This is a genomic window from Xanthomonas hortorum (genome assembly GCF_011305375.1).
Taxonomy (GTDB): domain Bacteria; phylum Pseudomonadota; class Gammaproteobacteria; order Xanthomonadales; family Xanthomonadaceae; genus Xanthomonas; species Xanthomonas hortorum_E.
This window is the reverse complement of the sequence record NZ_VCME01000005.1, coordinates 115,344-156,205: the sequence shown is the minus strand read 5'-3', so window position 1 is coordinate 156,205 and position 40,862 is coordinate 115,344. Positions and strand designations below refer to the sequence as shown.

Genomic DNA, 40,862 nt, shown 5'->3' with positions numbered 1-40,862 from the left:
ACTCGCCACCCATAAGAGCAAGCTCTTACTGTGCTGCCGTTCGACTTGCATGTGTTAGGCCTGCCGCCAGCGTTCACTCTGAGCCAGGATCAAACTCTTCACTTAAAATTACATGTCCGAAGACAAATTACTTTAGCTGCAGAAGTTCAACCACTGACAACTTATCGCTTGCAAAGCAATTAATATGTTGCTTTTTGATTAAACGTCTGCAAGATGGACAATCATCCTTCCTGCAGGCGTCCGCACAAATTACCTGCGCACACTGTCAAAGAACACTGGGAAGTGGCCTCAGCGCCGTTCCCGTCAGCTTCGTCGTTTCCGTCGAAGCGAGCCGCCTAGTATAGCGGACTTTTTCTTGCCGTCAACACCTTGTTTCCGAGGTGGTTGACGCTGCTTCGTTTCGACCCGAAGGTTTTCTGCGAAGCGAGCCGGCCATATTAGCAGGCTTTTCATCTTCGTCAACCCCTCGTGAAGAGGAAGTTGCCGCCGCTGCACCTCAATCCGCCGTAGCGTCTTTCCGTGTAGCTAGCCGCCCATCATAGCCGACTTTCCTACTTCGTCAACACCCAATTTCTGGAGATTTTCGAACCCTTTCGGCTCTGGCTCCGCGTTTGCGGGTCCGTTTCGTCGGGGGAGGCGAACTATATGCTCAAGACGCCTATTTGGGAAGAGGTTTGTGAAAAAATTTTCACGACCTTTGCTTTGCTTGCGGCGGTATCTCGTCATAGGTAACTGCAGCAAGCCGCTGATCGCACATATGAGGTGCTACGGGCTCTTATATATGTCGTCGCAAAGCCGGGGTTGCCGCCATGCAGCAACCCCTTCGCCAGCTCAGCCGCCGACCAGCGCCACACGGGCGAAATTACGCTTGCCTACCTGGATGACGCCTTCAAAGCCTGGGCCGAATTGACGCGTGAGGTCTTCGACCACTTCGCCGTCAATCTTGACCGCTCGCTCCTTGAGCTTGCGCGTCGCTTCGGAATTACTCGGCGTCAGGCCAGCAGCGGTGAGTAGACTGGCGATCCGTAGCCCCTCGGCAGGCACGACAACTTCTTGCAGCGGCAACAGGCTGGTGTCGCCCTGCCCTGTCACCACGGCATGCCAGCCGGCGATGGCTTGCTCGGCAGCAGCGGCATCGTGGAAGCGTGTGGTGAGTTCGCGAGCAAGGCGCAGCTTGACCTCGCGCGGATGCAGTTCACCGGAAGCGACCTGCTCCTTTAGACGTGCGGCCTCGGCAACGCTGATATCAAAGGAGAGCAGATCGATCCAGCGCCAGGTCAGCTCGTCGCCGATCTTCATGGTCTTGGTGACGATATCGATGGCCGGCTCGTTGATGCCGATGTAGTTGCCCAGCGACTTGGACATCTTGGCCACGCCGTCCAGGCCCTCCAGCAGCGGCATGGTCAGCACGACCTGCGGGGCCTGGCCATAGTGCTCCTGCAAACCGCGCCCCATGAGAAGGTTGAACTTCTGATCGGTGCCACCCAGCTCGACATCCGCCTTCAAGGCGACCGAGTCGTAGCCCTGCACCAGTGGATAGAGGAACTCGTGGATGGCGATCGGCTGCTGGCTGCTGAAGCGCTTGGCGAAGTCGTCGCGCTCGAGCATGCGCGCCACGGTGTGCTGGGCCGACAGCTTGATCATGTCGGCGGCGCTCATCTGGCCGAACCACTCGGAGTTGAAGCGCACCTCAGTGCGCTCGCGCTCCAGGATCTTGAAGACCTGCTCCTCATAGGTATGCGCGTTGGCCAGCACGTCTTCGCGGCTGAGCGGCTTGCGGGTGACGTTCTTGCCGCTGGGGTCGCCGATCATTCCGGTGAAGTCGCCGATCAGGAAGATCACCTGGTGCCCGAGCTGCTGGAACTGCCGCATCTTGTTGAGCAGCACGGTGTGGCCCAGATGCAGATCCGGCGCGGTGGGATCGAACCCGGCCTTTACTCGCAACGGGACGCCCGACTTCAGGCGTGCTTCGAGCTGATCGAGCTTGAGGATCTCTTCGGCGCCGCGGCCGATGAGTGCGAGGGATTCTTCGATAGTGGCCAACCACAGACTCCAGCGGCGCTTGCCGTCAAAAACGTGAACGATGTTAAACGCGGGTTAATTCCGCGCCAAATGAAAATGTTGAACAGGCTCAATGGTTTGACGCGCTGTTACAGGCTGTCTATGGTACCGGCGATTGGGCTCGCACTTCGAGCCAGCGAGGAATTTGAACGATGCAGAACTCAGAGCAGGGCCGTGCACGCAAGCGGCGCTTTCAAGAACGCCTCCACGTCCTCCACGACACTGCCCTGCATCGCAAGCTCAAGGCTCATCTTCCCGCCGCGTTCAACGATCAATGGACGCGCCGTCACTGGATCCACGCCAGCCTGTTTGCCACCATCGGTGCGCTGGTGGCCACGATCGTGCCGGGCTTCTCCAACGCCATCGATACGCCGCTGTCCAGCCATTCCACACTGGCGTTGCCGCTGCCGCCGTTGGTGCCGAGCCGCAAGCAGCTGGCGCCGAGCACCGATTGGGAAATTGTGCAGGTCAAATCGGGGCAGACGCTGAGCACCTTGTTCGGCGAGTTGGGAATACCGACCACGGTGATGTACCAGGTGCTGGCGCATCCGGGCACCAAGGAGGCGCTGACCAAGCTGCGCCCGGGCGCCGAAATCGCCTTCGATATGCCCACGCCGGGCGAGCTGCGCGCGTTGCGCTTCGACCGCGACGACAGCCACCGTGTGGAGCTGCGCCTGCTGGGCGACAGCGTGCGCGAGAACGTCACCGAGCGGGCAACGACCATGCGCACGGTGGTGGCAAGCGGGGAAATCAGCAGCTCGCTGTACGCCTCGGCCGGCAAGTCGGGCCTGTCGCCGGCGGCAGTGGCGATCATGACCGACGAGATCTTCAAGTACGACATCGACTTCGACAAGGATCTGCAGCCGGGCGACCGTTTCAGCGTGGTGATGGACGAGACCTGGCGCGAGGGCGAGCGGATCAACACCGGCGACATTCTGGCGGCGACCTTCACCACCGGCGGCAAGACCTACACCGGTTTCCGCTTCGAGCGTGCCGGCAAGCCGGCTGAGTATTTCGACATCACCGGCCGGCCTTTGAAGAAGAGCTTCATCCGGATGCCGGTGGCTTACAGCCGCATCAGCTCGACCTTCGGCGCACGCAGGCATCCGGTGCTGGGCACGATGCGCATGCATAAAGGTGTGGATTACGCGGCAGCGTCGGGGACGCCGATCATGGCGGCCGGCGATGCGCGGGTGGTGTTTGTCGGTACCCAGCGCGGCTACGGCAATGTGGTGATCCTGGACCACGGCAGGAATTTCAGCACGCTGTACGGGCACATGTCGCGCTTCGGCAAGGTCAAGGCGGGGCAGCGCATCAACCAGGGCACGGTGATCGGCTATGTCGGCATGACCGGTCTTGCGACCGGCCCGCATCTGCATTACGAATTCCGCGTGGCCGGGCAGCAGCGCAACCCGATGTCGGTGACCATGCCGCCACCGGAACCGTTGCAAGGCGCCGAGCTGGCCGCATTCCGTGCGCAGACGGCGCCGGCGCTGGCGCGTATCGAAGGCATGGAGAAGTTGATCTACGCCGACGCCGCCAAGCCTGCCAAGGGCAAGCCGCGCGGTTGAGTGGGTACGGGGCCGGTTGACGGCCCCTGCCCGGCTGCACAAGCTGGGGGATCGCTGCGCAACTGGCTCTGGCATGTCTGCTCTGGAACACCTGGAATCCCCGCTTTACCTGGGCCTGATGTCGGGCACCAGTGCCGACGGCATCGATGCCGCGCTGGTGCGCTTCGAAGACGACAGCCACCGCCGCTGCGAACTGGTTGCCGGCACGACGGTGGCCTGGGAGCCGCAGCTGCGCGAGACGCTGGTGATGCTGGGCCAGGGCGCCGAAGTGATCGCCATCGATGCGCTTGGGCAGCTGGATGCGCAGGTGGGGCTGGCGTTTGCGGCCGCCGCCAATCAATTGATCCGCGAGAGCGGTATTGCGCGTGGGCGCATTCGGGCGATCGGCTCGCATGGGCAGACCATTCGGCATCGACCCAAGGCCGATCCGGCCTTCACCTGGCAAATTGGCGATGCCAGCCGGATTGCCGAGCACACCGGCATTACCACGGCGGCCGATTTCCGCCGTCGCGATGTGGCCGCCGGTGGCCAGGGCGCGCCGCTGATGCCGGCGTTTCATCTGGCCATGCTGGGCGCGGGCGACGAAGACCGTGCAGTACTCAATCTGGGCGGCATTGGCAACCTGACACTGATCCCGCGCAATGGCGCGGTACTGGGCTTCGATACCGGCCCGGCTAACGCCCTGCTGGATAGCTGGTGCCAGCAGCATCACGGCACGCCGTTCGATGCCGATGGGGTATTTGCTGCCCGTGGGCAGGTCGATGCCGCGCTGCTGCAGGCGTTGTTGGCCGACCCGTGGTTTGCGCTTGCGCCGCCCAAGAGCACCGGGCGCGAGCAGTTTCATCTGGCCTGGGCGTTGCAGGCGATGCAGTCCCTAGGAAACGTGGCGCTGTCTGCGGCCGATGTGCAGGCGACGCTGCTCGAACTCACTGCGGCCAGTGTGGCCGATGCGTTGTTGCGGCTGCAGCCCGATACCCGCCGGGTGCTGGTGTGCGGTGGCGGGGTGCGCAATCCGGTGTTGATGGCGCGATTGGCGGCACGGTTGCCGGGCGTGGTGGTGGAATCCAGCGCGCGGCATGGGCTGGATCCGGATTATCTGGAGGCGATGGGGTTTGCGTGGTTGGCGGCGGAGCTGATCGCGGGGCGTGCGGCCAATCTACCGTCGGTAACCGGGGCGGCGGGGCCGCGATTGTTGGGGGCGATTTATCCGGCGTAAGCGGCCTGCATTGGCTCGATCCGGATGCCACCGGCCTCGCTTCTTGAAATGCCCTCCCTTGCATCTGGCGACTCTCACCAGCGCTCAACTAATCAGGTGTGGCGATGATATGTGCGGTCTAGCCGGCGAGTGTGCCCTTCTCGGCAATGTGCATGGCTTTTGACCGAGCCATCCGCAGTTGCACATCATCGTCGCGCCGGGTGGATTCACACGCGAGGCAGCGCTGGCTGACCGTAGTACAGCGCTAGGGATGATTTCCCGCCGGCAGCGCCTTGAGCGCGGCGATCGCTTCGGCCAGGGCATCGACTTCCGGGTGTTGCAGGCCGCCGGTGACTTCGTATTCGCTGGCGAACAGGCCTTGTTCGAGCAGATGCATCACGGCCTGGTGCTGGGTCCAGCCGCGTGCAACGGAGATACGACGGATCCTGTCTACCAGCAATGGATCGATATCCCGCAATACCAGATCGGTCATGCCTTGCCTCGCACACTGCGCTGCCCCGCGGACATCATCGGAAACCTTGGCGGACGTTTCAATCCGGCCGCCCATCGTGCGCCAGCAGGCGCGGCCACAGCCAGGCCAGTAGTGCCAGGGTGGGGATCACGGTCAGGGCGCTGAGAATGAAGAAGGTGCTGTACGAGGTTGCCTCGACCAGAAAACCGGAAACGCCACCGGCGAACTTGCCCGGCAGGTTTGCCAGCGAGACCAGCAAGGCGTACTGGGTGGCGGTGAAGTTGCGGTCGGTCAGCGAGGACATGAAAGCCACCAGCACGGTGGCGGCGAAGCCCTGAAACAGATTGTCTGCGCTGAGCGCGGCATAGAACGCCCACAGCTTGCCGGGGTTGTGCGCCATCAGCAGGAAGGCCAGGTTGGAAAGCGCCACGCCTAAGGCGGCGACCAGCAGCATGCGACGGAAACCGAACGCCGCCAACGCCGCACCGCCGGCGAAGGCGCCGACAATACCCATCCAGACGCCGAACAGTTTGGAGACGGTGGCAATGTCGGCCTTGGTGAAACCCGAGTCCAAATAGAACGGCCCGGCCATCACGCCGATGACTTGGTCGGGGAACTTGTACAAGCCCACGAACAGCAGCAGCACGATCCCAAGCGTCAGGCCATTGCTGGAAAAGAAGCTGGAAATCGGCTGCCAGAACGCACCGGCGACATCGACGCGGCGCACCACCGTGGCCTCGGGGCGGTCGGGCTCACGGCACAGCAAGGTGGTGACGATCGGCAGCAGCATCAGCGCCGCCATGCCTACGTACGCCCATGTCCAACCGAGATATTCGGCCATGTACAGCGCGCCCGCGCCGCCGAGGATCAGGCCGATGCGATAGCCCAGCGTGTAGGTTGCCGCGAGCGCAGCTTGCGCAGCATCCGGGGCGATTTCGATGCGGTAGGCATCCACGACCGAGTCCTGGGTGGCACCCCAGAACGAGGCGAACAAGACCCAGCCAATCAGGCCAGTCACGCTCAGGTCCGGGCGCGAGAATGCCAGCGCAAACAGGCCAATGGTGACGCCGATCTGCGCCACCAGCAGCCAGGAGCGACGGCGCCCCAGAAACGCGGTGAGCGGGAACGCATAGCGATCGATCAACGGCGCCCACAAGAATTTGAGCAGATAGAAGAAGCTGGCCAGACTGATCAGGCCGATGCTGCCCAGGTCCAGGCCAACATCGCGCAGTCGGGTCGACAGGGTCTGCGAAGCGATCAACAAAAACGGCAAGCCGCTGCCGAAACCGAGCAGCGCCATGGTCGCCGCCGATGGCGTGGCGAAGGCGTGCCGGATGCCACGCCAGCCTTTGTAATTGGATGCAGACTTGGTCATGGGTGCAGGCCCGGAGCGGTGCCGGCGAGACGCCGGCCTTGCCTTTCGGAAGCCAATGTTGGTTTCTGGCTCACTCCGCGTAATCCACGATGTAAGGGGCGTGGTCGGAGAAGCGCTGTTCGCGGTAGATCGCGCAGCGTTGCAGCTTGTCGCGCATCCAGGGGGTGACCAGCTGGTAGTCGATGCGCCACCCGACGTTGTTGGCCCGCGCGGCGCCGCGGTTGCTCCACCAGGTGTAGTCCTCGCCCTGCGGGTGCAGCACGCGGTACGTGTCGACCCAGCCGCGGCCGTTGGCGGCGTTGGCGTCTTCCGGCGCGTCGGCGCACAGGCCATTGAGCCAGTCGCGCTCGGGCGGCAGGCAGCCGGAGTTCTTCTGGTTGGACTTCCAGTTCTTGATATCCAAAGCGGTGCGCACAATGTTCCAGTCGCCGCACAGCACGTACTGCCTGCCGCTGGCCAGCCACTCGTCCAGGATCGGTCGCAGCCATTCCATCACCTGGAACTTGTAGCCCTGGCGCAACTCGCCCGACGAACCCGACGGGATATAGAAGGACACCACGCTGAGGTTGCCGAAGCGCGCTTCGATATAGCGGCCCTCTTCGTCGAACTCGGGCCAGCCCAGCGCGGTGCGCACCTCATCGGGCTCGTGCCTGCTGTAGATCGCCACGCCGCTGTAGCCCTTCTTGGTGCTGGCATCGCGAAACCAGGCCTTGTAGCCGGTGGGCAGGAATTTCGGCCCGGCCAGCTGATGCTCCTGGGCCTTGGTCTCCTGCACGCACAGCACGTCGGCGTCCTGGGTGGCGAACCACTCGAAGAAGCCCTTGGTCGTGGCCGAGCGCAGGCCGTTGGCGTTGAAACTGATGATGCGCATAAGGGCCGGGAATGGGGAGTTGGAAATGGAGAATCGTAAAGCCTACCCCAGCGCAGCCGCGAAGGCTGCCGAGGCGCGATGCGTTTACCATTCCCGATTCTCCATTCCCCATTCCCGTCAATGACCGACCACCGCACCCGTTTCCTGCAGCTGGCCCTGGGCGCCGATGCCCTACGCTTTGGCGAGTTCACGCTCAAGTCCGGGCGGCTCAGCCCGTATTTCTTCAATGCCGGGCGCTTCGATTCGGGCGCCAAGACTGCGCAGCTGGCGCAGTGCTATGCCGATGCGATCGATGCGGCGGGGGTGGAATTCGATCTGTTGTTCGGCCCGGCCTACAAGGGCATCCCGTTGGCGACCGCGCTCGCCTGCGCCTATGCCGGGCGCGGGCGCGATCTGCCGATGGCGTTCAACCGCAAGGAAGCCAAGGCGCATGGCGAGGGCGGCAGCCTGATCGGTGCGCCGCTTGAGGGGCGCAAGGTTTTGATCGTCGATGACGTGATCACCGCCGGCACCGCGATCCGCGAGGCGCTGGGCATCATCCGCGGCGCGGGCGGCATTCCGTCCGGGATCGTGGTGGCGCTGGACCGGCAGGAGATCGCCTCAGAACAGGATCGCCGCTCGGCCGCACAGGCGGTGGCAGCCGAGGCCGGCATCCCGGTGATTGCGGTGGCCAACCTGGGCGACTTGCTTGCTTTTGCGGCAGGAAACGCCGACCTTGTGGGCTTCCGGGAACCGCTGCTGGCCTATCGTGGCCGCTACGGCACCGACACCACAGGCTGACGGCAGGCGACAGGGGGCTGCGATGATGCCGATACACATCCGTTTGGCGTTACTCGCCGCTGCGGCGGCAGCTGTCGTTGCGACAACGATCGCCGCCGCGCCCGCCAGTGCGCAGGACAAACCGGCCGCGAAAAAGCTGTATTGCTGGAACCAGAACGGCGCCCGCGTGTGCAGCGACACGCTGCCGCCGGAGGCGGTGAACCAGGCGCGCGACGAATTCAACGTCAAGAGCGGCATGCGCAGCGCCGAGGTGCAGCGCGCGATGAGCAGCGACGAGCGTGCCGCCGCCGCGGCCAGCGAGCAGCAACGCCAGGCCGATCTGGCCGCCGAGCAGATGCGCCAGCGTACCGATCAGGCGATGTTGATGTCTTACCAAAACGAGGACGATCTGCGCCGGGTGTTCAACGAGCGCATCGCCATCGTGGACAACAACATCCACACCGCGCGCTTCAATGTGACCAGCCTGCGCGAGGGGCTGGCCAGCATGCTGCGCACTGCCGGTGATCGCGAACTGGCCGGTCAAGCCGTTGCCGACAAGCTGGCCGGCGATATCCAGCAGCGCCATCGCGAACTGATGGCGCAATTGCGGTTACAGACCAGTTTCGAGCAGCAACGGGTGGCACTGGACGGCGAAATCGCCGACATCCTGCTGCGCTACCGGGCCATGAAGGAGCAGCCGGCCGGCACTTCGCCGACCGGCTGACTGGCGCAGCCGTCATTCCCGCCGGTGCGGCGCGCTGCTGCGGGCGGCATTTCCCGATCCGACGCCCTGCCCGCATAATGGCCGGTCTTACTCCTTGCCCACGAGGCTCTCCCGCATGGCCCGGATCATCGCCATTGCCAACCAGAAAGGCGGCGTCGGCAAGACCACGACGGCAGTCAATCTGGCGGCCGGCCTGGCGCGCGCGCCCAAGCGTGTGTTGCTGGTGGATCTGGACTCGCAGGGCAACGCCACCATGGGCAGCGGCATCGACAAGCGCGATGTGGCCGCCTCCACCTGCGATCTGCTGCTGGGCGAAAACACCGCTGCCGAGATCCGGGTGACCGCGCCGGAAGGCTTCGATTTGCTGCCCGGCAACATCGACCTGACCGCCGCCGAGATCCAGCTGATGGATCAGAGCGAGCGCGAACAGCGGCTCAAGCGCGCCCTGGCGCCGATCCGCGACGAGTACGACTTCATCCTGATCGACTGCCCGCCGGCGTTGTCACTGCTCACGCTCAATGCGTTGACCGCCGCCGACTCGATCATCGTGCCGATGCAATGCGAGTACTACGCGCTGGAAGGACTCACTGCCTTGCTGGAAACCATCGAGGCGCTGCGCGCCAACCTCAATCCGGCGCTGGAAATCGAAGGCGTGCTGCGCACGATGTTCGACATCCGCAACAACCTGGCCAATGCGGTGTCGGCCGAGTTGACCCAGCATTTCGGCGACAAGGTGTTCCGCACCATCGTGCCGCGCAACGTGCGCCTGGCCGAGGCGCCCAGCCATGGCCAGAGCATCCTCGGTTACGACCGCACCTCGCGCGGTGGCGTGGCGTACCTGGGGCTGGCCGACGAGATCGTGCGCCGCCAGAACGATCGCAACAAGGCCTACCGGCCCGTGGAGACCGTTTGATGAGCAAGCCGATCCCCGCAAAGAAGCGTGGTCTGGGCCGCGGCCTGGAAGCGCTGTTGGGACCGAAGGGCGCGGCAGCCGCAGCGGCGCCGAGCGCAGCCAGCGAAGACGCCTTGCAGCCGGGCGACAGCTTGCGCCAGTTGCTGGTCACCCAGTTGCAGCCGGGCAAGTACCAGCCGCGTAAGGAGATGGACGAGGTCAAGCTGGCCGAGCTGGCCGAATCGATCAAGGCCCAGGGCGTGATCCAGCCGATCGTGGCGCGCGAGCTGGCGCCGGGGCAGTTCGAGATCGTGGCCGGCGAACGCCGCTGGCGCGCCTCGCAACTGGCCGGGCTGACCGAGGTGCCGGTGGTGGTGCGCGAGCTGGACGACCGCACCGTCATCGCGATGGCGCTGATCGAGAACATCCAGCGCGAAGACCTCAACCCGCTGGAAGAAGCGCAGGCGCTGCAGCGGCTGATCGACGAATTTTCGCTGACCCACGCCGAGGCCGCCGGCGCGGTGGGCCGCTCGCGTGCGTCGGTGTCCAACCTGCTGCGGCTACTGGAATTGCCGGTGGCGATCCGGGTGCTGCTGGAAACCCGCCGTCTGGAAATGGGCCATGCGCGTGCGCTGCTCACCCTGGCGCCGGAACTGGCCAGCAAGCTGGCGCAGGAAGCGGCCGACCAGGGGTGGTCGGTGCGTGAGGTGGAACACCGTGCGCAGCAGTTCGCCGCCGGCAAGGTGCCCGGATCGTTGCGCAAGGGCAAGCCGGCCGCCGCCGCACCGCAGGCAGACATCGCCTCGCTGGAAACCGAGCTGTCCGAGTCGCTGGGCACCAAGGTGGTGTTCAACCACGGCCGCGGCGGCAAGGGCAAGCTGGTGATTCATTACACCGACCTGGACACGCTGGATGGCGTGCTGGAACGTTTACGCGCCCAGCGCAGCTGAGTTCCTGCGCCCGCGCAAGAGGATCATTCCGGCTATGCATCCCGCCAAGGTCGATCGCAATCATCTGCTGTGTCTGACCGACCTGCCGAACGTCGGGCCGGCCTGCGAAAAGGATCTGCGTCTGATCGGCATCCGTGTGCCCGCGCAGCTGCGCGGCCGCGATGCCTACGACATGTACGCGCAGCTATGCCTGCGCACCGGCGTACTGCACGATCCGTGCGTGATCGATGTGTTCCTGTCGATCGTGCGTTTCATGGAAGGCGAGGCGCCGGGCCCGTGGTGGTCGTTCAGCGCCGAACGCAAAGCCAAACTGGCCAGCGAAGCACCGCTCAGCATGGGGTGAGTGCGATGGGTGAGCGAACGTCGCCAGGAAAGCGCTTCGGAGTGGTCTAGCGTCGCCTTTCGCCTCCCTTTTGCCACTAAAAATCTCCAGGACAACTTCCATGACCATTCTCGTGACCGGCGCTGCCGGCTTCATCGGTGCCTACACCTGCCGCGCGCTGGCTGCGCGTGGTGAGACGGTGGTGGGCCTGGACAACTACAACAGCTACTACGACCCGCAGCTCAAGCGCGACCGGGTGGCAGCGCTGTGCCCGGACATCGACATCCGCATGCTGGATCTGACCGACCGTGATGGCCTGGCCGCGTTGTTCGATGAGATTCAGCCCACCCGCGTGGTGCATCTGGCCGCGCAGGCCGGGGTGCGTTACTCGCTGGAAAATCCATCCGCTTACGTCGACAGCAACCTGGTCGGTTTCGTCAACATGCTGGAGCTGTGCCGGCATCGGGGCGTGCAGCATCTGGTGTATGCCTCGAGCAGCTCGGTGTATGGCGACTCGGCGACCCCGCCGTTCTCCGAAGACCAGCGCGTGGACCAGCCACGCTCGCTGTATGCGGCGACCAAGGCCGCCAATGAGCTGATGGGCTACACCTACGCGCAGTTGTACGGCCTGCGCGCGACGGGGCTGCGTTTTTTCACCGTGTATGGGCCGTGGGGCCGGCCGGACATGGCGCCGCTGATCTTCAGCCGCGCGGTGCTGGCCGGGCGGCCGATCGAGGTGTTCAACCACGGCAAGATGCAGCGCGATTTCACCTTCGTCGACGACATCGTGGCCGGCGTGCTGGGCGCGCTGGACACGCCCAGCGGCGAGCCGGTGCCGCACCGGGTGTTCAACCTGGGCAACCACACTCCGGTGGAGCTGGAATACTTTATCGACGTGATCGCGCAGGCGGCCGGCCGCCCGGCCGAGAAGGTCTACCGGCCGATGCAGCCGGGCGACATGGTCCGCACCATGGCCGATACGCAGCGCGCGCAGGCCGCGTTCGGCTTTGAGCCGGCCACCCCGGTGGAGCGCGGCTTGCCGCAGGTGGTGGACTGGTGCCGCCGCTATTTCGGCGATCGCGCTTAGCATCCAACACGCTACAGGCCGCTTTCCATTCGCTCCACTGCGCACAACGCACGTTCGCTTCATGCCTGACTCAGACAGTCAGGGCACAATGCGCGATCTTTTTCGCTCAGCCTTCATCTGGCCACCACGAATCCATGAGCCAACCTCAGCTTTCCGTTGTCGTCCCGGTGTTCAATGAGCGCGATAACGTCGCCGCGCTGGTTGGCGAAATCGTCGCTGCGTTGCGCGGGCTGGTGGCGTTCGAAATCGTCTATGTCGACGACCACTCGCGCGACGATACGCTGGCGGTGCTGCAAGGCCTGAAGACCACCACGCCGGAACTGCGCGTGCTGCATCACGTCACCCAGAGCGGCCAGAGCACGGCAGTGCGCAACGGCGTCAAGGCGGCGCGCGCAAGCTGGATCGCCACGCTCGATGGCGATGGCCAGAACGACCCGGCCGACATTCCCAAACTGCTGACCGCGCGTGCCAGCGCCGAGACGCAGGTGAAGCTGTTCGCCGGCTGGCGGGTCAATCGCCAGGATTCGGGGTCCAAGCGCTGGGCCAGCAAGTGGGCCAATGCGATCCGCTCGCGCATGCTGCACGACAACACCCCCGACACCGGCTGCGGCATCAAGCTGTTCGAGCGCGAGGCGTTTCTGGACCTGCCCTACTTCGACCATATGCACCGCTATCTGCCGGCGCTGATGCAGCGCGCCGGCTGGCGCACGGTGAGCGTGCCGGTGCACCACCGCCATCGCACTGCCGGCGTGTCCAAGTACAACAACCTCAATCGCGCCCTGGTCGGCATCCGCGACCTGCGTGGCGTGGCCTGGTTGATCACCCGCAGCAAGCGCACCGTGGTGCAGGAGCGCTGATGGAACTGCATTGGCTGGATCAACCGCTGACCTGGCTGTTCTGGACCGGGCTGCATGTCACCGGTTGGAAGCTGATCGGCTATGTGGGCGCGCTGATGTTCGGCGGCCGCTGGCTGGTGCAGTTCGTCGCCTCAAAACGCGCCGGCAAGCCGGTGATTCCGCGCATGTTCTGGTACATGAGCGTGGTCGGCAGCCTGATGACGCTGAGCTATTTCGTGTTCTCGGCCAAGCAGGATTCGGTGGGCGTGCTGCAGAACCTGTTTCCGGCGTTTACCGCGTTTTACAGCCTGTATCTAGATGTGAAGCATCGCGGCTGGAAGCGGGATCGGGCGGTGCATTGAGCGGGGATTGGGGAGTCGGGATTGGGGAGCCGCAAGTGCGGCATTGGTGTTCCAGTCTTCAGGCGTTTGAGGTGATGCTGGCTGCGCAACTGAGCTGATGGAGCACGCTGCATCGGCTCTACTTTGCAGTGGATAACGCCAGGCGCGCGATATCCGAGAGTCAATGCGTTTGTTCGTACACCGCGCTGCGATGGTTACCGACCTGAGATCACGCGCATCGCCGATGCCGCTTCGCTAACGCCATCGACATGCTGGGGTCATGTCCAGCGCCTTGCTTCATCGCCCCGTCTCTATGCCAGCGCCCACTGCGGTGTACTGGCATCTGCGTTTGCAGACGCATCAACACGTACCGCTGTTTGCGGACTGGCGCTGCGCGCGGGCGGCGGCAGCGAGCCTTGCGATGGCCGGTCACTGGCATGGTGCGCGCCTGCTGTGCTGGGTGCTGCTGCCGGACAGTTGGTGCGCCTTGCTGCAGGCACCGGGCAAGGGTGCACTGCTGCAGATGGCTGTTGTCGCGCGACAGGCGGCTGGCGAGGCGGTCAATCGCGCGCGTGGCCGTGGCGGAACGGTGTGGCAGCCGCAAATGCAGGCGTCGGCGCTTCCACTGCAGGCCGATCACCGCCAGTTCGCGCGCTCGCTGGTCGCGTTGCCGTTGCGTGCGGGACTGGCCGAGCAGATCGGTGGGTATCCGTATTGGGACGCGATCTGGTTGTTGCACGACAACGCCGGGAACGACGCTGCCATTCTGGCGCCGGATGATCGCTTACGCATGGCAGGTTTAGGAGGCGCGTGATCGTGATCGCTTGGGTCTGCAGGGCTCGAGCACGACGTACAAGTGATCCTCTACACCTGTCAGCGTCGAGCGCAACGGGATCGGCAACTGCTGCTCACGACCTGCTCTGCCGCCATGCCGGCAGAGCGGTCGCCCGTCACTCACCCGTCGATCAAAACGCCAACGGATGCTCTGGCAGCAAGGCCTGCAGTTCGCTGCGGAACAACGCGCGGATCCGGTTCAATGCAGCCTCGGTGTCGGCTTCGAACCGCAGCACCAGAATCGGCGTGGTATTGGAGGCACGCACCAGGCCCCAGCCGTCGGTAAAGTCCGCCCGCAATCCGTCGATCGTGGAGAGCCGCGCCGATTCGAACGGCGACTCTTCGCTGGCCTGCGCGCGTTCGACAAAGCGCGCCACCAGCGCATGCGCATCGCCGTCGACCGGCACCTTGATCTCCGGCGTGGACATGCTTTCGGGCAACGCGTTCAGCACTTCGGACGGGGTTTCCTCGCGCTGGGCCAGGATTTCCAGCAGGCGCGCGGCGGCATAGATGCCGTCGTCGAAACCGTACCAGCGCTCCTTGAAAAAGAAGTGCCCGCTCATCTCGCCGGCCAGTTCGGCGTCGGTCTCGCGCATCTTGGACTTGATCAGCGAATGCCCGGTCTTCCACATCAACGGGCTGCCGCCATTGCGCAACACGTAGTCGGACAGCTTGCCGGTGCATTTGACGTCGTAGATCACCAGCGCGCCGGGGTTGCGCTGCAGCACGTCGGCGGCGAACAGCATCAGCAGGCGGTCGGGAAACACGATGGCGCCTTCCTTGGTGACCACGCCCAGACGGTCGGCATCGCCATCGAAGGCCACGCCGATATCCGCATCGAAGCGCTGCACCATGTTCACCAGATCGTCGAGATTGTGCGGCTCGCTCGGGTCGGGGTGATGATTGGGAAAGGTGCCATCGACATCGCAGTACAGCGGAATGACTTCGGCGCCAATCGCCTCCAGCAGGCGCGGTGCGATCTCGCCGGCCACGCCGTTGCCGGCATCCACCACCACCTTGATCGGCCGGTCCAGCTGCACGTCGTCGGCGATGCGCTGGATATAGGCATCGCTGATGTCGCGCTGTTCCAGGTCGCCAGGCGCCGCTGCGGTGTGCAGGCGGCCTTGGTTGATGCGCTGGTGCAGGTCGGTGATCGCCGCGCCCGACAGGGTCTCGCCGCCGATCACGATCTTGAAGCCGTTGTAGTCGGGCGGATTGTGGCTGCCGGTCACCGCCACGCAGCTGCCGGCGCGCAGCTCGTAGGCGCCGAAATACACCACTGGCGTCGGCGCCAGGCCGATGTCGATCACGCTGCAGCCGGCACGCCGCAGGCCTTCGATCAGGCCGTTGGCAAGCTCGGGGCCCGACAGGCGCCCGTCACGGCCGACCACCACCTCGCGCAGGCCTTGCGCCTGCATCACGCTGCCGATGGCCTGGCCGATCAGCGCGGCAACGCCAGGATTCAAGTCCTTGCCGACCACGCCGCGGATGTCATAGGCACGGAACATCTCGGTGGCGATCTGCACCGCCGGCACCAGGGCGGGCGGCGCGGATGCGGCCGCGTCCTGGTCCAGCGCGCGTGCCTGGCTGGCAACGCTGGCATCGTGCTGCAGGCTTTGACCGAAGGTAGGTTCGTCGGCCGTCGATTCGCTTGCCACGCGTCGGCGCGGCAAGGCGACACGGCCCCGGCTGGCAAGTACCAGCAGCACGGCGATGACGAGCAACAACGACGCCACGATCGCGCAGCCAACTGCGCCAAGACCCAACGGGCCGCTGTCGCTCTGCCGCACGGCAGCGGCAACGCGCAGACCGCTGTCGCCCAGCGGCCTGGCCAGCGTTTCGGCGGCGTCGGCCAGCCCGGCATCGCCCTGCTCGGCGACGTTGTAGCTGCCCTGACGCAATGCCAGATAGGCGCTGCCGGGCACTGCGATCGCATCCAGCGGGCCGGTCAACCGCAACAGCGGCAGGCGCGCATACGCCACGGCCGGCTGCGTGCCTAAAGTCACCGCTGCCGCCACGCCGAGGCGGACCTGCTTGGCGTCGCGCACCACATGCACCTGCGCACGTTTGCCGACCAGCGCCGACTCGAGCAGGCTCAGCCGCGCATAGCCGAAGTCCTTGGGATTTTCATAGGCAGCGGTGAGATCGCCAGACAGCACCTGCACGTCTTCGGCGCCCTTGAAGCGCTCGCGGATGGCCGAAGCGGCGGCGAGCGCATCGCCATTGGCCAACGCGGCGATGACCTGCGGCTGCTTGAGCACGGCGTCGAGCTGGCTGGCCTGCTTGGCCATGGCCTGGCTGACGTCCTGCACGGCGCGGTCGCGCGCCTGCTCGAGGTCCTGCGTCATCGCATCTTCGCGCCATTGCGCGTAGCCGCTCCAGCCGAACCAGGCTGCCAGCAGCAACAACACGCCCCCCAACACCGGACCACTCGTGCGCATGCCGGACGCGGCCTGGCTGCGCTCGCTCGCTTTGCTCATATGACGCCCCCGTCAGCGCACGCCGGTGTGGCCGAATCCACCCGCTCCCCGCGCGCTGTCGACGAAAGTATCCACCACTTGCAAGCCCACGCGCACGATCGGCAGGATCACCAGCTGTGCGATGCGGTCGCCCGGCTCGATGGTGAAGGCGGCACGGCCGCGATTCCAGGTGCTGATCAGCAGCGGCCCCTGGTAATCGGCATCGATCAGGCCGGTGCCATTGCCGAGCACGATGCCGTGGCGATGGCCCAGGCCCGAGCGCGGCAGGATCACCGCGCACAGCTGCGGGTCGGCCAGATGAATCGCGATGCCGCTGGGGATCAGCGCCGCATCGCCGGGCTCCAGCGTCATCGGTGCTTCCAGCGCAGCGCGCAAGTCCATGCCTGCGCTGGCTTCGGTGGCATAGGCCGGCAACGGCCACAGGTCGCCGAAGCGCGGGTCGAGCAACTTCACTTGCAAGGACTGGGTTGGGTGGCTCATGCCTGCAATCTCTCCGCGATCAGGGCCAGCAGTTGCTCGGCCAATTCGGTTTTGCTGCTGCTGGGGAAGCCACGTTCGCCACCCTGCCAATAGGCGATCGCAGCGTTGTTGTCGCTTTCGAAGCCACCGCCTTCGATCCCCACCTGATTGGCGATGATCAGGTCCAGCCGCTTGGCGGCGAGCTTGCCACGCGCATAGTGCTCCACGTCGTGCGTTTCGGCCGCAAAACCGACCACCAGCTTCAATGCGCCGGTTTGCGCGGCGACTTCGGCCAGGATGTCCGGGGTGCGCACCAGTTCCAGGGTCAGCGTTTCGCCGGTCTTCTTGATCTTCTGCGCGACCACCCGTTTGGGGGTGTAGTCGGCCACTGCGGCGGCACCGATGTAGATGTCGGCCGGGAACGCGCCCAGCACCGCATCGCGCATCTGCGCGGCCGAGCGCACGTCGATCCGTTGCACGCCGGCCGGAGTGGTCTGATGCACCGGGCCGCTGACCAGCACCACCTCGGCGCCCTGGTAGGCAGCCGCAGCGGCCAGGGCATAGCCCATCTTGCCGCTGCTGCGGTTGCCGACGTAGCGCACCGGGTCCAGGTCCTCGAAGGTGGGACCGGCACTGATCACGATGCGCAAACCTTCCAGTTGCGCGCTGCCGGGCACGAAGGCCGCCGCGCTTGCACTCCTGGAGGCGACAGGCGCGGCGGTGCCGACCAGCGCAGCGATGATCGCCGCCGGCTCGGCCAGCCGGCCGGGGCCGGATTCGCCTTCGGCCAACGGGCCGTCGTCCGGGCCGACCACGCTCACGCCACGCGTGCGCAGGGTCGCCACGTTGGCCTGGGTGGCCGGATGCAGCCACATGCGGTGGTTCATCGCCGGAGCTACGGTCAGCGGCGCGGTGGTGGCCAGGCACAGCGTGGTGACCAGGTCGTCGGCCAGGCCATGCGCCAGACGCGCCAGCAGGTCGGCGGTGGCTGGGGCGACGATCACCTGATCGGCCCAGCGCGCCAGTTCGATATGCCCCATCGCCTGCTCGGCGGCGCTGTCCCACAAGGTGGTGCGGGTGGGCTGCCCGGACAGCGCCTGGAAGCTGAGCGGGGTGATGAATTGTTGTGCGCCGCTGGTCATGGCGACCTGCACCTGCGCGCCGGCGTCGCGCAGGCGACGGACCAGTTCGAGCGATTTGTAAGCGGCAATGCCTCCGCCGACGCACAGCAGCAAGCGCTGTCCGTCCAGGGGGCGGGCCTGAGTGGAGCCGATCACGTCGGAGTCGTCCTACGGTTACAAGGACAACTAGATTAGCCGATGCCCCCGCCTGGCCTGATAGGCGTGAGCGATGAGCACCGGCAATCTCGCCATATGCACATTCACGACTGGCCCACCGACGAACGCCCGCGCGAGAAACTTCTGGCGCGCGGGGCGACTGCCTTATCCGATGCCGAGCTGCTGGCGATCTTTGTCGGCTCCGGTCTGCGCGGCCAGGACGCCGTGCGCACTGCGCGCGATCTGCTGCTTCGCCACGGCCCGCTGCGCGTGCTGCTGGATCGCCCGGCCCCGGCCCTGGCGCGCCTGCCCGGCCTTGGGCCCGCCTCGGCCTGCAAGCTCAATGCGGCGCTGGAACTGGCACACCGTCACCTGATGAGCGAGCTGGAGCGCGGCGAAGCGCTCAGCGACCCACCCAGCGTCGGCCGCTATTTTTCGCAGCGACTACGTGCAAAGGCGTACGAGGTGTTCGCGGTGCTGTACCTGGATACCAAACATCACGCCATCGCCTTCGAGGAATTGTTCACAGGCACGCTTGATGGCGCCGACATCCATACGCGCGAAGTGGTGCGACGGGCGCTACTGCACAATGCAGCGGCCGTGATCGTCGGGCACAACCATCCGTCCGGCAACCCGGAGCCCTCCGAGGCCGACCGCGCGGTTACCACACGTTTGCTGGAGGCACTGGATCTGGTGGAGATCCGCCTGCTCGACCACTTCGTGATCGGCGACGGCCGCCCGGTGTCGCTGGCCGAGCGCGGCTGGCTGGAATGACAACGCGGCGGTGACCTGAACCGTCTGCCGGACCCGGGGGCGCGCGGTCGGGTAAAATCGGTGGTTTCGTTCCAAGCAGATCCCACGTGAAAGCCCAACTCCGCGCACTGATCGGCCAAGGCATCGAAGCCTTGCGCGCCAACGGCACCCTGCCTGCCGACACCCTGCCGCCGGATTTTGTGGTCGAGCGGCCCAAGACGCGCGAACACGGCGACTTCGCCACCAATGCCGCGATGCTGCTGGCCAAGCCCGCGCGCAGCAATCCGCGTGCACTGGCCCAGGCACTGGTCGCCGCGTTGCCGGCCAGCGACGACGTGGCCAAGGTGGACATCGCCGGCCCGGGCTTCATCAACTTCCACCTGACGCCCTCCGCCTACCAGCGCGAAGTGGCGCATGTGATCAAGCAGGGCCCCGACTACGGCCGCGGGCTGGCCGGCAATGGCCGCTCGGTGGGCGTGGAGTACGTCTCGGCCAACCCGACCGGCCCGCTGCATGTCGGCCACGGCCGCGCGGCGGCGATCGGCGACAGCCTGGCGCGGGTGCTCGATGCCAACGGCTGGAACGTCAAGCGCGAGTTCTACTACAACGATGCCGGCGTGCAGATCGAAAACCTGGCCTTGTCGGTGCAGGCGCGCGCGCAGGGGCTCACCCCCGACAGCGACGGCTGGCCGGAGAACGGCTACCGCGGCGACTACATCGCCGATGTGGCCAACGCCTACCTGGCCGGCGACACCGTCGACCTGGAAGGCCATCTGGTCACCGGCGGCAAGGATCCTGCCGATTTCGACGCGATCCGCCGCTTCGCGGTGGCCTATCTGCGTAACGAGCAGAACCACGACCTGGCCGCGTTCCGCGTCGATTTCGATATCTATTTCCTGGAAAGCTCGCTGTACAAGGACGGCAAGGTCGAAGAGGCGGTGCAGAAGCTGATCGCTTCCGGCCACACCTACGAGGAAGGCGGCGCGTTGTGGTTGAAGTCCACCGACTTCGGTGACGACAAGGACCGGGTGATGCGCAAGTCCGACGGCACCTACACCTACTTCGTGCCGGACGTGGCCTATCACCTGACCAAGTGGCAGCGCGGCTACGAGCGCGCGATCACCGAGCTCGGCGCTGACCACCACGGCTCGCTGACGCGCGTGCGCGCCGGCCTGCAGGCCTTGGAACTGGGCATCCCGCAGGGCTGGCCGGAATACGTGCTGCACCAGATGGTCACGGTGATGCGCGGCGGCGAAGAGGTGAAGCTGTCCAAGCGTGCCGGCAGCTACGTCACCCTGCGCGATCTGATCGAAGAAACCAGCGCCGATGCGGTGCGCTGGTTCCTGATCGCGCGCAAGCCCGATTCGCAGCTCACCTTCGACATCGACCTGGCCCGTCAGCAGAGCAACGACAACCCGGTGTTCTATGTGCAGTACGCGCATGCCCGCGTGTGCAGCGTGCTGCGTCAGGCGCTGGAAAAAGGCTACAAGTACGAGCAGGCACATGGGTTGGCCGAGCTGGCGCGTCTGGATGACGAGCATTCGCTCAACGTCATGGTCGAGCTGTCGCGCTATGCGGAAGTGGTCGAAATTGCCGGCCAGACGCTGGAGCCGTATCAGATTGCGCAGTACCTGCGTGAATTGGCGCACGCCTTCCACACGTGGTATCACAACACCAAACTGCTGGTGGACGATGCCGCAGAGCGCGACGCCAAACTCACTCTCGCCGTCGCCACGCAACAGGTGCTCGCCAACGGCCTGGAACTGCTCGGCGTCAGCGCCCCAGAAAAGATGTAAGTCGGGCCGCACGGCCCGCAACGACGTGATTCGGAGAAGTGGTAGATGGCAGCACGACGCGGTAAGAGTCAGGCGCGACGCAACACCAGCAATGGCACCCCTGGTTGGGTGTGGTTGGTGGCAGGCGCTGCGATTGCGGCAGTGATCTTTCTGGCAGCGCCCAACCTGTTCAAGAAGGACGGCGACGGCTTCCTGCGTGTGGGCCCGCGCGCCAATCCCGATGCGCAGCCCGAGCCGGTGGCAGATGCCGACGTGGATACGCCGGCCGAACTGCCCAAGCCAAGCGCACAAGTGCCCAAGCCACAAGCCAAACCCGGCGATGCGCAGACGCAGTACGACTTCTACACCTTGCTGCCCGGCAAGGAAGTACAGATGTCCGATGCCGAACTGGCGGCCAGTGCGCGCGCCGAAGAAGCCGCACGTGCGCGCGCCGCGCTGGAAGGAAAGCCGGTTGCGCCTGCACCGGGTGCAGCAGCACGTGTTGCTGCCGCCACGCCGGCCGCCAGCGTGCCGGTGCCGTTGAACGAAACCGCCGCCAGCGCGCCCAAGCCGTTGGCGGAAACTACGCCTGTACGTCCGGCGGCGACACCGGCGCCGGCCAGCACCGCAGCGCTCACCACGCCGGCTGCCGCCGCACCTGCAACTGCAGCGCCGAAACCGGCTGCGACGACCGCAGCGGCAACGACGGCGGCTGCACCTGCAGTGACAGACAACACCCGCTACATCCTGCAGGCCGGCTCGTTCGGCGCCTCCGGCGATGCCGAATCGACCAAGGCCAAGCTGGCGATGATGGGCCTGGCCGCACGCGTGGAATCGGCTGAAATCAGCGGAAAAACCGTCTACCGCGTGCGCATGGGGCCGTATGGCAGCGCCGGCGAACTGGCCGAAGCCAAGCAGAAACTGACCGGCAGCGGATTGCCTGCCATCGCCATCAAGGCGCAGTAGCAACAGTGTCGGATCGCGCTTGCCGCCTGTTGCTACGACGTCGTTGCGCGCAAGCCGCTCGGTGCGGCCGGGCTGCACGCACGCCGTGCAGCGGCACGCGCATCCGGCACGGTCGCCACACCTGATTGCTTCGCCTGATCCCCCTTCGCAGGAGTTACCCCCATGTCCAAGACCGTTCTGATCACTGGTGCCACCTCCGGATTCGGCAGCGCCGCCGTGCGCCGTTTTGCTGCTGCCGGCTGGAAGATCATCGCCACCGGCCGGCGCGCCGAGCGCCTGGAAGCGCTGGCCGCCGAACTGCCCGCCGGCCAGGTGCACACCGCCGCGTTCGACATGCGCGATGCGCAGGCCTTGTCGGCAGCGATCGACGCATTGCCGGCTGACTTCGCCGACATCGATGTGCTGGTCAACAACGCCGGCCTGGCGCTGGGCACCGCGCCTGCACAGCAGGCCGACCTGACGCAGTGGCAGCAGATGATCGACACCAACGTCACCGCCCTGGTCACCCTCACCCACCGCCTGCTGCCGGCGCTGATCGAACGCCGCGGCGCGATCATCAACATCGCCTCGGTGGCGGCGACCTACCCGTACACCGGCGGCAATGTGTACGGCGGCACCAAGGCGTTCGTGCAGCAGTTTTCGCTGGGTCTGCGCGCAGACCTGCACGGCACCGGCGTGCGCGTGACCTCGATCGAACCGGGCATGGCCGAAACCGAATTCACCCTGGTGCGCACCGGCGGCAACCAGGCCGCCTCCGACACGCTGTACCGCGGCGCCACGCCGATGACCGCCGAGGACATCGCCGAGCAGATCTTCTATGTCGCCAGCCTGCCGGCGCATCTGAATATCAATCGGCTGGAAATCATGCCGGTGACGCAGTCCTTTGCCGGTTTCCAGGTGGCGCGCGACGCGCAGTAACGTTGGCCTGCAACGCCAATGCCTCGGTCGCGCCGCGACCCGATGATGTGTTGATTGGCGCGTGCGCAGATCGCGCAGCATCCAAGCTCGGTGCGGCGCTGGAACTGGCGCACTGCCAGAGATGACGACAACGCCGCGCATTGCGCGGCGTTTTGCGATGCCCGGTCAGGCGCGATCAGCGGCAGCCAACGGCCGTGCGCCTGGCCGCAGCATCTTGTCGCGCAGCTGCAGGAACGGGCGCTCCACCGCGTAGTGCAAGACCGCACCGCCTAGCACTGCCATCAGGCCATACACCGCAAATGCCAGCACGCCACGCCCCTCCAGCGCCGGGCCGAACCAGCCCTGGGTGAGATGGAACACGGCCTTGTGGGTCAGATACAGGCTGTAGGAAATGCCCGCCAGCCACGCCGCGCCCGGCACGCGCAGGCCGCCAAGCACGCCGCGGGTGGCGGTGCCGGCCAGCACCAGCAAGGCGAGCCCCAACGACAACACCGGCCAGCCCAACGCATTGCCGATCAGGCCGGTGCGCTCGCGAAACAGCCACAACGCCAGCGCCAGAATCGCAATGCAGGCACACAGCACCGCGTTGCCGCGCTGCTGCAGCCGTTGCCACAGCGTGGGGCGGAAGATCTTGAGCACCGCCAGCACGACACCGGCCAGCAGACCGTCCAGACGGTTCCAGGTCGGGTAATAGAGGTCTTCGACAAACCAGTTGCGCTGCAGGCCGGCACCGGCGCTGTCCAGGGCGGTGTTGTGCCACCAGATGCCGGCACGCAGCGCGATACCTGCAACCACCACCAGCACGCAGAGCACGACAAAGCGCGCGGCCGAGGGCCGACGCATCAACAGCGTCGCGAGCAACGGAAACACCAGATAGAAATGTTCTTCCACGCACAGCGACCAGGCGTGCGAGAACGCGGCATCGCGGCTGTAATCGACGAACAGGTTCAGGGTGAAGCTGACAAACATCCACCACGGTGCCAGCCCGGGCGACTCACGAACATCCGGCCACGCCATGTAGATCGCCAGCACCACCAGAAACGCCGGCAGGATGCGGAACGCGCGGCGCAGATAGAACGCCTTGAAGTCCAGGCCTTGCCCGTGCGCCAGCGGCCGCAGTACCTGCGTGCCGATCAGAAAACCGCTCAACACGAAGAACAGGTCCACGCCCATCCAGCCGTAGCGGGACAACCACGCCCAGTCCGGCCCCAGGCCGCCGACCACGAAGGAATGGAACAGCATCACCCAGACGATGGCGATGCCACGCAGCAGATCGAGGGCGGGATAGCGCATGCGGACGATGCAAGGCGAGGGAGCCCGATTGTGCCGCATCCCGCCGATGCAGCGATGCCGGCATCGACGTTGGCCGCAGCAACACGCCCGGCACCTCACCTGTGCCGCACTCAGAGACCTGCGGTAACGCCCAGCCGCCTTGCCGCCGCCAATCCGCTATCGACGCTGTGGTTCCCCCACAGCGTCATCCATCACACGACGGTCTGTATCACGCGACGGCCTGCTGCTCGATCCGCTCGGTCGGCGCCACCGACACCGCCGGTTGCAGCAACCCCCATGCTTCCAGCTGATCCACCGCCCGGCTGATCCCGTCCTCCTCACGGATGCGCTGCCCCAGCACGCGTGCTGCTGCACGCATGCTCGGCGCGCTGGCCTGGCGGATGGCATCGGCCAAGGTTTCCGGCTGCAATCCGACCCGTGCGAGTGCCGGGGGCGCGACGCCGCGCTGGGCCAGGCAATGCGCCCAGAACGGTTGGTCGTAGCCGAACGGCAGGACCACCGACGGAATCCCCGCAGCCAGCGCCGCACCGGTCGTGCCGGCACCGCCGTGATGCACTGCGACCGACACCCGCGGGAACAGCCAATCGTGCGGTGCCTGCTCCAGCTGGAAGAAGCGCTCCGCATCGTCGGACGCGTCTTCCCCGGCCGCCAGCCCGCCCCAGCCGCTGGCCAGCAACGCGCGTTGACCGGTCAGACGCACCGCCGCCTTGACGATGGCGGTGAGCTGCGCCGCATCGGTGCTGATCATGCTGCCGAAGCCGATATACAGCGGCGGCGGGCCGGCCTGCAGAAACGCTTCCAGCGCAGCCGGCGGCTGCCACTGCGGCTGCGGCAACTGCCAGAAACCGGCGACCTGGGCTCGGTCCGGCCAGTCCGGCGGACGTGGGCACAGATGCTCGCTATAGCCGTAGACCACGCGCTGCGCGCTGCGATCGGGACCACTCCACGGATACGCCGGCAGCCCCAATGCCGGGCGCACGATGCCGTTGAGCGCCGGGCGCATCAGCTGCCAGCCGGCAAAGCGCACCGCGTGATGCAGTGCCACACTCACCAGCCCGGGCAGACGCACGGTGGGCATCACCATCAACGGCACATGGCGCGAGGCGGTCAGCGGCTGCAATTGCGTGAATACCACCGGCAGGCCGTAGGCCTGGCCCAGGCTATGTGCCAGCAAGCTCGCGCTGCCGACGCCGAGAATCAAACCGGCATCGGCACAGGCCGCGCGGCCCTGCTCGGCCCAGTCGCGCGCCCAGTCCATCAGTTGTGCGCGCAAGGTGCCCCAGATGCCGCGCCAGCCGCCGCGCATCTCGGCGACATTCGGATGGCCCTGCAACAGCTTCTGGTGGTCGCCGCTGAGCGGAAAGAATTCCAGCCCATTGGCGCGGATCAGGGATTCGAAGTTGGCGCTGGTCAGCACCCGCACCGGATAACCGCGCTCCTGCAGGCCGCGGCCCAGCGCGATGATCGGGCGCACATCGCCATGCGTGCCCAGGGTGGCGATCAGTACCGGGCGGTGACGTGCCGGCGTATGCAGTGACTCAGGCATATTCGGCCACCCCGTCGCTGGCGGTGGCGATGCTGCCATCGCGTTGTGTGGCTTTCGCAGTGGCCGCGTGCAGCAACGCGCTGAGCGTGGCCGAATGCGTGGACGACAGCATCGAATGATGGTCGCTGTCCAAGGTATGCAGGTGCAGATTGCGCACGTACGGGCGCCAGGCCTGCGGCCGGTAATCCACCCACACTGCATCGTCGCCGCCGGAGGTCATGCGCACGCTTGCTTCGACGAACAGCACATCCTGGTCCAGCGGCTTGGGCCGATGACGCCGCGCCAGCTGCAGGTGGTGCTGGGTCATACCGCCCATGTCGTCCAGCAGCGTGGGGCGTTGTTCGAGCAGCTGGCGCACCGCGGGCAAATCGTTCAACCCGTAGTGATCGCATAGCAGGCTGGCCAGTTCGGCCACCGTGGTCGGCATCGGCTGGCCGTGTGCCAGCGTCAGGCCCAGCGCATGCACCGATGCGCGTACGTTTTCCGACTCCGGCAGCGATGCGGCCTGCTCCAGATGCGGGTAGCTGTCGAGCATTGCCAGCAACTCGACTTCTTCGCCAAGCGCATGCAACTCGGCGGTGATGGCATGGGCGATCAAACCGCCCAGCGACCAGCCGATCAGCCGGTACGGCCCATGCGGCTGCACGCTGCGCAGACGGGCCAGGTAATCGCGCGCGATCGCCTCGATGCTTTCCGGGCGATGCTGCGGGTCGCTCAATGCCGGCGACTGCAATGCATACACCGGCCACTGCGGATCGAGCTGACCGAGCAGGGTGAGATACGACCAGCCCAGACCGACCACCGGATGGATGCAGAACAGCGGCGTGGTGCCCGGCGTACCCGCACGCAACGGCAACAGCACGCCGAGCGGATCGTTCGGGGTCTGTGCGCTGCGTTTGATCACCTCGGCCAAGCCGGCAATCGTCGGCGCATGGAACAGCGTGCCCAGCGGCAGTTCGACGCCGAACATCTGCGGGAAACGCGCTGCCATTTCTGCCGCGCGCAGCGAGTCGCCGCCGAGTTCGAAGAAGTTGTCTTCCACCCCGACGACTTCAATGCCCAGCACGTCCTGCAACATCGCTGCCAGTTGGTGTTCGAGCGCATCGCGTGGCGCTACATGCGCGCGCTGCGGCAATGCGCCCGGTGACGGCAATGCGCGGCGATCCAGCTTGCCGTTGGGTGTCAGCGGCAGTGCCTCCAGCGGCATCCACAGCGTGGGAATCATCGACGCAGGTAGGCGTTGCTGCAGATGCGCGCGCAGCAGCTCGGTCGCCGGCATGGTGCCGTGCTTGCCCACCACATAGGCCAGCAACTGCAATGCGTTGTTGTCGCCATCGCTATGGCCGACCACCACTGCCTGGGCCACCTGCGAATGCAGCAGCAAGGCGTTTTCGATTTCGGCCGGCTCCACGCGATGGCCGCGGATCTTCAATTGCGCGTCGGCACGGCCGATGAACTCCAGCATGCCGTCGCGGCGCTGACGCACGCGGTCGCCGGTGCGGTACATGCTGCTGCCGTCGTCGGCAAACGGGTCGCGCACAAAGCGCTCGCTGGTCAGCTGGCGCTTGCCGCGATAGCCCTTGGCCACGCCCGCGCCGCCGATATACAGCTCGCCGATCGCACCGGTGGGCAGCGGCTGCCGCTGCGCATCCAGCACGTAGACGCGCGTGTTGAGCAGCGGCCTGCCGATGGGTGGGGCTGCGGCGTCGGTCAGCTGCAACGGCATGATGGTCGACCAGATGGTGGTTTCGGTTGGCCCGTACAACTGGGTCAGGCGCCCCACCCGGCTCAGCAACTGCGTCGCCAACTCCGGCACCAGGGCCTCACCGCCGACCAGCGCGTGGATACGGTCCAGTGCCAGATCCTGGTTGGCCAACAGGATGCGCCACAACGACGGGGTCGCCTGCACCACGCTGATCTGCTCGTGTGCGATCAAGCGCGACAGGCTGCGTGGATCGTGGGTGATGCCTGCTGGTGCGATGACCACGCGGGCGCCCACCAGCAGCGGCAGGTACAACTCCAGCCCGGCGATATCGAAGGTGATGGTGGTGACTGCCAGCACGCGGTCGCGCGGGCGCAATGCCAGTTCGTGCTCCATCGCATGCAGGAAATTGAACAGATTGCGATGGCTGATTTCCACGCCCTTGGGCGCACCGGTCGAGCCGGAGGTGTACAGCACGTAGGCGGTGCCATCCGGCGTGGCGAGCGGTGCGATCGCCGCCGGCAACACCGCCGGGCGTGGATCCAGCCACACCATGCCACCGAGCAGATAGCGCTCGCACAACGCCGGCTCGCAGACCAGCGCGATGGCGCCGGAATCGTTGAGCATCTGCCGATTGCGCGCGGCCGGGCTTTCCGGGTCCAGCGGCAGATACGCCGCCCCGCTCCACATCACCGCCAGCAAGGCCACCAGCAATTGCTCGCTGCGCGGCAACGCGATGGCGACCACATCGCCCGGGCCCACGCCGTCGGCCACCCATTGCGCAGCAACGCGCGAAGCGAGCTCGCACAACGTGGCGTAATCCAGCGTGCGGTTGTCGTATTGCACCACCACCGCAGCCGGCATCAGCTCGGCGCGCTGTAGCATGCCGTGCAACAACGTGCTCGGTTCCGGCAGCGGCGCAGCGGTGTCGTTCCAGGTGTACAGCAGCCGCTGGCGTTCGTCGTGACCCAGCACATCGATCAGGCCGAGTGCGCACTCCGGATCTGCCAATACCGCATCGGCCAGGTGGGTCAGGCGGCGGCAATGTTCTGCCAGCTCGTCGCTGTCGTACAGCGCCGGGTTGGCATCCAGATCGAAGCGCAACGCGGCGCCATCGCCACGCTCGTAGCAGAAGATGGTCAGATCGTCGGCCGGACCGTTGCAGAGGTTGTGCGGCACGGCATACGCCTCGCCGAAGCGCAGCGCGTAATCGAAGGCCTCGATATTCACCGCCAGCCGCGCGAACTTCTGTTCGATGCCGAACACGCCCAGGTCGCGACGCACATCCTCGAAGCGGTATTGCTGGTGCCGCAAGGCATGCTTGACCACCGAGGACACCTGCGCGAACAAGTGATGGATCGGCTGCTGCGGATCCATCTTCAAACGCAGCGAAATCACGTTGGCCACCAGCCCGGCGGTTTGCCGGTAACGCGCATTGATGCGGCCGGTCACCGGCATTGCGATCACCAGATCCTCGGCACCGGTGCAGCGGTAGTAATACGCGGCAATCAGCGAGATCAGCATCTGCGGCAGGCTGGCGCCATAGTCCTTGCCCAGCGCACGCAAACGCACCACCTGCTGCGGCGAAAACTGCCCGGTGCCACGCAACAACCCGGTGGACAGCTGATTGCCCGGCCGCGCCAAGGTGGCCGGCGGCGGCAGATCGGCCAGCTGTTGCATCCAGTAGGTGCGATCGCGCTGAAAGCGATCGGACTCCCGATAGTGCTGCTCAAGTTCGTTCAACGACAGCGCACTGCCGTACTGCGCAGGTTCCGGCTCGCTATCGGTAGCGTAGGCGTTATAGAGCACCGCCATGCGTTGCATCATGATCGATGCGCAATAGCCATCCATCACCAGATGGCTCACGCACTGCACCCACATATGGTGATCTTCGCCAAGACGGAAGACCGCGCAATGCCACAACGGCCCGTCCTGCAAATTTTCCGGCTTGCGGATTTGTTCGTCCACCCAATGCTCGGCCGCGTTGCGCGGCGAGGGATCTTCGCTGAGATTGAAGTACGGAATGGCGGCCGTGTACTCGGGACGGATGACCTGGCCGGGCACGCCATCGTGCTCGACGATGCACAGCCGCAGCGTGTCGAACTCGCGCGTCAGCTGCATGCTGGCGCGTAGCAATAGCTGCGGATCGAGTGGGCCGAACATCTCCAACGCTTCGGACAACATCAAGGTGTTGTCGGTGTGCAACTTGCTGGCGACCCACAGGCCGCGTTGCGCTTTGGTCAGGGGAATCACGGGAGAGGCGTCAGCGTGCATTGCGTGCATCCTTCTTGTGTGGCGCGCAGTCGCCCAACGGGTCTTGCCCGCAATGCGGTCAACGAGACGCCGGATCAGCACTTGGCCTAAAAAACGTTTAGGTAGAAAACACCATCGACCACCGGCAGAGGCCGGCGATACGCGGTTGGAACACTCGATAAAGACGCACAATGGAGACGTACAACGAAGTGCACGCAAGTGACACCAAGACGTGCAACTGCGTTTTTCTTGAAGCACTTGCTTCCCGGCAAGTTAATAAACACTAACAATCGGGCAACACAATGAACCGTGCAAAAATCACGAATTGCGCGTTTCCTGCAAATATTTTTTAATGAAGTGTGATTGCAGTTAGTGTTCTGGATACATACGTCTGTTTGGGGATTCGTCGCTGCATGAAGCGCCATACACAAAACGCGACGCATGTCGCGTCGATGCGACAGGCGCGCGATTGCAGGCGAAATTGCAGGCGGATTTGCGTTCTCCGCATTGCATAAAGACCGCAATGCATAAGACCACTGCGCGTGCAGCGTTGATAGATCTGCGCTACCAGACAAATCACTGCACGACATGCGGCCTCGCTTGCGACACCTAGCGCGCATTCGTTCGATCATGCGTCGGTCGTTTGGATGTCACACGACTGCGGCACTCTGTAGATCAACGGCGCGGGGTCGGGCGGATCACAGTGCGCTGCTTTGTGTGGACTGCGCCGGTGCGCGTCTGCGCGGAGTCATGCGTGCGTGACTGAGCGGTGGCAAGCGGCCATCAAGGCGCGCTGGCAGGGCGGTGCCCAACAGATTCATGCGAAGGCCGATCGCCGGCCGCGTCCGCTTTACGACTGCTCACTCGTTCTATGCAGCTCTTTCTACGCGGCTGTGGCGGCGCGGAATCAGTGCTGACCTTGCATCGGCACTGCCTGCGCGCCACGGCGTCGGCCGCAGCGCGCGTACTGCTTCAGCCCAACGGTTCGTCGGACAGATAGGTGTAACCGGTCAGCCCGGCTTCCAAGGCGTCGTGCAATTCCTGCGCACGCTCCGGCGACAGCTGCGCGGCGGCGATGCGCTCGGCATAGGTCGCGCGCAGCGTGCCCAGCTGATAGCCCACGTAGTCCAGCATTACATCGGTGGTATCGCCACGGCGCTGCTGCGCAATGCGATAGCCATCGCCGTCCACGGCCACTTCCACCGCATCGGTATCACCGAACAGGTTATGGATATCGCCGAGGATTTCCTGGTAGGCGCCGACCAGGAAGAAGCCGATGCGATAGCTCTCGCCCGGATTCAATGTGTGGAGCGGCATCGAGCTGTCCAGGCTTTCGTTCTCGACGTAGGTCTTGACCATGCCGTCGGAATCGCAGGTCATGTCGGCGATGATGCCGCGCCGCTGCGGCGCTTCGTTCAAGCGCTCGATCGGCACGATCGGGAACACCTGATCGATCGCCCACACATCCGGAATCGATTCGAACACGCTGAAGTTGACGAAGTACTTGTCCACCAGCCGCTCGTTGAGCTCGTCCAGCACCGGGCGATGGCTCTTTTCGTCGAAGCTCAAGCGTGCACGCACGCCATGGGCGATCGCGTAGAACAGATCGTCGATACGCGCGCGATGGGTCAGGTCGATCTGGCCCAGTGCATACGCACTCAGGCCTTCGGCATGGAAGTGCTGCGCCTCCTGGAACAGTTCCACCGCCGGGCGCACGTCGAGTTCGTCGTGGATCTCGCGCAGGTGGCGAATCGCTGCCGGTTCGTCGTCGTGCGCGTCGGGCACGCGGCCTTCCGGCGCCTGCTCCACTTCGGACACGTTGGCGATCAGCACCGCGTGGTGCGCGGTCATCGCGCGGCCGCATTCGGTGACGATGCGCGGCGGGGTCAGGCCGTGTTCTTCGCAGGCATTGGCCAGCGGCTGCACGATGTTGCTGGCGTAGGAATGCAGGCCGTAGTTGATCGAGCAATAGCTGCGCGAGCGGGTGCCTTCGTAATCGATACCCAGTCCGCCGCCGACATCCACGTGGCTGATCTTGGCGCCCAGGCGCGAGAGCTCCACGAAATAGCGCGTGGCCTCGCGCATGCCGTTGGCGATGTCGCGCACGTTGGAAATCTGCGAGCCCATGTGGAAATGCAGCAACTGCAGGCAGTCGGCGTATTCGGTGTCGCGCAGCGTCTTCCACAGATCCAGCACCTGGCGCGGCGACAGCCCGAACTTGGCCTTGTCGCCGCCGCTGTTCTGCCACTTGCCCGCGCCCAGCGAGGCCAGGCGCATACGCACGCCCAGACCCGGCTTGACCTCCAGCGCGCGCGCTTCTTCCAGCACCAGCTTCAGCTCGGAGGGCTTTTCGATGACGATGAAGGTCTGCAAGCCGAGCTTGCGGCCGATCAGCGCCAGGCGGATGTATTCGCGGTCCTTGTAGCCGTTGCAGACGATCAGCCCGCCCGGACGCGACAGCGCCAGCACCGCCATCAGCTCCGGCTTGCTGCCTGCTTCCAGGCCGAAGCCATCGCCGTGGTGGCTGGCCAGCGTGCCGGCCACGCCGCGATGCTGGTTGACCTTGATCGGATACACGGCCGTGTAGCCGCCGGCGTAGTCCCACTCGGACTGCGCCTGCGCGAACGCCGCCTGCAGCTTGCCCAGGCGCTGGCCCAGGATGTCCGGGAAGCGCACCAGCAGCGGCAGTTTGGCGCCGGCCGCGCGCGCGGCATCCACCACCTCGGGCAGCGACACCGATGGACCATCGCCGGTCGGGGTGACCACGATATGTCCGGCAGCGTTCACATCGAAATACCCGTCGGCCCAATGCGGGATCGAATAGGTCTTGCGGGCTTGGTCGAGGGACCAATCGCTCATTTCGCTGACTCGGCTGGGACAAAAAGGGCGTGAAGTGTAACGCCTGGCACGCGCAGGGTCCGTTACAATCCGCGCCGACTTGATGCCCCGCTCCTGGTTGGAGTGGGGTTGGTGAGGGTTCGGTATCGCCGTCAGCAGCTTGGTGCATGAGGCTGCGCCCGACCCTCATCCGGCGCTTTGCGCCACCTTCTCCCGGTGGGAGAAGGAACAGCCCCCTTCTTTTTAGGATTTTGCATGAGCGCCAACGACAACTGGTACATCGAACACTTCCAGCCGACCGGCTCGGCGATCGGCTTCCGCATCAGCGGCAAGCTGGACGAGGTGCAGTCCCCGTTCCAGAAGATCGAGATCTACCAGACCACCGACTGGGGCAAGCTCATGCTGATCGATGGCGCGGTGATGCTGACCACCCGCGACAATTTCTTCTATCACGAGATGATCAGCCACCCGGCGCTGTTCACCCACGCCGCGCCCAAGCGCGTGGTGATCATCGGCGGCGGCGATTGCGGCACGCTGCGCGAGGTGCTCAAGCACCCGGGCGTGGAAAGTGCCACCCAGTGCGATATCGACGAGCAGGTCACGCGCATGTCGGAGAAGTACTTCCCCGAGCTGTGCGATTCCAACCACGATAAGCGTGCCGAGCTGCTGTTCGACGACGGCGTGGCCTATATGGCCAACTGCCCGGCCGGCAGCGTGGACATCGTGATCGTCGATTCCACCGATCCGGTCGGCCCGGCCGAAGGTCTGTTCAACAAGGCGTTCTACGACAGCTGCTTCAAGGCGCTGAAGGACGACGGCATCCTGGTGCAGCAGTCCGAATCGCCGCTGGCGCTGCTGGAGCTGATCAAGGAAATGCGCACCGAAATGGGCAAGGCCGGCTTCCAGTCGTTCAAGACCCTGCCGTTCCCGCAGCCGTGCTACCCCACCGGCTGGTGGAGCGTGACCATGGCCAGCAAGCAGGCCAACGCCGATTTCGCGTTCCGCCAAAACGATGCGCAGGCCAAGGGTTTCGAGACGCTGTACTACACCGCGCACCTGCATACCGGCGTGCTGGTTGCACCGCCGTTCGTGGCCAAGGCGCTGGGCGAGTAAGCATGTCATCGGGCCGGCGCCGCTTGCTGCGCGCCGGCCCGATTGAAAAGAACCGGCGCATCGTTCGCGTGCGCTGGTCCTGCAGATTGGGGGCGAAGACAGCACCGCTTACAGGCGTGCTGGCGATGCTCGCAGTGTCGCGTAGCATCGGCAGGGCCATGTGTGCACTACGACTCCGCTGCGCGGTACGCATCTACCTGAGGCTTGTGCGCGTAGTGCCGCCAGCCCCGTTCTTCGTTTGCCAGCCCTAGAGCCGTGCCAGCACTTCAGCCTTCTTGGCGTCGAATTCTTCCTGGGTCACCAACCCGGCATCCAGCAACTGCTTGAGCTTGCTCAGCACCTGCATCGGATCATCCGCGCCGGCCACCGCAGTCGCTGGCACTGAAGGCGCCACGCCCTGCGCTGCAGGCGCATGCACCACCACACCGCCGGCCGACGCACGCAACTTGTCGAACTCCAGCTGCTGACGTTTTTCGTGGGCCGATTCTTCCACCTGCTGGGCATAGGCGTAGACCCGCCGTGCCTGTTTCTTGGGCAGGCTGTCGATGGACAGGTAGCCGCCCTGCGTGGTGCGGCACATGATCGTTGCGCCCAGCATCTGCTCGCTCATATGCACGTCGAGCACCTCGCGCCAGGGGACATCGCGAAACGTCATCCCGAACAGCGTGGGGTGTACAACGATGAATCTGCGATTGGTCAGCACCACCGCGGCCGGCGACAAGTTCATCACCATCTTCTTTTGCACCGCGATGTACTCGACCTGCTCGTCGCGGGTCAGCAACTCGTTCACCTTGGGCAGGATCTTGCCCACGGCCACCGGGTCCTGCTCGTCGGTCAGAAATTGCGTAAAGACCTCCATACCTTCCTCGTCGTGATTGCTTGCGCCGCAGCGTTGTCTGGTATGACACCACATCCAGCATGCAGGTTGCGGCATCGCACGCGCTGCATGCCTCGGATCATCCAATGATTCCGTGCTCTCCATACTCCAAACACGACAGGGCGGATGCCGCCATCCGCCCTGTCGTTACACATTTTTAATCAAGCAACCGGTCAGAAGCGGACTTCAGCGCCAACGTTCAACACTTCGGCACGATTAATGGTGATGTCTTCGTCGGAGTAGTAATAGTCGTTGGCATAAAAATAGTTGGTATAGAGCACGCTCAAACTTGCGTGCCGGCCAATGTCTACGCCAAAGCCGGCACCCGCGTACGCACCTGACACGCGCTCATTCGATTCGCCGTTGGAATTGGCCGACCAATAGCCCAGGCGTACCACAGCGAAAAGTGGACTGTCACCAAAGTTGAAACGCGCAGTGCCGCCCAGACTGCCGAATTCCACGCCGGGTACGTAGGAGTCTTCGTGATCGCTGATGCGGGCTAGCTTTCCCACCGCCGCTTCGATGCCGATCAGCGTCACCGCGCCTGCCCGCCAGCGATAGCCGGCGTTGAAGCCGAGCATGTCCTGATCGATGCCTTCGTATACTTTCCCCTGACCGCCCTGCACACCGAGAAAGACACCGCTCTTGAGACGTTGCTCTTCCTCGCGTGGCGGCGCCGACACATACGCGAGAGCCGGCGACGGCGCCACGGCCGTGGATGGAGCAGAAGCGATGGTGGTGGCTTCGGCAGGTTCAGCTGTGGAACTACCATTCGCTGCGGCCGACTGCGGCGCGTTGTAATTCGTTTGTGCAGTGCTCGATGCCGCTGGCGTCGCCAGCTGCGCTGCGCCGCTTTGTGCAGCGGCCTGTTGCTGCTTTTGCTGTTGCCGATAGTTGTCCCAGCCACGCGACAACGACTGCGCGGCCGCGTCGGAAACGCAGCCCAGCGCCGTGCAGGCCAACAGCCATGTTGCGGTTCTTTTCATCGCATTCCCCAACGAGTCGTACTCCATCGTCCCCACATCCAATGCGCACGCAGGCATGACCTGGCGGCGTCCGGAAGTGGCGCAGTTGCTTGTCCAATTCGGGGCTTCCCCAGCATCACAGGATCGTGCGCGTACTCGGCTTCAGGCATCGTCTGTGTGGACGTGCCGGTACTGACGCGTGATGCAGCCCCCTGACCGCAGCCGGCACAGTGAATCGAGTCTCAGCACCTGTCAAGAAGGGCTGTGATCGCTGCCTATTAGCGTGCATTTCGCGCGGCCAGCCGCCTGATGAGCGCTCCTGCCGATGGGTATGACTTGCCTTGCGCTCCACGCTCGCTCCCTGCAGGCGCCGCGCCGCGCGTGCGTACCGAAAAACTAGACACGGCCGACTTCGCAACCTATTGATTCTTTAGGCTGTTCCACTCCCGGAACATTTCATTTTTTTAACAAATGTAATTTCAATACTCGCAAGTTCTAGAATTCACCGGGCCGATCCCCCGCGATCATCGTGAACCTGCCAGACGCGTGATTCCTCCGCGCCGCCAAGGTCCGGAGACTTGCCATGCACTACCAGCCGCTGGACACCTCCAGCCTGCAAATCGTCACGCCCGTGCTGCTCAAGCAGGGGACCCGGCTGCTCGAGCCCAACGTCTATCGCACGCATCTGGATGGGCAACTAGCGGTGGTCAAGGACTACAGCCGCTACCGCCGTACGCTGCTGGCGCCGATCGCGCGGCTGATGGTGCGGCATGAGTCCAAGATGCTGGCCCGCCTGCACGGCTGGCGGCATGCGCCGGCCCTGCTCGGCACGCTGGGCGGGCTGGCACTGGGCATGGAGTTCATTCCGGGCGACACCCTCAGCGCCAGCGCGGTGGTCGGCCAGGAGGTGTTCCAGCAGCTGCAGCAGGCGCTGCGCCGCCTGCACGCAGTCGGCATCACCCACAACGATCTGCACGGCACCAATGTGGTGATCAGTGCCGGCGTGCCGGTGCTGATCGATTTCACCTCGGCCTGGCGCTTCCCGCGCTGGTTGCGACGCGGCACGCTGGCGCGTCAACTGCAGCGCAGTGACTTGGCCAATTTCCAGAAGATGCGCCAGCGCCTGGCCGGTATCGCGCCGACCGCCGACGAGACCGCACGCAGCGCCGAGCCGCGCTGGGTACGCACCATCCGCGGCAGCTGGAAGCGGCTGTATCGGCACCTGAAGCGCGATGCGCAGCCGGTAGCGCCGAACGAAACCCGCTGACCGGCAAGTTGCCGTCACCTGCCGGCCAGGCGGCGCGAGGGGGCGCGGCGCCTGGGCGGTGACGCGCAATCGCGCCATGCATCCAGCACCAGCTCGGGGGAACAATGCATCTCGATCTGCGTACCGCATGCTGATCCGGCGACGCGGGCCACGCCCACCGGGCTGCACGCCTGACCATCCCGATGACACACCAGCGGTGCGCCTATCCACCTGGCGAGCAATCGCCAGGTGGTGCGCAACTGCGCAGGGGAACCACAGTGGACAAGGGGTCCGCGTCGATGCCGCGCACCGGCGACGCCTGTCTAGTGGCTAGGCCGTCGTCCGGTCGCCGCCCCAGGTCGTCACTGCGCGTTTGCCGCTTCGGCTGTCGACTGCACGCGGTAGGCGATCAGGCGCGGCGCGTCGGCGACGAAGCGGTCCAGTACGCCATCGGCGATCTTGACCGGGCCACCGAAACGCGTGGCGCCGGGAATCGAGGGGATCGCTGCGGCTTCGGCGGCAATCTGCTTCGCATCGGTAAACGCCACTGCCGCCTGCGCATCACCGCGATTGGCGGCGTCCAGGCCGGCAGCGGTTTGCTGCAGCGCGCGGCCCCAGCCTTGCATCGCCTCCAGCCAGGGGCGCGATTGTTCGGCAAAGCCCTTGTCGGCCACGCCTTCGCGAATGATCTGCGGCGCGGCAGCAATCTCGTCCGCCGTGCGCGCCAGCTCGGCGATGGCCTGGCTGCGCGCTGCCGCATCGCCGAGCGCGATCGCCTCGCGCACATTGTCGAGCACGGCCTTCAGCCGCGGCGCCTGTTCCTGCCACGGCTGGCTGCCGAAGGTCGGTGCCAGATGCTGGGTGTCGAAGAAGGTGAGCAGCGCGGCGGTCACCTGCGCATCGCCTCCGGCCAGATCGCGCGCTGCCGCATGCCAGGTGCGCTGCGCGTCGTAATCCTTGTCGTTCCACGCGAACGCGGTCAGCCCCATCACCGCGACGCGGCTGGGCACTTCCTGATTCATCGGATTGGAGACGATGCCGGACAATTCCGCCGACAAACCCGCCTCGCGGCGCGCGTACGGCGCCATCAGCAAACGCCCGGCCGAGGTTTCGAAATCGTTGACCGGGTAGTTGTCCCACAGCAGCGTCTTGCGGCCGAACGCCTTGGTGGCCGCGCGTGCGTCGGGGATGGAAATGGCCGGCGGCACCACGTCGGTGCCGGTCCACTGCACCACGACTTTCGGGTCCAGGTGCTTGCGCAGTGCTTCCTTGTACGGGCTTTCCTTGGCGTCGAAATACTCGGTCGGCACCATGATCAATTCCGACGCTGCATCGTGGCGGGCGACCAGATCGGCCTGCACCAGATTGAGCAGATGCGACTGCGCGATGCCGGCCGCTTGCGCGCCGGAATCGCCAAACGTGGTCTTGTCGCGCTCGCAATTCCACTTGGTGTATTCGATATCGTCCAGCGCCACATAGAAGCTGCGCACGCCCAGCGCGCGGAAGGCATCGAACTTGCGCAGCAGCGCCTTGGCGTCGGCCGGATCGGAGAAGCACACCGTCGGCCCCGGGGAGATCGCATAGACGAAGTCGACGTGATTGCGTTTGGCGGTGGCCGCCAACTTGCCCAGCGCCTTTAACGTCGCGGCCGGATACGCCTCGCGCCAGCGGTCGCGCGCGTACGGGTCGTCCTTCGGGCTGTAGATGAAGGTGTTGGCCTTGGTGCGGGCAAGAAATTCCAGATGTTTGGTGCGATCGGCCATCGACCACGGTGCGCCGTAGAACCCTTCGATGGTGCCGCGGATCGGCATCGCCGGATGATCCTGGATCACCAGGGCCGGGATGGCGGGACGCTCGACCAGCTGACGCAGCGTCTGCGCCGCATGAAACAGCCCATCGTTGTCGTGACCGGCCAGCGTGATCAGGCTGCCGTTGCCGAGCGCGACGCTGGCGAGCGTATAGCCCTCCTTGTGGGTGTCCTGCGCCGCCTTGCTGCGCGTCAGTGCATCGCGCACCACCGCCGCCTCGCCGGTGCCGAGCACGATATGCGGGCGGTCGAGCGTGGCAGGCAGACGCGATGCGGTTGCGAGTTTTGTAACGCCAGCGGTGCCGAGGATACGGCGCACCAGCGCGACCGACGCCGGGTCCGCACCCGGCGCCACCACCAGCACGACCGACCGACCGAGCGTGACGGTGCCGCCCTCCAGCGCGATCGACGTCGGGGTCGGAAAGATCGCCGGCTGTGTGACCGGCTGCGCCAGCGCAGGGGCCGTCAGGCTTAGCGCCACCAGGACCGGAAGCAGGCGCAAGCCCGACTTGCCATCACGTCGCTTCATTCCGAACTCCGGTATTGAAATGGTATTAACCCTAGAGTAGGCAAGTCGTCGCGCGGCGACAAGCAGGGTCGTATCAGGACGTTCTAAATCTCTTCCACAATTCCCAGCTGGGTTACGGGCAGGCGGCCGGTACCGTTGCTGGCCTCTGGTGTCGGGGCCGATCTGCGGTATTGAAATGGTATGAGCCGGCCACGTAGCGCGGCGCGCGTTGGCGATACTTGGGCCATGCGGCCAGGCTGCTCCACCGAAGGTGGGCCCGGCTGCCAATTTCATAAACGCGTTGGTTGTCGGCAGCTGGATGCCGCCTACGAGGGCAGTGACCGACGGTGCAGACCTGGCCCCGTGGCGCTGTTTTTCTGTCATCGGTCAGTTGCCTGCGCAATGCCGGCACAGCATCGACCGAAGTTGCTTCCGGTGACGCCTTACAACGCGTCGCTATCCAGCTCGCCGGTGCGGATGCGCACCACGGTGCCGAGGTCGTAGACGAACACCTTGCCGTCGCCGATCTTGCCGGTGCCGGCCGCCGCGACGATGGCCTCGACCACGCGCTCGGCCTGGTCGTCGGTCACCGCCACTTCGATCTTCACCTTGGGCAGGAAATCGACCACATACTCGGCGCCGCGATACAACTCGGTGTGGCCTTTCTGGCGCCCGAAACCCTTGACCTCGGTCACCGTGATACCCGCCACCCCGCAGCCGGCGAGCGCTTCGCGCACATCGTCGAGCTTGAACGGTTTGACGATGGCCATGATCATTTTCATCGGTGCAGATCCCAGGGCATGACGGTCGCGCAGCATACCGTGGACGGCCGCAACACTCATCTCATACGCATCGCCGTCACCGCGACCGACAGCCGAATGGGACTATCCTTACCGCCTGCCGACTGCCTTGCCGATGTCCCGCGTGTTCCGGCCTGCACTAGGCTTCCTACGGACCTGCGGAGAACCCCATGATCGATTTCAATCAGCTCGACGACCTCGCCCGCCGCCTCAGCGACCTGGTGCCGCCGGGCCTGCGCCAATCGCGCGAAGAACTGCAGAGCACCTTCAAGGGCGCACTGCAGGCAGGCCTGGGCAAGCTGGACCTGGTCACCCGCGAAGAGTTCGACGTGCAGCGCGCGGTGCTGCTGCGCACGCGCGAAAAACTCGACGCACTGGAACAGGCCGTCGCCGCACTGGAAGCACGCATGCCCGGCACGCCGCCCACCGCGCCACCTGCCACCCCCTGACCTAAGGCCCTCCACCATGAGTCTGGCGCTGGTGCACAGCCGTGCCCGCGTGGGGGTGCATGCGCCTGAGGTCCGGGTGGAAGTGCATCTCTCCGGCGGTCTTCCCTCCACCCAGATCGTGGGCCTGCCCGAGGCTGCAGTGCGCGAGTCGCGCGAACGCGTGCGTGCCGCGCTGCTGTGCGCACAGTTCGAATTCCCGGCACGGCGCATCACCATCAATTTGGCGCCGGCCGATTTACCCAAGGAGGGCGGCCGCTTCGACCTGTCGATCGCGCTCGGCATCCTGGCCGCCAGCGGGCAGATCGACCGCCAGGCCTTGGCCGAGTACGAATTTCTCGGCGAGCTCGCCCTGACCGGCGAGTTGCGCGGTGTCGATGGCGTACTGCCCGCCGCTCTGGCAGCCGCGCAGGCCGGCCGCCGCCTGATCGTGCCGCTGGCCAACGGTGCCGAGGCCGCCATCGCCGGCCACGTCGAAGCCTTCACCGCGCGCACGCTGCTGGAAGTCTGTGCCACGCTCAATGGCACCCAGAAGGCGCCCGCCGCCGAA

34 protein-coding genes and 1 rRNA gene (1 of these 35 only partly in view) are annotated in these 40,862 nt (G+C 65.3%); 19 read left to right on the top strand and 16 right to left on the bottom strand.

The features are described from left to right. Together FFY45_RS06175 and tyrS are read right to left on the bottom strand one after the other, a co-directional pair. Positions 1 to 105 (bottom strand): 16S ribosomal RNA (locus FFY45_RS06175); the annotation flags it as partial. Positions 106 to 831: 726 nt separating this feature from the next. Then, on the bottom strand, positions 832 to 2,043 hold the full coding sequence (tyrS, locus tag FFY45_RS06170; RefSeq protein ID WP_176339769.1) for a tyrosine--tRNA ligase: 1,212 nt from the start codon (positions 2,041 to 2,043) through the stop codon (positions 832 to 834). 170 nt (positions 2,044 to 2,213) lie between these two features. Between tyrS and FFY45_RS06165 the strand changes: the two genes are divergently transcribed. Beyond that, a complete protein-coding gene (locus FFY45_RS06165) occupies positions 2,214 to 3,632 on the top strand; it encodes a M23 family metallopeptidase (protein WP_176339768.1) in 1,419 nt (472 codons plus the stop codon). A 73-nt stretch (positions 3,633 to 3,705) separates the two neighbouring features. Next, the gene (locus FFY45_RS06160) at positions 3,706 to 4,848 is read left to right on the top strand and encodes an anhydro-N-acetylmuramic acid kinase (RefSeq protein WP_176339767.1); all 1,143 of its coding nucleotides are present in this window, start codon (positions 3,706 to 3,708) and stop codon (positions 4,846 to 4,848) included. A 244-nt stretch (positions 4,849 to 5,092) separates the two neighbouring features. Here FFY45_RS06160 and FFY45_RS06155 read toward each other — a convergent pair whose 3' ends face one another. The 3 genes from FFY45_RS06155 to FFY45_RS06145 all read right to left on the bottom strand — a co-directional run bounded on the left by FFY45_RS06155 (position 5,093) and on the right by FFY45_RS06145 (position 7,545). Beyond that, positions 5,093 to 5,320, bottom strand: a complete 228-nt coding sequence (locus FFY45_RS06155) for a hypothetical protein (protein ID WP_023905456.1) — start codon at positions 5,318 to 5,320, stop codon at positions 5,093 to 5,095. Between the two features lie 58 nt (positions 5,321 to 5,378). Beyond that, the gene (locus tag FFY45_RS06150) at positions 5,379 to 6,674 is read right to left on the bottom strand and encodes an AmpG family muropeptide MFS transporter (protein WP_176339766.1); all 1,296 of its coding nucleotides are present in this window, start codon (positions 6,672 to 6,674) and stop codon (positions 5,379 to 5,381) included. Between the two features lie 70 nt (positions 6,675 to 6,744). Beyond that, a complete protein-coding gene (locus FFY45_RS06145; protein WP_176339765.1) occupies positions 6,745 to 7,545 on the bottom strand; it encodes an exodeoxyribonuclease III in 801 nt (266 codons plus the stop codon). A 120-nt stretch (positions 7,546 to 7,665) separates the two neighbouring features. On the opposite strand from FFY45_RS06145, the gene pyrE reads away from it, so the two are divergent. The 9 genes from pyrE to FFY45_RS06100 all read left to right on the top strand — a co-directional run bounded on the left by pyrE (position 7,666) and on the right by FFY45_RS06100 (position 14,270). Beyond that, the gene (gene pyrE, locus FFY45_RS06140; protein WP_115039514.1) at positions 7,666 to 8,325 is read left to right on the top strand and encodes an orotate phosphoribosyltransferase; all 660 of its coding nucleotides are present in this window, start codon (positions 7,666 to 7,668) and stop codon (positions 8,323 to 8,325) included. Positions 8,326 to 8,347: 22 nt separating this feature from the next. Next, complete coding sequence (locus FFY45_RS06135) at positions 8,348 to 9,028, top strand: hypothetical protein (RefSeq protein WP_176339764.1); 681 nt, start codon at positions 8,348 to 8,350, stop codon at positions 9,026 to 9,028. Between the two features lie 115 nt (positions 9,029 to 9,143). Continuing rightward, positions 9,144 to 9,941, top strand: coding sequence for a ParA family protein (locus FFY45_RS06130; protein ID WP_176339763.1), 798 nt, complete (start codon positions 9,144 to 9,146; stop codon positions 9,939 to 9,941). Further along, complete coding sequence (locus FFY45_RS06125; RefSeq protein WP_176339762.1) at positions 9,941 to 10,870, top strand: ParB/RepB/Spo0J family partition protein; 930 nt, start codon at positions 9,941 to 9,943, stop codon at positions 10,868 to 10,870. The genes FFY45_RS06130 and FFY45_RS06125 overlap by 1 nt, the downstream gene beginning before the upstream one ends. Positions 10,871 to 10,904: 34 nt before the next feature. Beyond that, positions 10,905 to 11,213 (top strand): helix-hairpin-helix domain-containing protein, encoded by a 309-nt coding sequence (locus FFY45_RS06120; protein ID WP_043907425.1) that lies wholly within the window; start codon positions 10,905 to 10,907, stop codon positions 11,211 to 11,213. Positions 11,214 to 11,313: 100 nt separating this feature from the next. Beyond that, entirely contained in the window at positions 11,314 to 12,279 is a 966-nt protein-coding gene (locus tag FFY45_RS06115; RefSeq protein WP_176339761.1) for an SDR family NAD(P)-dependent oxidoreductase, read from the top strand. Positions 12,280 to 12,413: 134 nt separating this feature from the next. Continuing rightward, positions 12,414 to 13,136, top strand: a complete 723-nt coding sequence (locus FFY45_RS06110; RefSeq protein ID WP_006448977.1) for a glycosyltransferase family 2 protein — start codon at positions 12,414 to 12,416, stop codon at positions 13,134 to 13,136. Further along, positions 13,136 to 13,477: a lipid-A-disaccharide synthase N-terminal domain-containing protein gene (locus tag FFY45_RS06105; RefSeq protein ID WP_074056508.1), complete on the top strand. Its 342-nt coding sequence runs from the start codon at positions 13,136 to 13,138 to the stop codon at positions 13,475 to 13,477. The genes FFY45_RS06110 and FFY45_RS06105 overlap by 1 nt, the downstream gene beginning before the upstream one ends. A 259-nt stretch (positions 13,478 to 13,736) precedes the next feature. Next, on the top strand, positions 13,737 to 14,270 hold the full coding sequence (locus tag FFY45_RS06100; protein ID WP_176339760.1) for a hypothetical protein: 534 nt from the start codon (positions 13,737 to 13,739) through the stop codon (positions 14,268 to 14,270). A gap of 151 nt (positions 14,271 to 14,421) precedes the next feature. On the opposite strand, the gene FFY45_RS06095 is transcribed toward FFY45_RS06100, so the two are convergent. From FFY45_RS06095 to coaBC, 3 genes are read right to left on the bottom strand one after another with little or no spacing between them, the layout of a single operon-like run. Continuing rightward, positions 14,422 to 16,770 (bottom strand): phosphomannomutase/phosphoglucomutase, encoded by a 2,349-nt coding sequence (locus FFY45_RS06095; RefSeq protein ID WP_176339759.1) that lies wholly within the window; start codon positions 16,768 to 16,770, stop codon positions 14,422 to 14,424. A gap of 12 nt (positions 16,771 to 16,782) precedes the next feature. Further along, positions 16,783 to 17,250: a dUTP diphosphatase gene (gene dut / locus FFY45_RS06090; protein ID WP_006448981.1), complete on the bottom strand. Its 468-nt coding sequence runs from the start codon at positions 17,248 to 17,250 to the stop codon at positions 16,783 to 16,785. After that, positions 17,247 to 18,506 (bottom strand): bifunctional phosphopantothenoylcysteine decarboxylase/phosphopantothenate--cysteine ligase CoaBC, encoded by a 1,260-nt coding sequence (gene coaBC / locus FFY45_RS06085; protein WP_176339758.1) that lies wholly within the window; start codon positions 18,504 to 18,506, stop codon positions 17,247 to 17,249. Before coaBC ends, dut begins: the two co-directional genes overlap by 4 nt. 96 nt (positions 18,507 to 18,602) lie before the next feature. Here coaBC and radC point away from each other — a divergent pair, with 96 nt between their 5' ends. From radC to FFY45_RS06065, 4 genes are all read left to right on the top strand, one after another. Next, positions 18,603 to 19,280: a RadC family protein gene (gene radC, locus FFY45_RS06080; protein WP_043889513.1), complete on the top strand. Its 678-nt coding sequence runs from the start codon at positions 18,603 to 18,605 to the stop codon at positions 19,278 to 19,280. A gap of 86 nt (positions 19,281 to 19,366) precedes the next feature. Further along, on the top strand, positions 19,367 to 21,055 hold the full coding sequence (gene argS, locus FFY45_RS06075) for an arginine--tRNA ligase (protein WP_176339757.1): 1,689 nt from the start codon (positions 19,367 to 19,369) through the stop codon (positions 21,053 to 21,055). A gap of 45 nt (positions 21,056 to 21,100) precedes the next feature. Continuing rightward, positions 21,101 to 22,000 (top strand): SPOR domain-containing protein, encoded by a 900-nt coding sequence (locus FFY45_RS06070; protein WP_176339756.1) that lies wholly within the window; start codon positions 21,101 to 21,103, stop codon positions 21,998 to 22,000. A 162-nt stretch (positions 22,001 to 22,162) separates the two neighbouring features. Continuing rightward, on the top strand, positions 22,163 to 22,918 hold the full coding sequence (locus FFY45_RS06065) for an SDR family NAD(P)-dependent oxidoreductase (protein WP_176339755.1): 756 nt from the start codon (positions 22,163 to 22,165) through the stop codon (positions 22,916 to 22,918). A 165-nt stretch (positions 22,919 to 23,083) separates the two neighbouring features. Here the strand turns inward: FFY45_RS06065 and FFY45_RS06060 are convergent, their stop codons facing one another. The 4 genes from FFY45_RS06060 to speA all read right to left on the bottom strand — a co-directional run bounded on the left by FFY45_RS06060 (position 23,084) and on the right by speA (position 32,571). Beyond that, complete coding sequence (locus tag FFY45_RS06060; protein ID WP_176339754.1) at positions 23,084 to 24,211, bottom strand: acyltransferase family protein; 1,128 nt, start codon at positions 24,209 to 24,211, stop codon at positions 23,084 to 23,086. 208 nt (positions 24,212 to 24,419) lie between these two features. Beyond that, positions 24,420 to 25,757 (bottom strand): glycosyltransferase, encoded by a 1,338-nt coding sequence (locus FFY45_RS06055; RefSeq protein ID WP_176339753.1) that lies wholly within the window; start codon positions 25,755 to 25,757, stop codon positions 24,420 to 24,422. Next, entirely contained in the window at positions 25,750 to 29,733 is a 3,984-nt protein-coding gene (locus FFY45_RS06050) for a non-ribosomal peptide synthetase (protein ID WP_176339752.1), read from the bottom strand. The genes FFY45_RS06055 and FFY45_RS06050 overlap by 8 nt, the downstream gene beginning before the upstream one ends. Positions 29,734 to 30,684: 951 nt before the next feature. Then, entirely contained in the window at positions 30,685 to 32,571 is a 1,887-nt protein-coding gene (speA, locus tag FFY45_RS06045; protein WP_176339751.1) for an arginine decarboxylase, read from the bottom strand. A gap of 234 nt (positions 32,572 to 32,805) precedes the next feature. On the opposite strand from speA, the gene speE reads away from it, so the two are divergent. Next, entirely contained in the window at positions 32,806 to 33,663 is an 858-nt protein-coding gene (speE, locus tag FFY45_RS06040; RefSeq protein ID WP_023905479.1) for a polyamine aminopropyltransferase, read from the top strand. A 247-nt stretch (positions 33,664 to 33,910) separates the two neighbouring features. On the opposite strand, the gene FFY45_RS06035 is transcribed toward speE, so the two are convergent. After that, on the bottom strand, positions 33,911 to 34,522 hold the full coding sequence (locus FFY45_RS06035; RefSeq protein ID WP_006448992.1) for a PH domain-containing protein: 612 nt from the start codon (positions 34,520 to 34,522) through the stop codon (positions 33,911 to 33,913). 191 nt (positions 34,523 to 34,713) lie between these two features. Next, the gene (locus FFY45_RS06030; protein ID WP_176339775.1) at positions 34,714 to 35,526 is read right to left on the bottom strand and encodes a hypothetical protein; all 813 of its coding nucleotides are present in this window, start codon (positions 35,524 to 35,526) and stop codon (positions 34,714 to 34,716) included. A 562-nt stretch (positions 35,527 to 36,088) separates the two neighbouring features. Between FFY45_RS06030 and FFY45_RS06025 the strand changes: the two genes are divergently transcribed. Beyond that, entirely contained in the window at positions 36,089 to 36,772 is a 684-nt protein-coding gene (locus FFY45_RS06025; RefSeq protein ID WP_176339750.1) for an RIO1 family regulatory kinase/ATPase domain-containing protein, read from the top strand. Between the two features lie 341 nt (positions 36,773 to 37,113). Here the strand turns inward: FFY45_RS06025 and FFY45_RS06020 are convergent, their stop codons facing one another. Both FFY45_RS06020 and FFY45_RS06015 read right to left on the bottom strand, forming a co-directional pair. Continuing rightward, positions 37,114 to 39,087: a glycoside hydrolase family 84 protein gene (locus tag FFY45_RS06020; protein ID WP_176339749.1), complete on the bottom strand. Its 1,974-nt coding sequence runs from the start codon at positions 39,085 to 39,087 to the stop codon at positions 37,114 to 37,116. Between the two features lie 422 nt (positions 39,088 to 39,509). Then, positions 39,510 to 39,884: a P-II family nitrogen regulator gene (locus tag FFY45_RS06015; RefSeq protein WP_303396510.1), complete on the bottom strand. Its 375-nt coding sequence runs from the start codon at positions 39,882 to 39,884 to the stop codon at positions 39,510 to 39,512. A gap of 152 nt (positions 39,885 to 40,036) precedes the next feature. On the opposite strand from FFY45_RS06015, the gene ubiK reads away from it, so the two are divergent. Continuing rightward, positions 40,037 to 40,315 carry a ubiquinone biosynthesis accessory factor UbiK gene (gene ubiK / locus FFY45_RS06010; protein WP_176339748.1) on the top strand — a complete coding sequence of 93 codons (279 nt, stop codon included), beginning with the start codon at positions 40,037 to 40,039 and terminating at the stop codon, positions 40,313 to 40,315. A 16-nt stretch (positions 40,316 to 40,331) separates the two neighbouring features. Next, positions 40,332 to 40,862: the beginning of a YifB family Mg chelatase-like AAA ATPase gene (locus FFY45_RS06005; RefSeq protein WP_176339747.1), read on the top strand. Its footprint extends 990 nt past the window's final position; only the first 531 of its 1,521 coding nucleotides appear in the window; the start codon lies at positions 40,332 to 40,334; its stop codon lies beyond the right edge, outside the window.

Coding starts and splice junctions, on each gene's coding strand:
- FFY45_RS06165 (WP_176339768.1), top strand. CDS start 2,214: ATGCAGAACTCAGAGCAGGGCCGTGCACGCAAGCGGCGCTTTCAAGAA.
- FFY45_RS06160 (WP_176339767.1), top strand. CDS start 3,706: ATGTCTGCTCTGGAACACCTGGAATCCCCGCTTTACCTGGGCCTGATG.
- FFY45_RS06155 (WP_023905456.1), bottom strand. CDS start 5,320: ATGACCGATCTGGTATTGCGGGATATCGATCCATTGCTGGTAGACAGG.
- FFY45_RS06150 (WP_176339766.1), bottom strand. CDS start 6,674: ATGACCAAGTCTGCATCCAATTACAAAGGCTGGCGTGGCATCCGGCAC.
- FFY45_RS06145 (WP_176339765.1), bottom strand. CDS start 7,545: ATGCGCATCATCAGTTTCAACGCCAACGGCCTGCGCTCGGCCACGACC.
- pyrE (WP_115039514.1), top strand. CDS start 7,666: ATGACCGACCACCGCACCCGTTTCCTGCAGCTGGCCCTGGGCGCCGAT.
- FFY45_RS06135 (WP_176339764.1), top strand. CDS start 8,348: ATGATGCCGATACACATCCGTTTGGCGTTACTCGCCGCTGCGGCGGCA.
- FFY45_RS06130 (WP_176339763.1), top strand. CDS start 9,144: ATGGCCCGGATCATCGCCATTGCCAACCAGAAAGGCGGCGTCGGCAAG.
- FFY45_RS06125 (WP_176339762.1), top strand. CDS start 9,941: ATGAGCAAGCCGATCCCCGCAAAGAAGCGTGGTCTGGGCCGCGGCCTG.
- FFY45_RS06120 (WP_043907425.1), top strand. CDS start 10,905: ATGCATCCCGCCAAGGTCGATCGCAATCATCTGCTGTGTCTGACCGAC.
- FFY45_RS06115 (WP_176339761.1), top strand. CDS start 11,314: ATGACCATTCTCGTGACCGGCGCTGCCGGCTTCATCGGTGCCTACACC.
- FFY45_RS06110 (WP_006448977.1), top strand. CDS start 12,414: ATGAGCCAACCTCAGCTTTCCGTTGTCGTCCCGGTGTTCAATGAGCGC.
- FFY45_RS06105 (WP_074056508.1), top strand. CDS start 13,136: ATGGAACTGCATTGGCTGGATCAACCGCTGACCTGGCTGTTCTGGACC.
- FFY45_RS06100 (WP_176339760.1), top strand. CDS start 13,737: ATGTCCAGCGCCTTGCTTCATCGCCCCGTCTCTATGCCAGCGCCCACT.
- FFY45_RS06095 (WP_176339759.1), bottom strand. CDS start 16,770: ATGAGCAAAGCGAGCGAGCGCAGCCAGGCCGCGTCCGGCATGCGCACG.
- dut (WP_006448981.1), bottom strand. CDS start 17,250: ATGAGCCACCCAACCCAGTCCTTGCAAGTGAAGTTGCTCGACCCGCGC.
- radC (WP_043889513.1), top strand. CDS start 18,603: ATGCACATTCACGACTGGCCCACCGACGAACGCCCGCGCGAGAAACTT.
- FFY45_RS06070 (WP_176339756.1), top strand. CDS start 21,101: ATGGCAGCACGACGCGGTAAGAGTCAGGCGCGACGCAACACCAGCAAT.
- FFY45_RS06065 (WP_176339755.1), top strand. CDS start 22,163: ATGTCCAAGACCGTTCTGATCACTGGTGCCACCTCCGGATTCGGCAGC.
- FFY45_RS06060 (WP_176339754.1), bottom strand. CDS start 24,211: ATGCGCTATCCCGCCCTCGATCTGCTGCGTGGCATCGCCATCGTCTGG.
- FFY45_RS06055 (WP_176339753.1), bottom strand. CDS start 25,757: ATGCCTGAGTCACTGCATACGCCGGCACGTCACCGCCCGGTACTGATC.
- FFY45_RS06050 (WP_176339752.1), bottom strand. CDS start 29,733: ATGCACGCTGACGCCTCTCCCGTGATTCCCCTGACCAAAGCGCAACGC.
- speA (WP_176339751.1), bottom strand. CDS start 32,571: ATGAGCGATTGGTCCCTCGACCAAGCCCGCAAGACCTATTCGATCCCG.
- speE (WP_023905479.1), top strand. CDS start 32,806: ATGAGCGCCAACGACAACTGGTACATCGAACACTTCCAGCCGACCGGC.
- FFY45_RS06035 (WP_006448992.1), bottom strand. CDS start 34,522: ATGGAGGTCTTTACGCAATTTCTGACCGACGAGCAGGACCCGGTGGCC.
- FFY45_RS06030 (WP_176339775.1), bottom strand. CDS start 35,526: ATGAAAAGAACCGCAACATGGCTGTTGGCCTGCACGGCGCTGGGCTGC.
- FFY45_RS06025 (WP_176339750.1), top strand. CDS start 36,089: ATGCACTACCAGCCGCTGGACACCTCCAGCCTGCAAATCGTCACGCCC.
- FFY45_RS06020 (WP_176339749.1), bottom strand. CDS start 39,087: ATGAAGCGACGTGATGGCAAGTCGGGCTTGCGCCTGCTTCCGGTCCTG.
- FFY45_RS06015 (WP_303396510.1), bottom strand. CDS start 39,884: ATGCTGCGCGACCGTCATGCCCTGGGATCTGCACCGATGAAAATGATC.
- ubiK (WP_176339748.1), top strand. CDS start 40,037: ATGATCGATTTCAATCAGCTCGACGACCTCGCCCGCCGCCTCAGCGAC.